At 71.2% G+C, this 43960-nt stretch carries 42 protein-coding genes (1 of these 42 only partly in view); 19 read left to right on the plus strand and 23 right to left on the minus strand.

Features of this window, described 5'->3' with window-relative positions; translation table 11 throughout:
* Positions 1–371 carry the final stretch of a trehalase family glycosidase gene (locus tag ABZ477_RS15210; protein WP_360134782.1) on the plus strand. 895 nt of this gene lie to the left of the window's left edge, so 371 of the gene's 1266 nt are visible here — the last part of the coding sequence; the start codon falls outside the window, past its left edge; it ends in the stop codon at positions 369–371.
* 287 nt (positions 372–658) lie between these two features.
* Here ABZ477_RS15210 and ABZ477_RS15215 read toward each other — a convergent pair whose 3' ends face one another.
* Positions 659–1675, minus strand: coding sequence for a substrate-binding domain-containing protein (locus ABZ477_RS15215; protein WP_360134785.1), 1017 nt, complete (start codon positions 1673–1675; stop codon positions 659–661).
* Positions 1676–1923: 248 nt separating this feature from the next.
* Between ABZ477_RS15215 and ABZ477_RS15220 the strand changes: the two genes are divergently transcribed.
* The 3 genes from ABZ477_RS15220 to ABZ477_RS15230 all read left to right on the plus strand — a co-directional run bounded on the left by ABZ477_RS15220 (position 1924) and on the right by ABZ477_RS15230 (position 5147).
* A complete protein-coding gene (locus ABZ477_RS15220; RefSeq protein ID WP_360134788.1) occupies positions 1924–3240 on the plus strand; it encodes an extracellular solute-binding protein in 1317 nt (438 codons plus the stop codon).
* Between the two features lie 97 nt (positions 3241–3337).
* Positions 3338–4219, plus strand: a complete 882-nt coding sequence (locus tag ABZ477_RS15225) for a sugar ABC transporter permease (protein WP_360134791.1) — start codon at positions 3338–3340, stop codon at positions 4217–4219.
* 13 nt (positions 4220–4232) lie between these two features.
* A complete protein-coding gene (locus ABZ477_RS15230) occupies positions 4233–5147 on the plus strand; it encodes a carbohydrate ABC transporter permease (protein WP_360134794.1) in 915 nt (304 codons plus the stop codon).
* 529 nt (positions 5148–5676) lie between these two features.
* Here ABZ477_RS15230 and ABZ477_RS15235 read toward each other — a convergent pair.
* Complete coding sequence (locus tag ABZ477_RS15235) at positions 5677–6507, minus strand: NAD(P)-dependent oxidoreductase (protein WP_360134797.1); 831 nt, start codon at positions 6505–6507, stop codon at positions 5677–5679.
* A gap of 139 nt (positions 6508–6646) precedes the next feature.
* Between ABZ477_RS15235 and ABZ477_RS15240 the strand changes: the two genes are divergently transcribed.
* The 5 genes from ABZ477_RS15240 to ABZ477_RS15260 are packed head-to-tail and all read left to right on the plus strand — an operon-like array spanning position 6647 to position 14432.
* Positions 6647–9256 carry a family 78 glycoside hydrolase catalytic domain gene (locus tag ABZ477_RS15240; protein WP_360134800.1) on the plus strand — a complete coding sequence of 870 codons (2610 nt, stop codon included), beginning with the start codon at positions 6647–6649 and terminating at the stop codon, positions 9254–9256.
* Positions 9253–9915 (plus strand): aspartate/glutamate racemase family protein, encoded by a 663-nt coding sequence (locus ABZ477_RS15245; RefSeq protein WP_360134803.1) that lies wholly within the window; start codon positions 9253–9255, stop codon positions 9913–9915. Before ABZ477_RS15240 ends, ABZ477_RS15245 begins: the two co-directional genes overlap by 4 nt.
* Entirely contained in the window at positions 9912–11942 is a 2031-nt protein-coding gene (locus ABZ477_RS15250; protein WP_360134806.1) for a beta-L-arabinofuranosidase domain-containing protein, read from the plus strand. The genes ABZ477_RS15245 and ABZ477_RS15250 overlap by 4 nt, the downstream gene beginning before the upstream one ends.
* A complete protein-coding gene (locus tag ABZ477_RS15255) occupies positions 11921–13192 on the plus strand; it encodes a RuBisCO large subunit C-terminal-like domain-containing protein (protein ID WP_360134809.1) in 1272 nt (423 codons plus the stop codon). Before ABZ477_RS15250 ends, ABZ477_RS15255 begins: the two co-directional genes overlap by 22 nt.
* Positions 13185–14432: a four-carbon acid sugar kinase family protein gene (locus ABZ477_RS15260; protein ID WP_360134812.1), complete on the plus strand. Its 1248-nt coding sequence runs from the start codon at positions 13185–13187 to the stop codon at positions 14430–14432. Before ABZ477_RS15255 ends, ABZ477_RS15260 begins: the two co-directional genes overlap by 8 nt.
* A 162-nt stretch (positions 14433–14594) precedes the next feature.
* Here the strand turns inward: ABZ477_RS15260 and ABZ477_RS15265 are convergent, their stop codons facing one another.
* Entirely contained in the window at positions 14595–15590 is a 996-nt protein-coding gene (locus ABZ477_RS15265) for an SDR family oxidoreductase (protein ID WP_360134815.1), read from the minus strand.
* On the opposite strand from ABZ477_RS15265, the gene ABZ477_RS15270 reads away from it, so the two are divergent.
* Entirely contained in the window at positions 15589–16419 is an 831-nt protein-coding gene (locus tag ABZ477_RS15270; RefSeq protein WP_360134818.1) for an alpha/beta fold hydrolase, read from the plus strand. The two genes, ABZ477_RS15265 and ABZ477_RS15270, sit on opposite strands and share 2 nt — an antisense overlap.
* Here ABZ477_RS15270 and ABZ477_RS15275 read toward each other — a convergent pair.
* The 10 genes from ABZ477_RS15275 to ABZ477_RS15320 form a co-directional block, all read right to left on the minus strand.
* A complete protein-coding gene (locus ABZ477_RS15275; protein WP_360134821.1) occupies positions 16406–17176 on the minus strand; it encodes an enoyl-CoA hydratase/isomerase family protein in 771 nt (256 codons plus the stop codon). The two genes, ABZ477_RS15270 and ABZ477_RS15275, sit on opposite strands and share 14 nt — an antisense overlap.
* 130 nt (positions 17177–17306) lie before the next feature.
* Positions 17307–18497, minus strand: coding sequence for a 1,2-phenylacetyl-CoA epoxidase subunit PaaE (gene paaE, locus ABZ477_RS15280; RefSeq protein ID WP_360134824.1), 1191 nt, complete (start codon positions 18495–18497; stop codon positions 17307–17309).
* Positions 18497–18979 (minus strand): 1,2-phenylacetyl-CoA epoxidase subunit PaaD, encoded by a 483-nt coding sequence (gene paaD, locus ABZ477_RS15285; protein ID WP_360134827.1) that lies wholly within the window; start codon positions 18977–18979, stop codon positions 18497–18499. The genes paaE and paaD overlap by 1 nt, the downstream gene beginning before the upstream one ends.
* A 173-nt stretch (positions 18980–19152) precedes the next feature.
* Entirely contained in the window at positions 19153–20124 is a 972-nt protein-coding gene (paaC, locus tag ABZ477_RS15290) for a 1,2-phenylacetyl-CoA epoxidase subunit PaaC (protein WP_360134830.1), read from the minus strand.
* Positions 20121–20426, minus strand: a complete 306-nt coding sequence (gene paaB, locus ABZ477_RS15295; protein ID WP_360134833.1) for a 1,2-phenylacetyl-CoA epoxidase subunit PaaB — start codon at positions 20424–20426, stop codon at positions 20121–20123. Before paaB ends, paaC begins: the two co-directional genes overlap by 4 nt.
* The gene (gene paaA, locus ABZ477_RS15300) at positions 20423–21508 is read right to left on the minus strand and encodes a 1,2-phenylacetyl-CoA epoxidase subunit PaaA (protein ID WP_360134836.1); all 1086 of its coding nucleotides are present in this window, start codon (positions 21506–21508) and stop codon (positions 20423–20425) included. The genes paaB and paaA overlap by 4 nt, the downstream gene beginning before the upstream one ends.
* A 33-nt stretch (positions 21509–21541) precedes the next feature.
* Positions 21542–21961, minus strand: a complete 420-nt coding sequence (paaI, locus tag ABZ477_RS15305) for a hydroxyphenylacetyl-CoA thioesterase PaaI (RefSeq protein WP_360134839.1) — start codon at positions 21959–21961, stop codon at positions 21542–21544.
* Entirely contained in the window at positions 21958–24075 is a 2118-nt protein-coding gene (paaZ, locus tag ABZ477_RS15310) for a phenylacetic acid degradation bifunctional protein PaaZ (protein ID WP_360134842.1), read from the minus strand. Before paaZ ends, paaI begins: the two co-directional genes overlap by 4 nt.
* Positions 24072–24965 carry a 3-hydroxyacyl-CoA dehydrogenase family protein gene (locus tag ABZ477_RS15315; RefSeq protein ID WP_360134845.1) on the minus strand — a complete coding sequence of 298 codons (894 nt, stop codon included), beginning with the start codon at positions 24963–24965 and terminating at the stop codon, positions 24072–24074. The genes paaZ and ABZ477_RS15315 overlap by 4 nt, the downstream gene beginning before the upstream one ends.
* Complete coding sequence (locus ABZ477_RS15320; protein ID WP_360134848.1) at positions 24962–25711, minus strand: enoyl-CoA hydratase/isomerase family protein; 750 nt, start codon at positions 25709–25711, stop codon at positions 24962–24964. Before ABZ477_RS15320 ends, ABZ477_RS15315 begins: the two co-directional genes overlap by 4 nt.
* 144 nt (positions 25712–25855) lie before the next feature.
* On the opposite strand from ABZ477_RS15320, the gene ABZ477_RS15325 reads away from it, so the two are divergent.
* Positions 25856–26470 carry a TetR/AcrR family transcriptional regulator gene (locus tag ABZ477_RS15325; protein WP_360134851.1) on the plus strand — a complete coding sequence of 205 codons (615 nt, stop codon included), beginning with the start codon at positions 25856–25858 and terminating at the stop codon, positions 26468–26470.
* A gap of 199 nt (positions 26471–26669) precedes the next feature.
* Here the strand turns inward: ABZ477_RS15325 and ABZ477_RS15330 are convergent, their stop codons facing one another.
* From ABZ477_RS15330 to ABZ477_RS15360, 7 genes are read right to left on the minus strand one after another with little or no spacing between them, the layout of a single operon-like run.
* Positions 26670–28289, minus strand: a complete 1620-nt coding sequence (locus ABZ477_RS15330; RefSeq protein WP_360134854.1) for a CDP-alcohol phosphatidyltransferase — start codon at positions 28287–28289, stop codon at positions 26670–26672.
* A 13-nt stretch (positions 28290–28302) separates the two neighbouring features.
* A complete protein-coding gene (locus ABZ477_RS15335; protein ID WP_360134857.1) occupies positions 28303–29049 on the minus strand; it encodes a dihydrofolate reductase family protein in 747 nt (248 codons plus the stop codon).
* Positions 29046–30047, minus strand: a complete 1002-nt coding sequence (locus ABZ477_RS15340) for a lysylphosphatidylglycerol synthase transmembrane domain-containing protein (RefSeq protein WP_360134860.1) — start codon at positions 30045–30047, stop codon at positions 29046–29048. The genes ABZ477_RS15335 and ABZ477_RS15340 overlap by 4 nt, the downstream gene beginning before the upstream one ends.
* A complete protein-coding gene (locus ABZ477_RS15345) occupies positions 30044–30856 on the minus strand; it encodes an SAM-dependent methyltransferase (RefSeq protein WP_360134863.1) in 813 nt (270 codons plus the stop codon). Before ABZ477_RS15345 ends, ABZ477_RS15340 begins: the two co-directional genes overlap by 4 nt.
* Complete coding sequence (locus ABZ477_RS15350; protein ID WP_360134866.1) at positions 30853–31878, minus strand: glycosyltransferase family 4 protein; 1026 nt, start codon at positions 31876–31878, stop codon at positions 30853–30855. The genes ABZ477_RS15345 and ABZ477_RS15350 overlap by 4 nt, the downstream gene beginning before the upstream one ends.
* Positions 31875–32270, minus strand: a complete 396-nt coding sequence (locus tag ABZ477_RS15355) for a 6-carboxytetrahydropterin synthase (RefSeq protein WP_360134869.1) — start codon at positions 32268–32270, stop codon at positions 31875–31877. The genes ABZ477_RS15350 and ABZ477_RS15355 overlap by 4 nt, the downstream gene beginning before the upstream one ends.
* On the minus strand, positions 32267–33247 hold the full coding sequence (locus ABZ477_RS15360; protein WP_360134872.1) for a zinc-binding alcohol dehydrogenase: 981 nt from the start codon (positions 33245–33247) through the stop codon (positions 32267–32269). Before ABZ477_RS15360 ends, ABZ477_RS15355 begins: the two co-directional genes overlap by 4 nt.
* 83 nt (positions 33248–33330) lie before the next feature.
* On the opposite strand from ABZ477_RS15360, the gene ABZ477_RS15365 reads away from it, so the two are divergent.
* Positions 33331–34164 carry a CDP-alcohol phosphatidyltransferase family protein gene (locus ABZ477_RS15365; protein ID WP_360134875.1) on the plus strand — a complete coding sequence of 278 codons (834 nt, stop codon included), beginning with the start codon at positions 33331–33333 and terminating at the stop codon, positions 34162–34164.
* A 76-nt stretch (positions 34165–34240) separates the two neighbouring features.
* Here ABZ477_RS15365 and ABZ477_RS15370 read toward each other — a convergent pair whose 3' ends face one another.
* Both ABZ477_RS15370 and ABZ477_RS15375 read right to left on the minus strand, forming a co-directional pair.
* Positions 34241–35320: a Gfo/Idh/MocA family oxidoreductase gene (locus ABZ477_RS15370; RefSeq protein ID WP_360134878.1), complete on the minus strand. Its 1080-nt coding sequence runs from the start codon at positions 35318–35320 to the stop codon at positions 34241–34243.
* Positions 35290–36003: a ThuA domain-containing protein gene (locus tag ABZ477_RS15375; RefSeq protein WP_360134881.1), complete on the minus strand. Its 714-nt coding sequence runs from the start codon at positions 36001–36003 to the stop codon at positions 35290–35292. Before ABZ477_RS15375 ends, ABZ477_RS15370 begins: the two co-directional genes overlap by 31 nt.
* A gap of 111 nt (positions 36004–36114) precedes the next feature.
* Here ABZ477_RS15375 and ABZ477_RS15380 point away from each other — a divergent pair, with 111 nt between their 5' ends.
* The gene (locus ABZ477_RS15380; RefSeq protein ID WP_360134884.1) at positions 36115–37107 is read left to right on the plus strand and encodes a substrate-binding domain-containing protein; all 993 of its coding nucleotides are present in this window, start codon (positions 36115–36117) and stop codon (positions 37105–37107) included.
* Positions 37108–37303: 196 nt separating this feature from the next.
* Complete coding sequence (locus ABZ477_RS15385) at positions 37304–37435, plus strand: hypothetical protein (RefSeq protein WP_360134887.1); 132 nt, start codon at positions 37304–37306, stop codon at positions 37433–37435.
* Here ABZ477_RS15385 and ABZ477_RS15390 read toward each other — a convergent pair.
* Positions 37432–37983 carry a hypothetical protein gene (locus ABZ477_RS15390; protein ID WP_360134890.1) on the minus strand — a complete coding sequence of 184 codons (552 nt, stop codon included), beginning with the start codon at positions 37981–37983 and terminating at the stop codon, positions 37432–37434. The two genes, ABZ477_RS15385 and ABZ477_RS15390, sit on opposite strands and share 4 nt — an antisense overlap.
* Before the next feature lie 168 nt (positions 37984–38151).
* On the opposite strand from ABZ477_RS15390, the gene ABZ477_RS15395 reads away from it, so the two are divergent.
* The 5 genes from ABZ477_RS15395 to mmsB form a co-directional block, all read left to right on the plus strand.
* Positions 38152–39177 (plus strand): LacI family DNA-binding transcriptional regulator, encoded by a 1026-nt coding sequence (locus tag ABZ477_RS15395; protein ID WP_360134893.1) that lies wholly within the window; start codon positions 38152–38154, stop codon positions 39175–39177.
* A 130-nt stretch (positions 39178–39307) separates the two neighbouring features.
* Entirely contained in the window at positions 39308–40045 is a 738-nt protein-coding gene (locus ABZ477_RS15400; RefSeq protein ID WP_360134896.1) for a class II aldolase/adducin family protein, read from the plus strand.
* Positions 40046–40159: 114 nt separating this feature from the next.
* Positions 40160–41230 (plus strand): multiple monosaccharide ABC transporter substrate-binding protein, encoded by a 1071-nt coding sequence (gene chvE, locus ABZ477_RS15405; protein ID WP_360134993.1) that lies wholly within the window; start codon positions 40160–40162, stop codon positions 41228–41230.
* 90 nt (positions 41231–41320) lie between these two features.
* On the plus strand, positions 41321–42847 hold the full coding sequence (gene mmsA / locus ABZ477_RS15410) for a multiple monosaccharide ABC transporter ATP-binding protein (RefSeq protein ID WP_360134899.1): 1527 nt from the start codon (positions 41321–41323) through the stop codon (positions 42845–42847).
* Between the two features lie 23 nt (positions 42848–42870).
* Positions 42871–43960: multiple monosaccharide ABC transporter permease (gene mmsB / locus ABZ477_RS15415; RefSeq protein ID WP_360134902.1), on the plus strand; the 1090-nt coding region annotated here is incomplete at its 3' end.

Here is a 43960-nt window from a genome sequence, read left to right on the forward strand (position 1 = left end):
TCGAGCGGTATCGCGACACGCGGACGTTCTCGGCGAATTACGGCATCCGCACGCTGTCGCGCCTCGAGAAGATGTACGACCTGCGCGCCTCGAACAACCCGTCCAACTGGCTCGGACCGATCTGGGGCATCAGCAACTACCTCGTGTTCCGCGGGCTTCTGAAGTACGGATTCGCGGAGGACGCGGCCGAGCTCGCCGAGAAGACCGTGCGCCTGTTCGGCCGCGATCTCGAGATCAACGGGTCGCTGCACGAGTACTACCACCCCGACAGCGGCGAGCCGATCATCACGCACGGCTTCCAGAACTGGAACTTCCTCGTGCTCAACATGATCGCCCACCTCGAGGGCCGCAAGACAGTCGCCGAGTTCTGACGTCGCGGGGCCTGCGGGTGTCTCGCTCGCGGCATCCGCGCCACAACGTCACGGATCGCCACATCGTCACACCCTGCGCCCCCGGATCCGTGTGACATTGCGGTTATCTGCGACGCTGTGGCGGGCGGGATGCTGTCGCCCGGCCGCGCCCGAAGCCGTCGAACGCACGCCGGGGAGCAGCATCCCGAACCACAACGTCGCAGATATTCACAATGTCGCACCCGACACCGCGGATCCCTGTGACATTGCGGTTATCTGCGACGCTGTGGCGGGCGGGATGCTGTCGCTCAGCCGCGCCCGAAGCCCTCGGTGCTCGCGCGCACGATGAGATCGGGCGAGAAGATGCGGTGCGGCTCGTCGATCTCGCGGCGCTCGATGACGTCGAACAGGAGGTCGACGACGGCGACGCCGTAGCCGTCGTGGCGTCCGCGGACACTCGTGAGCGGGATCACGGAGCCTTCGGCGAAGGCCGTGTCGTCGTAGCCGATGATCGCGAGGTCTTCGGGGACGCGCACTCCGCCGAGCACCATGACCTGCAGGATGCCGAGGGCGAGCAGGTCGTTGACGGCGAAGATTCCGTCCGGTCGCAGCTCGGGCGGCCGCGCCATGAGCGCCGTGCCCACGTCCCTGCCGCCGCGGACGCTGCGGTCGGTCTCGTCGATGAACTCGAGTGTCGCGTCCCCCGCCTCGCGGACGACCTCGCTGAGACCCGCGAAGCGGTCGGCGATCTGCGGGAGGCTCATGGGGCCTCCGACGACGGCGAGGCGGCGGCATCCGATCTCGAGGAGATGGCGACCCGCCTGACGGCCGCCCGACACGTCGTCGATCGACACGGAGGGCTGCTCCGACGACACGGCGCGCTGGCCGACGAGCACCGACGGGGTCCCGCGGCGGCGGACGCTCGCGAGCCGGTCCTCGATCGGGCCGTCCGACGACACGAGCAGGCCGAGCACCTGGTGCTGCTCGAACGTCGCGAGGTAGTCGTCCTCGCGTTCGCGGCTGCGGTGCGAGTTGGCGAGGAAGACCGAGACTCCGCGCTCGGTCGCGCGTCGCTCGACGCTCTCGGCGATCTCGGCGAAGTAGGGGTTGCTGACGTTGGGCGAGATGTAGCCGATGACGCTGCTCACGCCGAGGCGCAGCTGCCGACCGGCGTTGCTCGGCACGAAACCGATCTGGTCGATCGCCGCCTGGATGCGCTGGGCCTTGTCGGCCGAGACGCGGTCGGGGTGGTTGAGGTAGTTCGAGACCGTGCCGACCGCCACGCCGGCGATCTCGGCGACACCACGGATGCCCGTCTTGGTCATCGCACCGCCCTTCCCGAATCGCGCGGCGACGCTGCCCGGCGATTGAACAGCACTGTACCGGCGTGAACACCCATCGACGCTCCGCCCCGGAACGCCGCGTCACGACTCTCGCACGTGCCGTCCGGAACCGGCCATCGCCGTTACGCTATTGTGACGTTTCAAAGACTCTTGACACCACGGTTCCGCGGTGCCTACGATCACTCTTGAAACGTCTCAAAGATGGCGTCCCCACTTTTCAAGGAGGAAATGTGTTCACAGCAGAACGACGGCGTCTGCGGAAGCCGGTGGTCGGCACGGCGATGCTGCTGGGCGCGAGCGCGCTCATCCTCGCCGGATGCGCGGGCGGCGGTTCCGGCGGCGGCGGTGACGAGCCGACGAGCTTCGAGTTCCTCAAGAACGCCGAGAACACGACGACCGAGCCCGTCCTGCAGGCGCTCGCCGACGGTGAGTGCACCGATCAGAACGAGGCGCTGCCGCTCGAGGTGAGCTCGATCCCGCAGGCCGAGCTCGACGCCCAGATCCAGCTCCTCGCGACGCAGGACGGCCTTCCCCCGATGTTCTCGGCCGGCGGCAACCCGGCGGAGGGTGCGAAGCTCGCCGACAACGGCTACCTCGTCGACTTCGACGAGGCCCTCACCGAGCTCGGCGTCCGCGACAAGATCGCGGAGGGCGCTGTCTCGACGATCAAGAAGCTCTACGGCGGCGGCTTCACGTTCCTGCCGTACCAGTACAACATCGAGGGGATCTTCTACAACAAGGAGATCTTCGAGGAGAACGGCTGGGACGTCCCCGAGACGTGGGACGACCTCCTGACGATCGCCGCGGAGGCCAAGGCCGCCGGTCTCACGCCGTTCGCGGCATCCGGTGAGCAGGGCTGGCCGCTCACTCGCCTCATCAGCGGCTACCTGTTCCGCACGCTCGGCGCCGACGCCCTCCAGAAGGTCGCCGACGGCGAGGCCAAGCTCACCGACCCCGAGTACGTCGAGGCCGCCGCGGCGATCGCCGACCTCGGCGCGCAGGGCTACTTCGGCGACAACGTCGCGTCGCTGGACTACGACGCCGCGAGCAACGAGTTCCTGACGGGCAACGCCGCCATGATCTACATGGGCAGCTGGCTCCTCGGCAACATCAACGGCGACGGCAACCAGATCGGCGCCGACAACGTCGGATTCTTCAAGTACCCGGCCGTCGAGGGCGGCGCGGGCTCGATCGACGAGTACCCGTCCAACGTCGGCCTGCCGGCGACGTTCAACGCCGCGACCTACTCGGCCGACAACGGTGTGGGCGACTGGCTGAAGTGCATCGCCGAGAACTACGGCAACGAGGCGCTCAAGCTGGGCCAGATCACGGGCTTCATCGCAGACGAAGAAGTCGAGCTGCCCGCCATCTCGCAGACGATCGCCGACGAGATCGCCGGGGCGACCGACAGCGTGCTGTGGTTCGAGGCTCTGTTCAACGCCAAGGCGAGCAGCGTCTCCTCGACCAACGCCGCCCTCCTTGTGACGGGCCAGCTGACCCCGGAGGAGTTCATGACGCTCGTCCAGGACGCGCTCGACGAAGGCTGATCCCCATGCGCCCCGGTGCACCTGGATTCAGGTGCACCGGGGCGCGATCCTGTAATCGGCGCTCGCCCGCCATCCCGCCATCCGAAAGGCTGCCCGCATGAAGTCCGTCCTGGGCGACCGCAAGGCGATCACGCTCCTGCTGACGCCGGCTCTGCTGGTCTACACGCTCATCATCCTGATCCCCGTCGCGTGGTCGTTCGGCCTGACGTTCTTCACAGGGAGCGTCCTGACGGGCTTCGAGTTCACGGGACTCAAGAACTTCGAGCGACTGTTCAGCGACCCCTACGTGTGGGACGCGTTCTGGTTCACGATCAAGTACGCGTTCCTCATGACGGTGCTGCAGGTCGTGCTCGGCTACGGCCTGGCGCTGCTGTACCAGTTCGTGCTGCGCAAGTCCTCGGTCGTCGTCCGCACATTCGTGTTCTTCCCCGTCGTGCTGCCGACCGTCGCGATCGCGATCCTGTACCAGAAGCTGTTCCAGTCCGCCCCGACCGACGGCCTCGTGAACGAGCTGCTCGTCAACGTCGGGCTCTCGGGCGTCGACTGGCTCGGATCGGGCGAGACGGCGTTCATCGTCATCGTCATCATGGACGTCTGGCGCTCGGTGGGGTTCTACGGCGTCCTGATCTTCTCGGGGCTGCTCGACATCCCGGACGACATCATCGAGTCGGCGCGCATCGACGGCGCCAAGACCTTCAAGCTCTTCCGCCACATCATCCTGCCGATGTCGTTGCCGATCCTCTTCGCATCGTTCATCTTCAGCATCAACGGCACGATCAAGGTGTTCGACTCGGTCTTCGCCCTCACCGGCGGCGGGCCGGGCAACTCGACGACACCCCTCACGCTGTACATGTACCGGACGGCGTTCCAGTTCAGCGACTTCGGCTACGGCTCGACGATCGCCCTGCTGCTGACGATCATGTGCCTGCTCGTGACCCTGCTCATCTTCCGCTCGTCGCGACGCGACAACACCGTCTGAGGGAGCGACAGCCATGACCACGACCATCGATCCGCAGACCACCGCGGTCCACACACCCCGCGCGTTCGAGCCGCACCAGCGCGGTCCCCTCGGGAGACTGCGCCACGCACTGCGCCGCGTCCCCGCGTGGCTCACGATCGCGTTCCTCCTGCTCGTGACGATCTATCCGCTGTTCTGGATGGTCATCAACTCGCTGAAGTCCAACGCGGACTTCCTGAGCAATCCCTCGTACGCCTTCCCCGAGGAGTGGCACTGGGAGAACTACGTCATCGCGTGGGACACGGGCAACCTCTCGACGACGATCACGAACTCGCTCATCGTCACGATCCCGTCGCTCGTGTTCATCGTCCTGCTCGGGACGGCCGCGGGCTTCGCCCTCGAGATCCTGCTGTTCAAGGGCCGCGCGACGATCCTCCTGCTGTTCCTGGCCGGCATCATGATCCCCGGACAGATGATCGTGCTGCCGCTGTTCAACACGTTCTTCCAGCTCGGGATCAACAACTCGTACTGGCCGATGATCCTGATCTACACAGCATCCGGTCTGCCGCTGACGGTCTTCATGATGGCGACGTACTTCCGTGCCATCCCCCGCGAGATCTTCGAGGCCGCGACGATCGACGGCGCCTCGATGACGCGCTCGTTCTTCTCGATCGGCTTCCCGATGATGCGCAACGCCGTCATCACGGTCGCGATCGTGCAGTTCTTCCTCATCTGGAACGACCTGCTCATCGCCCTGATCTTCGGCGGCAAGCGCAGCCTCAACACGATCCAGGTCGGCCTGCTCAACTTCTCCGGCGAGTACGGCGCGATCAACTACGGGCCGCTGTTCGCGGCGATCTGCATCACGACCTTCGGCATCCTGATCCTGTACCTCTTCCTCAACCAGCGGATCATGAAGGGCCTCGCCGCCGGCGCCGTCAAGGGCTGACGCCTCCCCGGCCTCAGCGCCGAGCACCCCGCATCCCGCGCATCACCGGCCGCGCCACAACGTCACAGAAAACCACACCGCAGCACCGACACGCCGCCACCGGGCGTGACGAAGTGGCGATCGGCGACACTGTGGCGGGCCGGATGCTGTCACCCGCGCCAGCGCCGAGCGCCCAGCATCCCAGCCGCCCTCGAGGACCCGCCCTTGAGCGCCAGCCCTCCCGCCGCCACACCGTCACAGAAAACCGCACCGCAACATCGACACGCCGCCACCGGGCGTGACGAAGCGGCGATCGGCGACACTGTGGCGGGCCGGATGCTGTCACCCGGCGCCCACGCCGAGCGCCCAGCATCCCAGCCGCCCTCGAGGACCCGCCCTTGAGCGCCAGCCCTCCCGCCGCCACACCGTCACAGAAAACCACACCGCAACACCGACACGCCGCCACCGAGTGTGACGAAGCGGCGATCTGCGACATTTCGGCGGGATGCTGTCACCCGGGCCCGCAACGGCCGCGCAAGAGTCCGCGGGGTCAGCGCCAGTCGTGGCGGGCGGTGAAGCCGAGCTGCGCGCGGAGCTTGCGGGTCGAGACGAGGGACTCGAACTCGCCGAGGTCGTCGGCGACGGGGGTTCCGGGGAACCACCGCGCGGCGAGCTCGCGGGACGGGATCGACAGTCCCGACTCGGGGGCTGCGACGTTGTACACCTCGAAGCCGAGGCGGGCCGCCTCGAGCGCGAGGGCGACAGCCTCGGCGCCGTCGCGGGCGTCGATCCAGGTGCCGATGAGGTCGCGGCGGTAGTCCGGGTCTGCGGCCCGCTCAAACGTCTCATACTCGTCGGCTCCGACGACGTTGGTGAAGCGCAGGGCGGTGATCGAGGCATCCGGATGCCACGTCACCAGCTGGCCCGACAGCGCCTCCTCGACGACCTTGCCGAGGCCGTACGTGTTGTTGGCCTGCGTATAGGACTCGTCGACGGGCAGCGACGGCGGGGCGATGTCGAAGGGGAAGCCCATCGCCGTGATGCTCGAGGCCGCCACGATCGTGCGGATGCCGACGCGATGCGCGGCGAACAGGACGTGGAACGTGACGCTCACGTTGTTGTCGAAGGTCGTGACGTCCGGCACGAGCCCGTTGACCGGCAGGGCTGCGAGATGCACGAGGGCATCGAGCCCGTCGTGCCGCGCCGTGACGCCGAGGAAGGCGTCGAGCGTCTGCCCGTAGTCGGTGAAGTCGACACGGACGAACCCCGGGCCGGGGGTGCCGACGAGGTCGAACCCGACCACCTCGTGCCCGCGCTCGCGCAGGGCGGACACGGTCGCGCGGCCCAGCTTTCCGCCGCTTCCCGTCACGCCGATGATCATGGGTGCCTCCGAGTCCGCCACCGTAGCGCGCTGACCGCGCCCGCCGCACTTTTTGAAACGTCACAACATCGTTGTCGCCGTCATTACGCATCGACTATAGTTCGTAATGAAACGTTTCGAAACGAGTCTGGAGTGTCCAATGACGGCCACCGTGTCCGCCCCCCGCATCGAGCATCACCGCGACGCGCGCGGCATCGGCGAGTCCCGCCCTCGGCTCTCGTGGAGCGTGACCTCGGCGCCCGCCGGCTGGCGTCAGCACGCGTATCGCGTCGAGGTGCGGCGGGGAGCGGCATCCGGCTCGTTCGACGTCGAGAGCCCCGAGCAGGTGCTCGTCGCGTGGCCCGCTGAGGCGCTCGCATCGCGCGAGATCGCCGAGGTGCGCGTCAGCGTGCGCGGCGACGCGGGCTGGTCGGAGCCCGGGCCGTGGACGACGGTCGAGGCCGGGCTGCTCGAGCCCTCGGACTGGACCGCGGGGCCGATCGGCGCGATCTGGAACGAGAACCCCCACTCCGACCACCGGCGGCCCTCGCTCGTCCGCCGCGAGTTCGCTGTGCGCACGGACCTCGTGCGGGCACGGCTGTACGCGACAGCGCACGGCGTGTACCAGGCCGAGATCAACGGCGCCCGCGTCGGCGACGACATCCTCTCCCCCGGCTGGACCGTCTACCGCGAGCGGCTCCGGTACTACACGTACGACGTGACCGACCTCGTCGAGCCGGGCAGCAACGCGATCGGCGCGTGGCTCGCCGACGGGTGGTACCGCGGCCGGCTCGGCTGGCGCGGCGGATTCCGCAACCTGTCCGGCGACGACCTGTCCTTCCTCGGACAGCTCGAGCTCACCTACGCCGACGGAACGCGCGAGGTCATCGCGACCGACACGACCTGGAAGGCCGCGCGCAGCCCCATCATCTCGTCGGGGATCTACGACGGCGAGGACTACGACGCCCGCGAAGAGCTTCACGGCTGGTCGCTCGCCGGGTTCGACGACGCCGGCTGGGACCGCGTGCAGCTGCGCCGCCGCGATCCCGCGACCCTCGTCGCGCCCACGGGTCCTCCCGTGCGCGTCACGGAGGAGGTCGCTCCCGTCGAGGTCCTGACGACCCCGTCCGGCCGCCGGATCCTCGACTTCGGCCAGAACCTCGTCGGGTTCGTCCGGCTGCGCGGGTCGGCGCCCGCCGGAACGACCGTGACGCTGCGCACGGCCGAAGTGCTCCAGGACGGCGAGCTCTACACGCGCCCGCTCCGCGAGGCGAAGTCGACCGACCGCTACACGTTCGCGGGCCGCCCCGAGGGCGAGGAGTGGGAGCCCCGCTTCACGTTCCACGGCTTCCGCTACGTCGAGGTCGACGGCTGGCCCGGTGACCTCGACGCCGCCGTGGCGGACGGCGCGCTCGTGGCGCGCGTCATCCACTCGGACCTCGCCCGCACCGGCTGGTTCGAGTCGTCGGACCCGCTCCTGAACCGGCTCCACGACAACGTCGTGTGGGGCATGCGCGGCAACTTCGTCGACGTTCCCACCGACTGCCCGCAGCGCGACGAGCGGCTGGGCTGGACCGGCGACATCCAGGTCTTCGCGCCGACGGCATCCTTCCTCTACGACTGCTCGGGGATGCTGTCGGGCTGGCTGCGCGACCTCGAGGCCGAGCAGCTCCCCGACGGCACGGTGCCGTGGTTCGTCCCGGTCATCCCCGCCGACACGATGTGGACCCCCCAGCGCCCCGGAGCCGCGTGGGGCGACGCCGCGACCGTAGTGCCGTGGACCCTCTACGAGCGGTTCGGCGATCTCGGCGTGCTGCGGGCGCAGTTCGAGAGCGCCCGCCGGTGGGTCGATCTGCAGGCCGAGATCGCGGGCCCGTCACGGCTGTGGGACACGGGCTTCCAGCTCGGCGACTGGCTCGACCCCGCGGCACCCCCGCACGATCCCGCGGACGCGAGCACGGATCGGCACCTCGTCGCGACGGCGTACTTCGCCCTCTCCGCGAGCCTCGTCGCCCGCATGGCCGAAGTACTCGGCGACGCGGCGAGCGCGCAGCGCTATGCGACCCTCGCGGCCGAGGTGCGCGACGCCTTCGTCGCGCGCTACGTCCGCGAGGACGGGCGCATGACGTCGGACGCGCAGACGGCGTACGCCGTCGCCCTGCGCTTCGAACTGCTTCCCGAGGACAGGCGGGATGCTGCCGCCGAACGTCTCGCGGAACTCGTCCGCGCCGCCGGCAACCGCATCGCGACGGGCTTCGTCGGCACGCCCGTCCTCGCCGACGCGCTGAGCGCCCACGGACGGCTCGACACGGCGTACGACCTGCTCCTCGAGGACGAGTGCCCCTCGTGGCTCTACCAGGTGCGGATGGGCGCCACGACGATCTGGGAGCGCTGGGACTCGATGCTCCCGGACGGGACGGTCAACCCCGGCTCGATGACGTCTTTCAACCACTACGCGCTCGGCGCGGTCGCCGACTGGCTGCACCGCGTCGTCGCGGGCCTCGCACCCGTCGAGCCCGGCTACCGGCGCATCCGGTTCGCGCCGCGCCCCGGCGGCGGTCTCACGTCCGCGAGCGCGCGGCACCTCACGCCGTACGGCGAGGCCTCGATCTCGTGGGAGCTCACCGACGAGGGCCTGCGCGTGCGCGTGGTGGTGCCCGTCGGAGCGGAGGCCGTGCTCGACCTGGAGGGCGCGGAGTCCGAGATCCTCGGTCACGGTGCGCACGAGCGCACCGTGACCGTCGCCGTCCCCGTCGGAGAGATCGCATGAGCGCCCGCATCGCATTCCTGCACACGGGCGCCGTCGTGATCGGCCCTGTCGCCGAGCAGGCACGGGCCGTCCTGCCGGACGCGACGTTCGTCAACTACCTCGACGACCGGATCGTCGCCGACCTCGGCGACCCCGGGCTCGCGGACTCGGTGCCGCGCCGCGTCGCCGACCTCGTCCACGCGGCGAAGTCGGCAGGGGCGGATGCCGTTATGCTGACGTGCTCGTCGATCTCGCAGCTCGCGGCTCCCGTCGCGGCCGAGGTGGGCATCCCGGTGCTGCGCATCGACGAGGCGATGGCGGATGCCGCGGTCGGCGCGGGCCAGCGGATCGCCGTCGTCGCGACCCTGCCGACGACGCTCAACCCGACCGTCGCGCTGCTGCGCGAGCGGGCCGGGCTCGCCGGACGTGACCCGCGGATCGTGTCGGAAGTCGTGGAGGGTGCGTTCGCCGCCGTGTCGTCGGGCGACCGCGCCTTGCACGACCTGCTCGTCGCCGCGGCCGTCGAGCGGCTCGCGGCGGACGCGGATGTCGTGGTGCTCGCGCAGGCGTCGATGGCGTCGGCGGCCGGTGCCGCGCGGGTCGACGTGCCGGTGCTGTCGAGCATCGGGCCCGGTGTGGAGCGGCTGGCGGCGTTCGTGGCCGAGGGGGTGCGGCGATGAGCGCGATCCTGCCCGGTGGCTCGACTTCGACCCCTCGACCAGCGCGGGGACCGTACGGGGCCGGGGCGCGGCTCACGCCGCTCGGGGCGGCGAACGTGCGGTGGGCGCGGGGGTTCTGGGGCGAAGTGCACGAGCGCACGCGCGCGACGACCGTGCCCGAGATGTGGCGCTCGCTGAGCGACCCTGCCGTGAGTCCGGGCCTGCGCAACTTCCGCGTCGCCGCGGGCCTCGAGGATGGTGGCCACGAGGGCCCGCCGTTCATGGACGGCGACTTCTACAAGTGGCTCGAGGCCGCGATCGCGCAGCTCGAGACCGACCCCGAACCGTGGCTCGCCGAGACCGTCGAGGAGGTCGCGCAGCTCATCGCATCGGTGCAGCGCGAGGACGGCTACCTGCACACGCCCACGATCATCTCGGCGCTCAACCATGCCGAGGCCGTCGAGCTCGCCGACCGCTTCAACTTCGAGACGTACAACCTGGGACACCTCATCACGGCGGGCGTGCGGCACCACGAGGTGACGGGGTCGACGACGCTGCTCGAGGTCGCCGAGGGAGCGGCATCCTTCCTGGAAGACCTCGCGACGAACAAGCCGCTCGAGCTCGCCCGCAGCGCCATCTGCCCGTCGCACTACATGGCGGTCGTCGAGCTGTACCGCGCCACCGGCGACGAGAGCTGGCTGCGCCTGGCCGAGGCGTTCGTGCGCGTGCGCGACGACTTCGAGGGCGGCGACGACAACCAGGACCGCGTCCCCGTGCGCGAGCAGACGGTCGCCGCGGGTCACGCGGTGCGCGCCAACTACCTGTACGCGGGCCTCGCCGACCTCGTCGCCGAGACGGGCGACGCGCAGCTGCAGTCGGTGCTCGAGAACCTCTGGACCGACGTCGTCGACACCAAGCTCTACGTCACGGGCGGCTGCGGCGCCCTCTACGACGGCGCATCGCCCGACGGCTCGCCGTGGCAGAGCGAGATCAGCCGCGTGCACCAGGCCTACGGCCGCGCGTATCAGCTGCCCCACACGACGGCGCACAGCGAGACGTGCGCCAACATCGGCATGATCCTGTGGAGCGAGCGGATGCTGTCGCTCACGGCCGACCCGCGCTACGCGGACGTCATCGAGCGGATCGCCGTCAACACGCTCCTCGCGGGCATCTCGCTCTCCGGCACCGACTACTTCTACACGAACGCCCTCCGCCAGGTGCGCGACCTGCCGTTCGAGCTGCGCCGCCCAGGCGACACGGGACTGCACCCCGTGCCGCCGCCGCCGGCCTCGGACGAGCGGCTGCGCGAGCCGTATCTCAGCTGCTTCTGCTGCCCGCCGAACCTCGCCCGCACGCTCGCGCGGTTCCACGAGCGCACAGCATCCGTCTCGCCCGACGGGCTGTTCATGCACCAGTACGGCGGCGGCGACGTGCGGTACGAGACGGCCGACGGCCGTGTGCTCGCCCTGCGCGAGGAGAGCGACTACCCGTGGGACGGGCGCATCGTGTTCACCGTCACGGAGGCGTCGGCTGGCGGGATGCCGCTGCACCTGCGCGTCCCCGGATGGGCGGCCGAGGCCGTGCTCGAGGTGAACGGGGATACCGTCGAGGCCCCCTCGCCGGGGACGTACGCGGCGCTCGACCGCGCGTGGGACGTCGGGGACGTCGTCGTGCTGACCCTCCCGATGCCCGTGAGAGTCCTGCGCGGGCACCGCCTCGCGGAGGAGCTCACGGGCCAGGTCGCCGTCCAGCGCGGACCGGTCGTGTACTGCCTCGAGAGCGCCGACCTGCCGGATGGCATCGTGCTCGAGCAGGTCGCGCTGCGCCGAGGAGCGGAGCTGCGGCCGCGCGACGGCGAGGTCGCGGGCCAGCGGATCGTGGAGCTCGCGGGCGAGTTCGCCGTGCTGCCGGCCGGCGACGCGGACGCGCTCTACGCCGACATTCCGGACGCCGCCCTGGGCACCGTCCCGGCGCGGCTCATCCCGTACTTCGCGTGGGGCAATCGCGGGCCGTCCGAGATGTCGGTGTGGCTCCCGCTGGTGTGGTGATGGGCGAGCACGTCCTGGCCACGTACGTCGTCGAGACGGCGATGCCGCTGGAGCGCGCAGCCGAGGTCCTCGCGGGCGAGCAGTCGACGGGCACGTTCGTCCGCGTCGAGCGCGAGACGGACGATCTCCGCGCGCGGTTCGCGGCGCAGGTCGAGTCCGTCGTCGAGCTCGAGAGGGGGGATGCCTCGGCCCTGCCGGGCACGGTGGGCGACGGCGAGCGCCGCCGCGCGCGGCTCACGCTGCGGTTCCCGCTCGACAACTTCGGGCCGTCGCTGCCGAACCTCCTGGCGGCCGTCGCGGGCAACCTGTTCGAGCTCAAGGAGTTCGCGGCGATAAAGCTCGTCGACCTCGACCTGCCCGCCGCCTTCGGGTCCCGCTACGCCGGTCCCCGATTCGGCGTCGCCGGAACGCGCGAGCTCATGGGCCGTCCGGACGGCGCGATGATCGGCACGATCGTGAAGCCCTCGATCGGGCTCTCGCCGGACGACCTCGCGTCCCTGGTCGCCGAGCTCGCAGATGCCGGCGTCGACTTCATCAAGGACGACGAGCTGCAGGGCAACGGGCCGAGCGCGCCGCTCGCCGAACGGGTCCGGGCCGTCATGCCGGTGCTCGAGCGCCACGCCGACCGCACGGGCCGCAAGCCCATGTACGCCTTCAACATCACGGACGACATCGACCGTCTCGAGGCCAACCACGACCTCGTCGTCGCCGCGGGCGGCACGTGCGTCATGGTCGTCATCCCGAATGTCGGCCTCGCGGGGCTCGAATTCCTCTCGCGGCGCACGCAGGTTCCGATCCACGGGCACCGCGCCGGGTTCGGCGCCATCAGCCGGTCGGAGCAGGTCGGCATCGGCTTCCGCGCGTGGCAGCAGCTCGCCCGCCTGAGCGGCGCGGACCACCTCCACACCAATGGCATCTCGAACAAGTTCTACGAGACGGATGCCGAGGTGCGGGGCTCCATCGCCGCCGTGCGGGCTCCCCTGCTCGGGCTGGCGCCGACCGTGCCCGTCCTGTCGTCGGGTCAGTGGGCGGGCCTCGCGCACGCGACCTACGCGGCCGTCGGGACGGCGGACCTCCTCGTGCTGGCGGGCGGCGGCATCCACGGGCACCCGGACGGCTCGGCCGCGGGGGTCGCGAGCATGCGTGCGGCGTGGGACTCGGCCCTCCGCGGCGAGACCGTGGCCGACGCGCTGGCGGCATCGGGCGAGCTCCGCCGGGCCGTCGAACGGTTCGGGCCCGTCCGTGCCTAGAGCCACCGTCGCGTACTACGGCGACGACTTCACGGGGAGCGTCGACGTCCTCCTCCAGTTCGCCCGCCACGGCTGGACGGGGCGCCTGTTCACGGCGCTGCCGACCCTGCCGGCCCTGCGGGCGGCCGCGGAGGACGCGGCCGTCGTCGGCGTCGCGGGCATCGCCCGGTCGCTCCCCGCGGACGAGCTCGCCGACGAGCTCGCGCCGGTCCTGGGAGCGTTCCGCCGACTCGGGGTGCCGTTCGTGCAGTACAAGGCCTGCTCCACGGCGGACTCCTCGCCCGCCATCGGCTCGATCGGCCGCGTCGTCGAGGTGGCGCGCGCGACCTTCGGCCCGCGCGCCGTGCCGATGCTCTTCGCTCAACCCGACTTCGGCCGGTACACGGTCTTCGGCCACCACTTCGCGCGCGAGGGCGACACCGTCCACCGCCTCGACCGGCAGCCGACGATGTCGCAGCATCCCTCGACGCCCATGCGCGAGTCCGACCTCGCCCGGCACTTCGCCGAGCAGACGTCGCTGCCGATCGGATCGCTGCCGTTCGTCGGGTACTCCGACGCCGGCGAGCTCGCGGAGCGCATCGCCGCGTCGGAGGATGCCGCCGTCGTGCTCGACGCCGCGACGGAGGAGCACATCGACCTTGTCGGCCGGGCTGTCGCGGCTCTCCCGGCGCCCGTGTTCGCGATCGGGTCCGGCGGGCTCAGCGCGGGACTCGCGCGGGCGTGGGGCGCGCCGCGCAGCGAGCTGCCTGCGTCGACGGGGTCGACGGGCCCCGTGCTCGCGGTGTCCGGCAGCCGCTCGCCGCAGACGCGCCGCCAGGCGGATGCCGCGGCCGCCGCGGGCTGGATGCTCGAGCCCCTCTCCTTCGATCCGGGTCAGCCCGAAGGCGTCGTCGCGGTGCTGGCCTCGGGCCGGAGCGTCGTGCTCACGTCGGACGACGCCGTCGTCGAGCCGGGCGACGATGCGCTGGAGCGGATCGCGGAGGCCGCGGCATCCGTCGTCGACCGGGCCGTGCGCGAGGGTGCGACCCGGCGGATCGTCGTGTGCGGCGGCGACACGTCGAGCCGCGTGACGCGCCTCCTCGGCATCGAGTCCCTGTCGATCGCCGCGAATCCGATGGGCAATGTCGTGCTGCTCCGCGCCCATTCGGGCGATCCGGCGATGGAGGGCCTGGAGCTGCTGCTCAAGGGCGGCCAGGTCGGGCCCGTCGAGCTGTTCGACCGCGTGCGCTGGGGCGGCTGACGCCGGCCTCCCTCGACCCGCGGGCGACCTCGAGGTGTGCGCCGCGTGCAGGCGTCTCGTCTCGCTTCGCTCGCTCAACGACCACCGGTCGTTCAGCGAGGGAGCGAAGCGACCGAGACGAAACGCCCGAGACTACGGGCGACCCCAAGGCGTGCGCCGGCGTCAGCCGGCGGAGCGGGCGTGGGCGATCATGCGGTCGAAGGCGGCGTCCTGGTCGGCGTCGAACTGCCGCAGCTCGAGCGTCGCGTCGTGATGGGCGACGGCCTCACGGGCGCCCTCGTCGTAGCGGATCGTCGTGCCGAACGCCGGGACGAGCGCCTTGATCTTGCTGTTGTCGAAGAGCGCCGTGTGCGCCTTGTCGCCCAGCAGCCCCGGCCCCGCCTCGGGCCGGAACGCCGCGATCGTCTCGGATGCGATGTGCACGAAATCCGGGTTCGAGACGCCCGCGGCGTCCGCGAGCCACTGGTAGATCTGGTTCCAGCTCGGCGCGTGGTCGCCCGTGATCGTGTACGCCTCGCCGATCGCGGCGGGATGCCCGAGCAGGCCCGTGAAGCCAACGGCGAAGTCGCGGGCGTGCGTCAGGGTCCACAGGGTCGTGCCGTCGCCATGGATCACGACGGGCTTGCCCGCGCGCATGCGCGCGATGTCGGTCCAGTGGCCCATGGTGGGCAGGAGTCCCCGGTCGTACGTGTGCGAGGGGCGCACGATCGTGACGGGGAAGCCCGAGTCGCGGTACGCGCCCATCAGGAGGTCCTCGCAAGCGATCTTGTCGCGCGAGTACTGCCAGAACGGGTTGCGCAGCGGCGTCGACTCCGTGACGGGCACCGAGCGCGGCGGCTTGTCGTAGGCCGATGCCGAGCTGATGAAGACGTACTGCCCCGTGCGCCCCTGGAAGAGGTCGAGGTCGGTCTGCACGTGCTGGGGCGTGAAGGCCAGGAACTCGGCGACGACGTCGTACTCGGCATCCCCGATCGCGGCGCGCAGCGCCTCCGGGTCGCGCGCGTCGGCGACGAGCTCGCGCACTCCATCGGGCAGGTCCCGGCGCCCGGATCCCCGGTTCAGGACCGTGACGTTGAACCCCTTGCGGGCGGCGTCGGCGACACAGGACGAGCTGATCGTGCCCGTGCCGCCGATGAACAGGACGCTCTTTGCAGTCATGGCAGTATTCTTCCGTCTCGTGGCGACCCTGGGCAGGATCCTCTCGTGGTGGGGGAATGACTACGTCTACGCCGCGCGCTGGCAGCTGCGCGGCACGCTGCGCCCCGGTCGACGCGAGGACTTCGCGTCCGGCGAGGATCGGCCGATCGTCATCATCCCGGGAGTGTGGGAGCCCTGGGGCTTCATGCGCCCCGTCATCGACGCCCTCAAGGATGCCGGGCATCCCGTCCACGTCGTCCCGGCGCTCGGTCGCAACAGCCGTCCGGTCGCCGATGCCGCGCGCGTCGTCGCGGGCTTCGTCGCCGACAACGACCTGACCGACGTCGTCCTCGTCGCGCACAGCAAGGGCGGCCTCGTCGGCAAGTACCTCATGAGCGAGCTCGACGATGAGCACCGCATCACGGGCATGGTCGCGATCTGCACGCCGTTCGCGGGGTCGGACTACGCCCGCTTCATGACGTCGCGCACGCTCCGGGCCTTCTCGCCGAACGACCCGACGACCCTCATGCTGCAGAAGAACCTCGAGGTCAACGCCCGCATAACGACGATCGCCGGGATCTTCGACCCGCACATCCCGCGCATCGTCGAGCTCGAGGGCGCCGCGAACGTCCGCGTCGAGGACGGCGGGCACTTCCGGCTGCTCGCGCATCCCGACGTCCTGCGGGCGGTCGTCGAGGTCGCCGGCCGGCCGGCCGCCGTACAGGAGCAGATCGTCGACGCGGTGGTCGCGGCCGCGACGGAGGGGCAGGAGACCCCGGATGCTGCGCTCCCGGGTGCCGAGGCATCCGATCCGCAGGCTCCCCCGGCGGACGCGCCTAGCGTCCCGTGAACTGCGGCGGCCGCTTCTCCTGGAACGCCGCGAAGCCCTCGCGATAGTCGTCGCTGTCGCACAGCGCGGCCTGCGCCGCGTTCTCGACGTCGATCGAGGCCCACAGCCCGAGGCGCTCGTCGCGGAGGCGCCGGACGAGGTCCTTGCTCGCGAGGAACGCACCCGTCGCACCCTGCGCCGCGCGCTCCGCCGCCGCGATCGTCGCCGCCGTGACGTCGTCGGCCGGGAGGACCTGCGAGAACAGGCCGGACTGCACGGCCTCGGTGCCCGACATGAGCCGGCCCGTGTAGATGAGGTCGAGGGTCTTGTGCGCGCCGAGGCGCTCGAAGAACAGTGCGTGGCCGCCTGAGTCGAGCGTCGCGCCGAGGGCCGCGAACGGCGAGCCGACCTTGGCAGTGTCGGCGACGTACACGACGTCGGTCGCGATGAGGAGGCCGAGGCCCACGCCGAGGCACGCACCGTGCGCCGCGGCGAACGTCGGCGCGGGGAAGGCCGCCATGCGCTGCAGGAGGGGCGTCACGAGGCCGCCGAGATATCCCAGGACGTCGTCGTCCCGCGGGTCGACGCCCGAGATGTCCCGCCCCGCGCAGAACGCGCGCCCCTCGCCCCGCAGGACGAGCGCGCGGACGCCGGCGCCTTGCGCCTCGGCGTACGCGGCATCCACATCCCGGATCGCCTGCTCGTCCAGCGCATTGAGCTTCGCGGGGTTGTCCAGAACGACGTGGGCGACGTCGCCGGTGATGCTGAGCTCGATCATGGGGCCTCCTTGCCTCTCGTCATCCTGTCGCGCGCCTCCCGACTGGCGGAGGACATTCGAGGGAGGGACGACGATTCCCGCGGATTCGTCCCCCTCGAATGCCCTCCCCTCGTGCCGATGTGCGGAGGCATCACACGTCGTAGTCGACGACGACGCGGTCGGTCTTGGGGTGGGACTGGCACGTCAGGACGTACCCGCGCTCGAGCTCGTCGGGCTCGAGGGCGTAGTTCTCGGTCATGGCGACCGAGCCCTCCACGAGCCGGGCGCGGCACGTGCCGCACACGCCGCCCGCGCACGCGAAGGGCACGTCGGGCCGGACTCGCAGGGCGGCGTTGAGGATCGACTCGTGCGCGTCGACGGGGCTCTCGACCGTCGCGGACGACCCGTCGAGCGTGAACTCGAGCCGCCAGACGTCCGCTCCCTCTCGCACGACGACCGGGCGGCCGGACGACCCGGACGCGGCGGCGGGCTCGCCCGTCGTGAACAGCTCGTACCGGATGTGCGCGGAGTCCACGCCGACGTCCTCGAGCGTGTCGCGGCACAGCTGCACGAGGTCGAACGGCCCGCACAGGAACCACTCGTCGACCGTCTCGGGGAACACGAGCGCGTCGAAGATGCGGCGCAGCCGCTCCTCGTCGATGCGCCCCGACAGGAGCGGCGCCGTGCGCTGCTCGCGCGACAGGACGTGGTGCAGCGCGAGGCGCGTCGGGTAGCGGTCCTTGAGCTCGGACAGCTCCTCGACGAACATGACGTCGGTCGATGACCGGTTCGTGTACACGAGCGTGAAGCGCGACGTCTCGGAGCGCGCCAGGACCGTCGCCGCGAGCGCCATGAGCGGCGTGATCCCCGAGCCCGCCGCGATGCCTGCGACGTGCCGTCCGTCGAGGTCGGCGAGCGCCGACGTGAAGCTCCCCTGCGGACTCATGACATCGAGCTCGTCGCCTGGCTTCAGCTCGGTCTGCGCCCACGTCGAGAACCGCCCGCCGAGGTCGCGCTTGATCGCGACGCTGATCGTCTGCGGTCCGTCCCCGCCGCCTCCGGCATCGATCGCCCGGCACAGCGAGTACGACCGACGCACCTCCTGGCCGTCGAGGATCGTCCGCAGCGCGACGTGCTGACCCGCGAGGTAGTCGTAGTCGCCCCGCAGCTCCTCCGGGATCGCGAAGGTCACCTCGACGGCGGCATCCGTCAGCGGTCGCACGTCCGCAACGCGCAGCGTGTGGAAGCGACCGCGCCGCCTGCTCCCGCGCGGCCCTCCGACGGCGCTCGAGAGGAAGCTCTCGGCGATCCGTTCCGCCTCGATCGACGACTCCGGCCGCATCAGTGCGCCTTGAAGTGGTCGAACGGCTCGAGGCACGCGCGGCACTCGTAGAGCGCCTTGCACGAGGTCGAGCCGAACCGGGCGATCTCGCGCGTGTCGAGCGACCCGCAGCGGGGGCACCGGATGCTGAGCCGCACCGGGATCGGACCCCGCACCGCCGCGCGACCCGTCGGCGGGGCGATCCCGAAGTCCTCGAGCTTGCGCCTGCCGGCCTCGGTCATCCAGTCGGTCGTCCATGCGGGGCTCAGCGTCGTGCGCACGTCGACCTCGGCGAAGCCCGCGGCGGACAGCGCCAGGATGAGGTCGTCGCGGATCGCGTCGACGGCGGGGCATCCGGAGTACGTCGGCGTGATCACGACCGTCACGCGGTCGCCACAGACCGCGACGTCGCGGAGGATTCCGAGGTCGGCGATCGTCAGGACGGGGACCTCCGGGTCGCACACGGATGCCGCGACCTCGCGTGCGAGGTCGATCCCGGTCACGGCCTCTCCCGACTTCGGGTCCCCGGTCGCCGGGACCCCAGTCGTTGAGCGCGGAGCGAAGCGACGAGACGAAACGTCCGAGCTCGGCGCAGCCGTGTCGTCCGCGCTCAGGCGTTTCGTCTCGCTTCGCTCGCTCAACGACCGGAGGGTGAGGTCGTGCCGGGTGGTCGTGGTCACCATGTCGCCCCCGGATGCTGCCGGGCCAGCACCTGCATCTCCGCGAGGAGGTACCCGAGCGGGGCCGCGTGGCTGCCGTGGCGGCCGCCGCCCGCCGAGACGAAGGTCTGGGGCACTTCGAGCTCGGCCTCCGCGAACACGGCGGCGATGACGGCCTCGAAGCCGGCGCGCAGCTCGGACGGCCGTACGCCGACTCCCGACGCGGCGAGAACGTCGGTGAGCGGCTCGTCGCGGAAGAGCTCGTCGACATAGGGCCACACGTCCGCGACGGCGCGCAGCATCCGCCGCCTCGACTCGTCGGTGCCGCCGGCGAGGCGCAGCGTCCACTGCACGGCGTGGTCGCGGTGGTACTCGACCTCCTTGACGGCCTTCGCGGCGACGGCGGACAGGGTCGGATCGGCGGAGTCCTGCAGTCCCGTGTACAGCTCGAACCAGTAGACGGATGCTGCCAGCTGGCGCGCGATCGTCTGCGCGAAGTCCCCGTTGGGCTGCTCGAAGAGCCATGCGCTGCGGAACGCGGGCTCGTCGCGCCAGTACGCGAGGTCGTCCTCGGTGCGGCCGTCCCACGAGCCGGCGTAGCGCAGGAGCGAGCGGGCGTGTCCCAGCAGGTCGAGCGCGATGTTGCCGAGCGCGACGTCCTCCTCGAGCTCGGGCGCCCGCGCGATCCACGCCCCGAGCTGCTGCGCGAGGATGAGGGCGTCGTCGCCGAGCCACAGCGCGTACTCCGCGACGTCCGCCGACACGGGCCGCGCGCCGAGGTCGGCGAGCTCGGCGGAGAGCTCGACCTCGTCGACCGTGACGTCGCCGTGGAGCTGCCCGTCGGTCCGGGGCGTTTCGTCTCGTCGCGGAGACCCGCGCTGAGCGAGCGCCAGCGAGTCGAAGTGTCCTCGCTCAACGACCGGGATTTCGGTCGTTGAGCGAGCGAAGCGAGACGAAACGGGCTGAGCCGACGAAGAACTCCGGGTCACAGGTGCGGCACCCCCTCGGACGCCGTGTAGTAGGTCGCGTGGCGGTAGTTCTTGCCCGCCGGCGACTCGAAGAACGCACCCTTCGCGTCGGGATCGCTCGTCGTGATCGCGTCGGCGGGGACGACCCAGATCGACGTGCCCTCGCCTCGACGCGTGTAGAGGTCGCGCGCGTTGCGGATCGCGAGCTCGGCGTCGGGCGCGTGCAGGGATCCCGCGTGCACGTGGCTCAATCCGCGGTTGGCTCGAACGAAGACCTCCCACAGGGGCCAGGTCTCGCGTTCGGAGGCGCCGGGGGTCGTCATGATGCGGCCCCGCTCTCGGTCGTTGAGCGAGCGAAGCGAGACGAAACGCCCTTTGCAGCTGCGGAGGGCTCGGGGCGTTTCGTCTCGCCGCGGAGACCCGCGTTGAGCGAGCGCGCAGCGCGAGTCGAAACATCCTCGCTCAACGACCGGCGGGAAGCGTACGCGGCGGCGGCCTCGCGCACCCAGGCGCCGTCGTCGTGGGCCGTGCGGCGGTTGCGGAGGCGCTCCGCGTTGCAGGGTCCGCGCCCGGAGAGGACCTCCTTGAACTCGTCCCAGTCGATCTCGCTCATGTCCCAGCGCCGGGTGTCGTCGTTCCAGCGCAGCTCGGGGTCGGGAAGCGTCACGCCGAGCACCTCGGCCTGGGGCACCAGCATCCCGATGAAGCGCTGCCGCAGGTCGTCGTTCGAGAAGCGCTTGATCTTCCACGCCATCGACTGCGCCGAGTTGGGTGACTCATCGTCGGGTGGCCCGAACATCATGAGCGAGGGCCAGTACCAGCGGTTCACGGCGTCCTGGGCCATCTCACGCTGCGCCGGGGTGCCCTGCATGAGCGTCAGCAGGATCTCGAAGCCCTGTCGCTGGTGGAACGACTCCTCTTTGCAGATGCGCACCATCGCGCGGCCGTACGGCCCGTACGACGCGCGGCACAGCGGCACCTGGTTGCAGATGGCCGCGCCGTCGACGAGCCAGCCGATGGCGCCCATGTCGGCCCACGTCGGCGTCGGATAGTTGAAGATCGACGAGTACTTCGCCCGGCCCGTGATGAGCTGCTCGGTCATCTCGTCCCGCGTGATGCCGAGGGTCTGCGCCGCCGAGTACAGGTAGAGCCCGTGACCGGCCTCGTCCTGCACCTTCGCCATGAGGATCGCCTTGCGCTTGAGGCTCGGCGCGCGGGTGATCCAGTTGCCCTCGGGCTGCATCCCGATGATCTCGGAATGCGCATGCTGCGAGATCTGCCGGATGAGCGTCTTGCGATACGCCTCGGGCATCCAGTCGCGCGGCTCGATGCGCTGCTCGGCCTCGATGAGCGCATCGAAGGCCTGCTGCTCGGCATCCGCCTGGAGCATCGTCGTCGTGGTCATCGTCGACCTCCGTCCGCAATAACAGAACGATCGTTAAGTAAGTGTATCGCGGGTCGTCAGGGAACGACCCCGGAACTCCGCGACGACGTCGCCCGTCTCGTCGGTGATCGTCACGTCGTAGACTCCCGTCCGGCCCGAGCGCGACCGGCGCCGGGCGTCGGCCGTGAGCACCTGCCCTGCGCGGGTCGCCTTGAGGAAGGTGATGTCGGCGCCCGCCGCGACCGTCACCGACTCGTCCTCGTTGCAGCAGATCGCGAAGGTCGTGTCGGCCAGGGCGAAGACGAGCCCGCCGTGCGTGATCTCGAACCCGTTCGTCATGTCCTCGCGCACGGGCATCGACACGACGGCGTGCCCCGGCTCGTCGACCTCGACGCGCATGCCGAGCGCGGCCGATGCGCGGTCGCGGCGGAGCATCTCACGCTGCCCCGCGAAGTGCACCCCGGGCTCGCTCATGCCGGCGCCGCCTCGACAGGCTCCGCACCCGCCGGCTCGGCGACGGCGGACGCGGCGTGCTTCGCGACGAGCGTCAGGACGTCGTACGTCGCGACGATCGCGTCGTCCTGATTGAGGATGACGGCATCCCACCGCACCTCGCCGTACTCGTCGGTCTCGCGCGGCGTGATCTGCTTCGCCGTCAGGATGACGCGGATCGTGTCGCCGGGAGAGACGGGCGTGATGAACCGGAGGTTCTCGAGCCCGTAGTTGGCGAGCACGGGACCGGGGTCCGGGTCGACGAACAGGCCCGCCGCCCACGACACCAGGAGGTAGCCGTGCGCGACTCGTCCCGGGAAGAACGGGTTCGCCTCAGCGGCGGCCTCGTCCATGTGCGCGTAGAACGTGTCGCCCGTGAAGTGCGCGAACGTCTCGATGTCGTCGAGCGTCACTTCGCGCGAGGCCGACGCGACCTGGTCGCCGAGTTCGAGCTCGTCGAGCGATTTGCGGAACGGATGCCGTCCCTGCTGCACGGCGGCGCCCTGATGCCAGACACCCGTGAGCGCCGTGAGCATCTCGGGCGATCCCTGCACGGCCGTCCGCTGCATGTAGTGCAGCACCGCCCGGATACCCCCGAGTTCCTCTCCTCCGCCCGCGCGGCCCGGGCCGCCGTGGACGAGGTGCGGCACGGGTGCGCCGTGGCCCGTCGAGGTGCGCGCGTTCTCGCGGCTGAGGAACAGCACGCGGCCGTTGAAGGCGGCGATGCGGCTCATGAGCTCCGTCGCGACATCCGGGTCGTTCGTCGCGACGCTCGTGACGAGCGATCCGCCGCCGCGGTCGACCAGGGCCGCGGCCTCGTCGAGGGTGCGGTACGCCAGCACGCTCGCGACGGGTCCGAAGGCCTCGATGTCATGGACGGCGGATGCCGAGGCATCCGCGAATCCGACGAGCATCGGCGCGAGGAACGCACCCTGGGGCGCGGGGCCCGTCGACCCGTCGGCCCGGACGACGTCCGGCGCGTCGGTCGACCCGAGGAGCAGCCTGCCGCCGGCCCGCTCGAGGGACTCGACGGCGCGGCGCACCTCGTCGCGCTGCTCGGTCGAGACGAGCGGGCCCATCGTGACGGACTCGGCGTGCGGGTCGCCGATCACGACGCGCGCCGCGATCTTGTCGCGGATCGCCTCGACGAGAGCGTCGACGGATGCCTCGGGCACGATCGCCCGCCGGATCGCGGTGCACTTCTGCCCCGCCTTCGTCGTGAGCTCCACCATGAGCTGCGAGACGTAGGCGTCGAACTCGGGGGTTCCGGGGACGGCATCCGGACCCAGCACGGACGCGTTGATGGAGTCCGTCTCACTCGTGAACCGGACGCCCTGGGCCACCTCGCCGCGCAGGCGCCGGGCCGTCGAGTCGCTGCCGGTGAAGCCGACGGTGTCGCCGAGGCGCAGGTGCGGGAACAGGTCGGGCACGCTGCCGCTCACGAGCTGCAGCGACCCCTCGGGCAGCCGGCCCGACTCGACGAGGATGCGGACCCACGCCTCGGCGAGGTAGGCGGTCGGGGTCGCGGGCTTGACGAGCGAGGGCATGCCCGCGAGGAACGCGGGCGCGAACTTCTCGAGCGCGCCCCACACGGGGAAGTTGAAGGCGTTGATCTGCACCGCGACGCCCGGCAGCCGCGTGTACACGTGGCGACCGAGGAAGGATCCGTCCTTCGAGAGCGACTCGACCGGTCCGTCGAGGTAGACCTTGGCGTTCGGCAGCTCGCGCCGGCCCTTCGACGAGTAGGTGAAGAGCACGCCGATGCCGCCGTCGACGTCGCTCAGTGCGTCGCGGCGCGTGGCGCCGGATCGCGCCGACAGGTCGTAGAGCTCCTGCTTGCGGTCGGTGAGCGCGAGCGCGAAGTCCTTCAGCAGCAGGGCCCGCTGGTGGAAGGTGAGGGCTCCGAGGGATGCCTGCCCCTTCGTCCGCGCGTACTCCAGGGCGCCTGCGAGGTCGGCCCGCTCGGCGCTCACGCGCACGATGGGCTCCCCCGTCGACGGATCGCGCACCTCGACGCCCCCGCGGAACTCGGTCCCGACCGCCGCCGGCGGGGTCCACCAGGACCCCTGCAGGTAGCTCGGCAGGATCTCCGTCATCCCTCACTCCATTCGTAGAACCCTCGGCCCGTCTTGCGTCCGAGCCGCCCCTCGGCGACCATCCGGCGCAGCAGCTCCGGCGGCGCGAACCTCTCGCCGAGGCGCGCGTGCAGCTCCTCCGCGATCGCGAGACGCACGTCGAGCCCCACGATGTCGGTCGTCCGCAGGGGGCCGACGGGATGCCGGTACCCCAGCTCCATCGCGGCGTCGATGTCGGCTGCGCTCGCGACGCCGTCCTCCAGCATCCGGATCGCCTCCAGGCCCAGCGCGATGCCCAGCCGGCTCGACGCGAATCCCGGGGCGTCGCGCACGACGATCGGCGTCTTGCCGAGCGCCTCGACCCAGCCCCTCGCCTCGGCGACGAGCGGCGGGGCGGTCGCGTCCCCGACGACGATCTCGACGAGCTTGGACGCCGGCACGGGGTTGAAGAAATGCAGTCCGAGGAAGCGCGCCGGGTCGCGCAGCGCCGAAGCGAGGCCGTCGATCGAGAGGGAGCTCGTGTTGGACGCGATCGCCGCGTCCGGGCCGACGGCGTCCTCGACGCGCGCGAGCCCCTCGCGCTTGAGCGCGGCGTCTTCGGGAAGCGCCTCCACGACGAGCCCGCAGCCGGCGAGCGCCGCGACGTCCGTCGCCGTCGAGACCGAGCCGAGGAGCTCGTCGAGCGGACGCTCCGTCGTGCCGCGGTCGACCGACCAGCCCAGGGCGTCCGCGATGCGCGAGCCGGCCGCCTCGGCCGAGGCCGAGTCTGCCTCGACCACGACGACCCGGGCGCCCGCCAGCGCGAAGGCGTGCGCGATCCCCGAGCCCATGCGACCCGCGCCCAGCACGCCGACGACGCCCGGCACGGTCGCCGCAGCAGCCGGGCGCGGCGTGGTGACAGCATCCGTCACGTGCGTCTCCTCTCGAGGAAGCGCGTCATGCGCTCGGCCTTCTCGGGACGCTCGAAGAGCTCGGCCTGCAGCTCGAGCTCGAGCTGCGGGTGCGCACCGGCCGGTGCGCGCAGCGCGGTCTTCGTGTGCCGCGTCGCGACGGGGTCGTTCGCGGCGATGCGGTCGGCCACCGCGTGCGCCGCATCGAGGAGGTCGTCGGGGTCGTGCACCGCCGACACCAGCCCCCACGCGAGCGCCTCGTCGGCGTCGAGGATGCGGCCCGTCAGCAGCAGCTCGGCGGCGCGCGCCTCGCCCACGATGCGAGGCAGCCGCCACGTCGCCCCGGCGGCGGCGATGATGCCGAGCCCCGTCTCGGGGTTGCCGATGCGGGTGCGGGGCGTTCCGAGGCGGAGGTCGGCGGCGTAGGCGAGCTCAGCGCCGCCGCCGAGCGCGTAGCCGTCGATCGCGGCGATGACGGGCATCGGCAGGTCGGCGACGCGCGAGAACGCGTGCGTGTTGATGCCGCGGCGGGCGTCGTCGGCGCCGCGCTCGCGGAGCTGGGCGATGTCGGCGCCCGACGCGAAGACGCCGTCGGCGCCCGTCAGGATGAGGATCGCGGGCTCCTGCTCGAGCTCGGCGCACAGCGCGTGCAGCGCGTCGATCGCCGCGAGGTCGATCGCGTTGCGAGTCGCCGGACGGTCGAGCGTCGCGACGACGCGGTCGCCGCGTCGCTCGACGTGAAGTGGGGGCCGGATGCTGTCCGCCATTGGATGCGCTCCGCGTGGGTCTGGAATATCTAACCGATCGTTCAGTAATAATGACAGACGGGTGCCGACTCTCCAAGGCCGGCCCGCAGGAGGCCTGCGAGACCGGCCGAACGAGGCCCGCCGGGCCGGATGGGAGACTGAGGCATGACCGCGACATCGGCCACCGGCATCCCGGCCCCTCGCCGTGGTCGCCCCGGCTACGACCGCGCGCAGATCCTCGAGGTCGCGGTCGGGCTCTTCAACGAGCAGGGGTACGACGCGACCTCCGTCGCCGACCTCGCGGCGCGCCTGGGTCTGACGAAATCCGCGCTGTACCACCACTTCGACTCGAAGGAGCAGCTGCTCGCAGAAGCGCTCGACGACGCGCTCAGCGCCCTCGAGGGCGTCCTGGCCGAGCCCGAGGCGACGACCGGGTCGCCCGCCGAGCGGCTCGACTTCGTCCTGCGCGAGGCCGTCGCGGTGCTCATCGACCGACTTCCCTCGGTGACGCTGCTGCTGCGCGTGCGCGGCAACAGCGTGACGGAGAGGGATGCTCTCGAGCGGCGTCGCGCGTTCGATCAGCGCGTGACGGACCTCGTGACCCAGGCGCAGGACGCGGGCCTCGTCCGCGCCGACATCGACGGGGCCGTCACGACGCGGCTCGTGTTCGGCATGATCAACTCGGTCGTCGAGTGGTACCGACCGACGGGCTCGATCGACCGCGAGCGGCTCGCGCACGACGTCGTCACGATCGCCCTCGACGGGATGCGCACGCGCTGACGCACCCCGGGGAGAGGCGGCGCCCCGAGCCGTCCCGCGCGGATGACACCGCCAGATGGCGCCGAGACTGCACGGACGACGGGCCGGATGCTGTGCGCCCGGTCATTCGCGCAATCTCGAAGCACCCTGTCGCTGAGCTGGCCCAAGGGTCGAACCCGAGCTCGGCGTCCACACCGGTTCCCTGGGCGATCGGGACGGGTCAGCCGCTGAAGGCCTGCAGGAACCGGTCGCGGAACGCATCCATGCGCCACACGGGGGCGTCCGGGGACGGGAGGAGGCCGGCATCCCATCCCCACGGGCTGATGGCCGCCATCACCTCGGGGTCCTTCGCGATGATCGTGATGGGCACGTCGTGCGAGGCGTGGTCGCCGCTCACGATGCGCGACGGCTGGTGGTCGCCGACCAGGACGAGCACGAGGTCGGGCGAGCCGTACGTCTCGAGGTACGAGATCGTCGCGCCCAGCGAGTACTCGATCGACCGGCCGTAGAGCTCGCGGACACGTTCGGGGTCCTGCCACGCGACGACGGGGTCGAGGCCCTGCGCAGGCTGCGGGTCGTAGATCGAGCCGTCGCCGAGGAGGTCCCACGGCACGAGGTGCGGGAGCGGTGTCCACGGCGTGTGCGACGAGACGAGGTCGATCTCGACCATGACGGGGTCGTGCGGCGGCGCGAGGACGCGGTCGTGGAAGGCCTGCCACGTGAACTGGTCGGGGATGCGCGCGTAGCCGAACTTCGGGCCGCGATAGCCCAGCGTCGTCGCGTCGAGCATCGTGTCGTAGCCGTAGAACGCCTCGCCGGCCGGCCACGGCTCGGTGTTCGACGGCACGACGCCGACCGTCCGCCAGCCCTCGCGTCCGAACACCCCGGCGAGGGTCACGCGGTCGGTCGAGATGAGCTGCTCGTACTTCAGGGGAGAGTCCGCCCACACGCCGCTCTGCAGCGTCGAGTGTGCGAGCCAGCTCACGCCGCCGAACGTCGGTGACGTGAGGAAGGCGCTCTCGGCGTGGTATCCGAGGCCCTCGAGCCGCACTCCGCCCTCGCTCAGGACCCGACGCACGCCGGGCGAGAAGCTCGACCCCTCGACCGCGACGCGCCCGTAGCTCTCGACGAAGGCGATGACGACGTCCTTGCCCGCGAGCGCGCCGAGGAGCCCATCCGTGTCGCGGTACGCGTCCGTGCGGAGCGCCCGATCGAGCTCCGCAAGGTCCCGGATGTCGATCGCGACCTGTTCCGTCGTCGCGGCGATCCCCCGCGCCGCGTCGGCCGCGGCGACGGGCACGCCCGGCGCCGCCTGCGCGCCGAGCACGGCGCACGCGATCCACGTCGCGGCGACGGCGGCGACAGCGCGGCGCCCGGGCTGCCCAGAGCGGCTCAGCGCCCGGCCCGCGAGCAGCGCCGCGGACGAGACGCCCCACAGGAGGCCGCCGAGCAGGGCGACGAGACCTGCGAGCACCGCGGCGACCCCGGCATCGCCGGCCGCGTCGCGCACGACCCCGATCGCGGCGCCCAGCTGCGGCACGGCGTCCGCGATGCGGAACGGCTGGTCGATCGTCGCGAGGAACGCGGCATCCAGCGCCGCGAAGACAGACGCGGCGACGACCGTCACGCCGAAGACGACGGCGACCGCCACGAGCGCGCCGCGCCATGGCAGGACGAGCAGCAGCAGGATCGCCGCGAGCGCCTCGCCCGGGATGCCCAGCAGCGCGACGGGCGAGCCGGCCTTCAGGACGCCGGGGATGAGCGGCGCGAGGATGACGACCGCGAACGCCGCGACGGTCGCGAGGCGTGAAGCGGCCGGCGGGGGCGAGCCCTGGAGCACTGCGGGACTCCTGTCACGATCGCGCGGGCAGCCGCCCCAGGCGCTCATCCTCGGTGGCGGACGGGCACAGCGACGGGTCGAACCGGTCCGACAGCGCGTACCGCAGGAGCACGACGTCGCCGATCTGGCGGGTCTCGGCGAGCGTCGCGCGGTGCTTCGCCGTCCACGGGAAGTGCCCCGACTCGACGAAGCGCGGTGCGCGCGACTCGCCGACGAAGAACGGCGCGACGACGAGCTGCAGCTCATCGGCGAGCCCCTCGCACAGGAACTGCGTGTGCACGTGCCCGCCGCCCTCGACCATCAGGCGACGGATGCCGCGCCCGGCCAGGTCGCCCACGACGTCCGCCATCGCGACCTCGCCTCCGTCGAGCCCCACGACGGTCGCCGTCGCGCCCAGCTTCGCCGCGAGGGCGGGAGCTGCCGCGCGGGGACAGTACACGAGCTTCTCGGCATCCCCCTCCCGGAAGAAGGCCGCGTCGGCGGGGATCGAGCCCGACGCCGTGACCGTCACCTTGGCGGGGGAATCCGGGAGCCCCGCCGCGCGCCGGAGCAGTCTCCGCTCCTCGCTGCGCACGAGCAGGCGGGGGTCGTCGCGCCGCACGGTCGACGCACCCACCATGATCGCGTCGTGGTCGGCGCGCAGCTGGTCGACGCGGTCGAAGTCGGCGCTGTTCGACATCGCGAGCTTGTGCGGTGCGGCGCTGTCGAGATAGCCGTCGATCGACATCGCACAGCTCAGGGTGACGTAGGGCCTGTTCACGGCGTCTTCTCCTCTCGGGCGGCGAGGGGGACGGCGTCGCGCTCGCGACGGGGGGTGGTGACGGCGGCCGGCCGGCGCCGGGCGGATGCCGCGAGCACGACGGCGCCGGGCAGGAGGGCGATCGTGACGAGCACGCCGTAGGCCGTCGAGGCCGCGATGCCCGACGCCGATCCGAGGCCCACTGCGGTGAACGCCCAGGCCGCTGCTCCTTCACGCGGACCCCAGCCGCCCAGGTTGAACGGGATGGACGCCCCGAGCACCGCGATCATGGCGACGGCGATGAGGCGTCCCGGCGACGCCTCGATGCCCACGGCGAGCGCCGCGACGGCGAAGGTCGCGACGTGGCACGCGACGACGACGGTCGACGAGACGACGATGAGCAGGATGCTGCCCCGCGGCGTGAACGCCGTGCGGAGGCGACCGAGCTCGGCGAGGATGACCCGCCGGGCGCGGGGGTTCACGGCCGCTGCGACCGCGAGCACGGCGCAGGCGGCGACGATCGCGAGGAGCACGACGCCCACAGCGCGAGCGTAGGCCGAGACGCCCAGCGACACCAGGACCGCGGCGGCCAGCACGAGCTGCACGGCCTGGCCCGCCGTCCGCTCCGCGGCGACGGCGCGCGAGGCGTCGCCGAGGCGCTCCGCGCGCGCGCCGTGCGCGATCGCGCGATGCACGTCGCCGACCACGCCGCCCGGCAGGACGGTGTTGAGGAACTGCGAGCGGTAGTAGGCCGCGACGGCTCCCGGCTGGCTGATCGGGATGCCGATCCCCGCTGCGATGATCCGCCACCGCCACGCGGCGGCCCACGTGGCGATCGCGGCGAGCGCGAACGCCGCGGCGACGGCACCGGGGGTGACCGAGCGGAGCCCGCGGAGGAACGGCTCACCCCCCGCGTACGCGAAGAGCGCGACGAGGACGGCGGCGCCCACGAGCGCGTGCGTCCACGCCCGCCCACGGCGCGAGCCGAGCACGGCGCGGATCTGCCTCACGGGATTCACGGCGGGCACGCGAGGAGGTCCGCGTGGTGGACGTTGACGCGCAGCACGCCGGCGGCGAGCTGCCGGCGCCGTGTCACGAGGTACTCCTCGCCCCATTCCAGGAGTGCCGGCCGCTGCTCGACGGCGGCGCTCACCCACCCCTCGAGCCACTCGGCCACGAGGCCCACGTCGGCCGCGCCGAGGCGCCATGCCGACCCGGCCACGCGCGTGACCCAGCCCGCGCGGCGGAAGGCCTCGACCGCCGCCGCGACGCCGCCCGGGCCGAGCAGGGCCCGTCCGTCCTCCGTCCGACGCTGATGGTCGTTGAACGCCGCCTCGAACACGCGGTCTCCGGGGTCGGCCGGCTCGATGCCGATGCGGCCGATCACCGAGAGGCTCAGCAGCGTGGGGGCGCCCGTCTCGACGCACGCGGCGACGAGGCTCTCGACCTCGTCGCGCGTCAGGACGTCGAGGAGTGCCGACGCCGTCACGAGCGACGCGCCGGCGAGGTGCTCGGGTCGCAGGTGCTCGACGTGCTCGACGCTCGTGACGATGCTGACCGGCCGGGACGCGGCATCCCTCCCCGGATCGTTGACCGCGACTGTCAGCAGGTCGCGGTTCCAGTCGTGGAGCACCCACGTCTGCGGGCCCGGGAGGAACGGCGCGAGCCAGCGCATCATGGAGCCCGTGCCGCTGCCGAGGTCGTGGACGACGATCGGTCCGCGCACGTGCCGTGCCGCGGCCCGCGCGAGGCGCCGGGACCGGGAGCGCGCGTCGGCGTCCTCCCGCAGCGTCAGCCAGTCCGCGGAGACCAGGATCACGTCGGTCATCGCGCCACCTCCTCGAGGACGGCGGCGACCCTCGCCGCGGTATCGGTCCAGCGCGGCAGTCGGTCCCTGCCCCGCCGCGCCTCGCCCGTCAGCCGCGCGCGCAGTGCCGGGTCGGCGACCCATCGCTCGAGCGCGACACGGAGCGCCCATGCGTCGCCCGGCGGCACGAGCACGGCCGCCTCGCTCGACGCGACGGCTTCGGGGATGCCGCCGACGTCGCTCGCGACGACCGGGATGCCGCGGCGCAGCGCGTCGGCGACGACCATGCCGTACGCCTCGACGCGGGAGGGTGCGACGAGCAGGTCCGCGCCCCCGAGGGCCTCGTCGAGCGCCGCACCGGCGAGGACGCCGGGCATGCGGATGCGGTCGCGCAGTCCCGCCTCCTCGCGGCGTCCGACGACGCGACGCGCGAACGCAGGCTCCGCGTCGACCGAGCCGGCGATCGTGCACGTCCATCCGCCGCCGCCCAGGCCGGACAGGGCCTCCACCAGCACGTCCTGCCCCTTGTGCGGCGCGACGACGCCGAGACACAGCATCGCCGAGCCGCCACGGGTGCCGTGGGCCGGCGGCACGTCGTCGGTGCCCGGGATCGCGACCGAGAGGCGCGCGGGAGCGACGAGGCCGCGCTGGGCGAGCTGCGTCCGCGTCCAGCGGCTCGTCGCGATCACATGCTCCGCGGCCGCCAGCGCGCGGCGCTCGCCCGCCACCGCGCCTTCGTCGGCGTCGGGGAACGCCTCCGACACCATGTGGGCGAGCACGACGAGCCGCAGCCGCTCCGCCTCGGCCTCGAGGGCGGCGGCCGACCGGCCGGCGACGAGACCGTCGACCAGCACGAGGTCGTCGTCGCGGGCCGACGCGAGCGCGGAGGCCGCGGCATCCGGAGGCACCTCGGTCGTGAGGACGGCCCAGCCGAGCCGGGTCAGGGCGTCCCGCACCCGGGCGTCGTAGACGTTCCCCCCGCTCACGCGCGCAGGGTCGTCCACCCCCTGCGGCACGACGAACCGCACGGCCCCGGCGCTCACAGGTCCACCTCGTACGAGGCCCACGCGATGTGCGACTCGTGCAGCGTCACGACGATCCCGGAGAGCTCGGCGGAGCCCAGCTCGCCCGCGCGCAGGGCCGAGACGAGCCGGTCGGCGATGACACCGCACAGGTGCTCGGTCGTCGTGTTGACGCCCTGGAAGTCCTCCTCGTCGTCCAGGTTGCGGTAGGACAGGGCGGAAAGGATGCCGCGCAGCACGCCGCTCGCGCGTCCGATGTCGACCACGACGCCGTCGGCGTCGAGCTTCGCGGCGCGGAAGCTCGCGTCGACCACGAACGTCGCCCCGTGCAGTCGCTGCGCCGGGCCGAACGTCTCGCCCGTGAAGCTGTGGGCGATCATGATGTGGTCGCGGACCGTGACGGAGTACGTCATGCGGCATCCCTCCAGTCGATCGTGTGGCAGAGCCCCTTGTCGTCGCCGGAGGCGATCGCCGCCATGACCTCGGGCAGCTCGCGCCACGACGACTCGCCCGTCAGCAGCGCGTCGAACGCGTCGTCGCGGAGCAGCTCGAGCGCGAGGGCGAGGCGATCGCCCGTCGAGCGGGTCCCGCGGCGGCGGGGCGCGACCGTGCCGACCTGGCTGGACCGGATGGCGAGCCGCCGCGAATGGAACGCGCCGCCCAGTTCGAGGGTCACGGGACGGTCGCCGAACCAGCTCGCCTCGACGATCTCGCCCTCGAAACCGGCCGTGCGCACCGCGAGGCGCAGTCCGTCCTCCGACGCGCTCGTGTCGATCACGAGGTCCCGGTCGCCCGGGGCGTCGTCGGGGTGGGCGAACGGCACGTCGAGCCGATCGCACACCGCCGCCTTCGCGGGGTCGACGTCCACGACGACGACATCGGCGCCCGGGATGCCGTGCGCGAGCCGCGCCACGGCGCACCCGATCATGCCTGCGCCGACGATCGTGACGCGGTCGCCGACGAGGGGCGCGGCATCCCACAGCACGTTGACGGCCGTCTCGACGGCGCCCGCGAGCACCGCCCTGCGCGGCGGCACGTCGTCCGGCACGACCGCGACCGACGACGACGGCACGACGAAGGCGGACTGGTGCGGATACAGCGTGAAGACGGTTCGGCCGACGAGCTCGGGAGGCCCCGACTCGACGGCGCCGACGTTGAGGTACCCGTACTTGACGGGCGCCGGGAAGTCGCCCTCCTGGAACGGCGCGCGCATGCGGTCGCGCTCCCCGAGGGGCACCTCACCCCGGAACACGAGCGACTCCGTGCCGCGGCTGATGCCCGTCCAGAGGGTCCGGACGGCGACGTCGCCGTCGCCGGGCGCGGCGATCGGCTCCGTGCGCAGCGCGCCCGAACCGGGGTCCTCGACCCAGAAGGCCGTCGCCTGCCTCATATCGCGCCGATCCGCAAGTGAACTTCACGGCGCACGAGATCCGTGTCATGAGTGGTACCCACGTGGAGAGAACGGATGCCGAGATGCCCAGGGTTCAGGTCGCGCCGCTCTCGTCGGCCATCGGCGGAGTCGCAGGGCTCGTCGTGCTGTCCGTGTTCGCGCATGTCTCGCCTCCTGGGTGGATCGCGGCGTGCGCCTACCTTGTCGTGTCGAACGCCTTGCTCGCGAGGGGCTTGCGCCGGAGCGGGATGCCGCACTTCGGCTGGGCGAACGCCACGACGGCGGTCCGCTCGACGCTCGTCGCACTCGTGACGGCGCTCGTCGTGACGTCGTTCACCGACCCCGTCCCCGCGGCGCTGCTCGTCGGGATCGCCGTGCCCGCGCTGGCCCTCGACGCCGTCGACGGCTGGGTCGCACGGAGCACGCACACGCAGAGCGAGCTCGGCGCGCGATTCGACATGGAGGTCGACGCCTTCGTGCTGCTCGTCCTCAGCGCCTACGTCGCGCAGGACCTCGGCTGGTGGGTCCTGACGATCGGCGCCCTGCGGTACCTCTTCGTCGCCGCGGGCTGGGCGCTGCCATGGATGAACGCGACGCTGCCGCCGCGGTACTGGCGCAAGGTCGTCACGGCGTCCGCCGGGATCGCACTCGTGGTCGCGGCATCCGGACTCTTCCCGGCATGGGTCGCGTGGGGTGTGACGCTCGCCGCGCTGGCGCTGCTGCTCGAGTCGTTCGGGAGGGACGTGCTGTGGCTCGTCCGGCACCGGGCGGTCGCGGCGCCTGCGGCGATGCCCGCTGAATCCCGGTCGTTGAGCGAGCGAAGCGAGACGAAACGCCACCCGGAGGGCCCCGGCGACCCCGGCCTCGTCGCCGGGCTCGACTTCGACCCCTCGACGAGCTCGGGGACCGTTCCCTGAGCCAGACCGCGAGAGGGCGGAGATGTGCGCTCGCGACGGCGTGTCGCGCACATCTTCGCCCTCTCGCGACGTGGTGTCAGGCGAGGGGCACCAGGGGCGGGCGCTCGACCGTCGTCGTCATCGCGGCGCGCGAGCCCGACCGCGCCGACTCGAGCAGCCCGGTCATGACCTCCAGGACGTGCAGCCCCATCGCACCCGAGGCGCGCGGAGCCGTGCCGTTCGTGGCGCGGAGCATGTCGAGGAGCCCCGCGCCCCGGGCGGTGCCGATCGTCCCGGCACGCGGGGGGACAGCATCCCACTCCCCCGACCCGAGCCGGCGGATGCGGACCTCGCCGTCGAACATGTTGGGGTCCGGGACGATGAGGGATGCCGTCTCGCCGTGCACCTCGATGGGCGGCGCCGTCGATCCGACCGAGTCGAAGCTCGTCGTGATCGTCGACAGCGCGCCGGATCCATGCTCGAGGATGCCTGTCACATGCGAGTCCACCTCGACCTCCACGACCTCGCCGGCGCGGGCGCCGGTCGCGATGATGCGCTCGGACCGCAGGCGGCTGCCTGCGCCGATGACCGAGACGACCGGGCCGAGGAGCTGCACGAGCGCCGTGACGTAGTACGGCCCCATGTCCAGGAGCGGCCCGCCGCCGACCTTGTAGTAGAAGTCGGGGTTCGGGTGCCACAGCTCGTGGCCGGGCGTCGCCATGACGGCGGTCGCTGCGACGGGCCGGCCGATCTCGCCCGCGTCGATGACGGCGCGCGCGGTCTGGGTTCCGGTCCCGAGGACCGTGTCGGGCGCAGAGCCGACGCGAACGCCGGCGTCGGCGGCGGCGCGCATGATCTCCTCGGCATCCCCGAAGGTGGCCGCGAGCGGCTTCTCGCCGTAGACGTCCTTCCCCGCGGCGATCGCGGCGAGCGCGATCTCGGCGTGGGCTGCGGGGATCGTGAGGTTCAGCACGACATCGACGTCGTCCGCCCCGAGGAGCTCGGCGACCGAGACGGCGCGTGCCGACGGCAGGGTCGCCGCGACGGCCTCGGCGCGCGCATGGTCGAGGTCGGCGACGGCGGTGATGACAGCATCCGGCGCCGTCGCGAGAGTGTCGAGATAGGCGCGCGAGATGACGCCGAGTCCTACGATGCCGATGCGGTGCGAGCTGCCCACAGCATTCCCCTTTCGATGATGGTGCGGACGTTCGGGTCGTCCAGGACGTCCAGGCTGTGTCCCGCCGTCGAGACGACGATGCGTCCCGCTCCCCATCGGCGCGTCCACACGGCGGGCGAGGTCGTCGGCCGGTGCCACTGCTGCCACGACTCGGCGGGGTGCGTCGTCGTGGCCAGGACGTCGTTGAGGTCGTCGGAGAGCACCCAGTACTGCTCCGTGCGGAGGTCGAAATCGCCGATTCCGGCGGTGATGGGATGCTGTCGCCCCAGCTCCGTGATGTTCACGGTGTGCTCGCGGTAGTTCTCCTCGCCCTCGAGGCGCGTCTCGCCGGGGCCGACGGCGGGGTGGGTCGCGAAGATCCCGCCGACGAGCTGCAGGTAGTCGGAGGACGAGCGGAACGAGTCGGCGATGCCGCCGTGCCATCCCGTGAGGCCCGTGCCGGCCTCGATCGCCGAGCGGAGGCCAGTGAGCTCCTCCTGGGCGATCTCGGACATCGTGACGCACTGCACGATGAGGTCGGTCTCTGCCATCGCGGCGCCGTCTGCGTACACGGCGGTCGACTCCTCGATGCGCACATCGAACCCCTGTTCGCGAAGGAACGGGATGAACCGCTCCGTCGCCTCGACAGGGTGATGGCCGTCCCAGCCGCCGCGCACGACGAGTGCCTTCTTCTGCGCAACCATGCGCTCTTCCTCTCTGCGGAGGCGCCGGCGCGCCGCTGCGTCGCCGACCTCCTCAAGGGAGGATGCCAAACCCGCGGAAGGTTGCGCAGGTTTGTGCGCAAATATGGCCTCATGGATCGACGCGTCACGCTCGCCGACGTCGCCGCAGCGGCGGGAGTGTCGGCCGGGACGGCGTCGCGCGTCCTCGCGCGGCGCGGCGACTTCTCGGCCGAGACCCGGCGCGCCGTGCTCGAGGCCGCGGGACGGCTCGGCTACGACCGCTCGACGACGCTCCGCGGGCGCAGGCCGCACGCCGACCCTCGGCTCATCGAGCTCGTGATCGGCGGAGTCGGCCATCCGTGGGCCGACCAGGTGATCGTGGGCGCGCACGAGCGAGCGTTCGAGCTCGGCTACGACATCGTCCTCACACCCGAGCGCGACGATCCCGCCGACGACTGGCCCGCGCGGATCGCGGAGCGCCGCTCCTCCGGCGTCGTGCTCGCGATCGTCACGCCCACCCAGCGCCAGCTCGAGCTCCTCTCCGGATTCTCGGTCCCGACGGTCCTGCTCGACCCGCGGTCGGAGACGGATGCCGCGCTCCCGAGTGTGGGCGCGACCAACCGCGAAGGCGGCTTCGCCGCGGGGCGCCACCTCGCCGGGCGGGGGTACGAGCACTTCGTCTACGCGACGTGGCGCCTCCCGTACCGGTTCGGGCGCGCGCGGGAGCGGGGCTTCCGCGACGCCCTCGCGGAGGATCGACCTGACGCGCCGGTCGACACCGTCAGCGCGGAGTGGGTCGACGGCCCCGCGCGCGCCGGCATCGACCGGCTCCTCGAGATCTCCGCGGTTCGTCGGCTCGGCGTCTTCGCCGTCAACGACGACGTCGCCGCCGCGATCGCGGGGGCGCTGCGCGCAGCAGGCCGCCGGGTGCCCGAGGACGTCGGCGTCATCGGCTTCGACGACAACCCGCGCTACCGCTCCGCCGGCCTGTCGACGGTCCGCCAGCCCCTCCGCGAGATGGCGGCCCGCGCCGTCGACCTCATCGACGGCCTCCGTCGCGGCGAGCCGGTCCTCGACCGCCACGTCGAGCTGCCGACCGCTCTCATCGCCCGCCGCACGACCTGACCCGGAGCCACGTCGCGCGCCCGACCGTCGAGATGCCGGAAGTTCCGGTCACCGGACGTCGGGTTGCCGGAAGTTCGGGTATCTCGGTGCGCAGGGACAGGCGTCTGCGATCGGAAAGGAACGATTCCTGAGCTGTCCAAGGATCGAACCCACCCGCCCGTCGGGGCCGGGGCAGACCCCGGGTACCCTCGAAGCCATGGACGAACCCCGCGACGGCAGGAAGAACGGCATCACGCCGACGCGCATCGGCATCTGGGTCGTCGTGTCCGCCGTGGGCCTCTACATGATCGTTTCGGGCCTCATCAGCGCGCTGGGCGGCGGCGGCTAGGACGACGGGTCACCCGCGGGCCGCGGGGCGGCGGGCCGCGGCGGAACGTCCGACACCGCCAGAACGAAGCGCGCGATGTCCAGCGCCGTCCCCTCCAGGGCGGGGCCGCGCCCGAACTCCCACTCCGCGTCCGTCGCACGCAGCGCATGCCCCTGGATGACCGCGCGCCGCTCGAGCGGCGCCGCCGTCGCGCCGTACAGCGACACGATCCCGAGGGTCGTGCCGTCGATGCGCGGCGTCTCTCCGACCTCGTCGGCCAGGAGCAGCAGGGCCCGCACCGCGCGCGCGAGCGCCTTCGTCGAGCGCTTGCGCCCCTCGGCGATCGCGGCCGTCGCAGCGCGCAGGCCCGCGGCATCCCCCACTGTTCCGAGGTCGGTCAGCCGGGCCTCGCGGACGAACGCGTCCACGCGCGGGACCGAAGCGCCGTCCAGCAGGCGAGCGGCCTCTGCGACGACGGCGGCGAGAGGACGGCGTCGATCGGACGTGACCCCCGCCTCGTCCGCCTTGGGCCTGTTGCTGAGCGGCAGGAACCGCGCGAGATCTGGCACGGTGTCAGCATAGGTCGGCGCCGGATGTGACACGATCCCCCGCAGGAGCGCCTTCGGCGTCATACTGTGTGACAAGTCACATCGCGGAATCCCCCATCTCGGACTTGATCCCCGCGAATCCGCCTGATCTGATGTGACCGTAAACATGCCGTTCGGGAGATGAAGACAATGAGCGACGACGCATCGGCGCGGCGCCCGCCCAGCATCCGGGATGTCGCGCGACTCGCGGACGTCTCGCACCAGACCGTCTCGCGCGTCCTCAACAATCACCCGAGCATCCGGCCCGAGACGCGCGACCGCGTCCTCGAGGCGATGGAGACGCTGCACTACGTGCCCAACCGCGCCGCCCGCGCGCTTGTCACCAGCAGGTCGCAGACGATCGGCATCCTCGCCGCCTCGAGCACGATGTACGGCCCGGCCTCGAGCATCGCCTCGATCGAGGCGGCCGCCCGCGCGCGCGGCTACTGGGTGAGCACGGCCAACATCGACTCGTCGAACCCGCAGTCGATCACGGACGGCCTCGCGCACCTCATGGCGCAGTCGGTGGAAGGCCTCGTCGTCATCGCCCCGCAGGTGCGGGTCGTCAGGGCCCTCGCCGCGCAGCAGCTCGACATCCCCTACGTGACTCTGCAGTCGACCGATCTCGACCCCGACCACACGCTCTCGGTCGACCAGATCGCCGGTGCGCGCCTGGCGACAAAACACCTGATCAGCCTGGGACATCGGCACATCTATCACATCGCCGGACCCCAGGACTGGATCGAGGCGGAGGCCCGCATGCGCGGCTTCCTCGAGGAGATGGGCGCCAACGACGCCCCCATCACGCCGCCCATCCTCGGGGACTGGAGCGCGAACTTCGGCTACTACGCCGGCAGCGAGCTGCTGCGAGTGCGCGACTTCACGGCGATCTTCGCCGCCAACGACCAGATGGCCCTCGGACTCATGCACGCCATCCGCGACGAGGGACTCGACGTTCCCCGCGACATCAGCATCGTCGGCTTCGACGACATCCCCGAGGCGGCGCATTTCTGGCCGCCGCTCACGACCGTGCGGCAGGACTTCCCCGAGCTCGGGCGCCGCGCCGTCGAACTGCTCCTGGGGCCGGCCGAGGACTCCGGCGGCGCGCAGACCCCGACGACGATCACGCCCGAACTGGTCGTCCGCGGGTCGGCGGGACCGGCTCAGCGCCTCTGACGCGGTCGTTACCAACCCGAGACATCTCTGGATTGACAGACCCCGCGTCGGCCTGGCTATAGTCGCTCTTGCCATGTGAACGGTCACATGGATTCGTCACATTGAACAGACCGACAAGGAAGTGTCTTTCGTGGCTCGGACCGAAGATGCCCTGCAGCGCGAGCAGTACGTGCGCAGCGTCAAGACCGAAGTCGCGATCGCGCGCACCCGCGCCGAAGTCGCAGCGCTGAGCACCGAGCTCGCGAGCGACGGCATCGTCGGCTGGGGCGGCGGAGACCTGTCGGTCCGCGTCCCCCGCGCCGAGCTGTTCGTCATCAAGCCTCCGGCGGGAGAGCACGACGACCTCGCTCCCGAGAACGCCATCGTGTGCGGCCTCGACGGCGAGCCCCTCCCGGGCACCCCCGGCAGCGAGCGCCTCCCCGCGGCGGATGTCGCGATCCACGCCCGCCTGTACGGCGAGCTGCCCGAGATCCGGGCGATCATCCGCAGCCAGTCGCCGCACGTCCTGGCCCACGCGGCGACGGGTGACAGCATCCCCGCCCTGCTCGCCGCACAGGCGGAGCGGTTCGGCGGCGGCGTCCCGATCATCGCTCCTCCGCTCGACGACGTCGCCTCCGTCGCGGCCTCCGTCGCGAATGCGCTGTCGGGCGGTGTGCGGGTTATCCTCGTCGCCGGCGACGGCGCCTACGTCACGGGCGCCTCGGCGCGCGAAGCGGTCGAAACGGCCCGGCTGCTCGAGCAGCTCGCGCGCGTCGCCGTCCTCGCACGCGCAGACGGCGCACCGGCATCCCTCCCCCCGTCCATCGTGGAGCGGCTTCATGCCGCCTTCCGCGAACGGACGGCGCAGACCACCGACGACCGCCGGTAGCCCGACCGGGGCGCGGTCACCCCCAATCGACACCAGACGACGATGTCGAACGAAAGGAAAAACACAGTGAAGGCGAACAAGTTCCTCCTCGCGGCTGTCGCCGCGGGAGCACTCATGCTCACCGCCTGCTCCGGCGGCTCCGCTGACTCGGGCGACGGCTCGGGCGACGGCGGCCTCATCGGCGTCGCGATGCCGACGAAGAGCTCGGAGCGCTGGATCGCCGACGGCGACGCCGTCAAGGCTGCTCTCGAGGCCGAGGGCTACACGGTCGACCTGCAGTACGCGGAGGACGACATCCCCACGCAGGTCTCGCAGATCGAGAACATGATCACGAAGGGCGCCGAGGCGCTCATCGTCGCCTCGATCGACGGCACGACGCTCTCGGAGGTCCTGCAGACCGCCGCGGACAGCGACATCCCCGTCATCGCGTACGACCGCCTCATCAAGGGCACTGAGAACGTCGACTACTACGCCACGTTCGACAACTTCCTCGTCGGCCAGCAGCAGGCGTGGACCGTCCTGAACGGCCTGGGCCTCACCGACCTCGAGGGCAACCCCACCGACGGCGCGCCCGAGGGTCCGTTCAACATCGAGCTGTTCGCCGGCTCGCTGGACGACAACAACGCGTTCTTCTTCTTCAACGGCGCGATGGACGTCCTGCAGCCCTACATCGACGAGGGCACCCTCGTCGTGAAGTCGGGCCAGACCGACATCGAGCAGGCCGCGACGCTGCGCTGGGACGGCGAGACCGCCCAGAGCCGCATGGAGGACCTCCTCACCGCGAACTACTCGGACGGCACGGAGGTCGACGCCGTGCTGTCGCCCTACGACGGGATCTCGCGCGGCATCATCTCGGCCCTCACCGACGCCGGCTACTCCGTCGGCGACGAGTGGCCGATCATCTCGGGCCAGGACGCCGAGGTCGACTCGGTCAAGGCGATCCTCTCGGGCGAGCAGTACGCCACGATCTTCAAGGACACGCGTGAGCTCGCCAAGGTCGCGGCCGGCATGGCCACGGCCCTCCTGAACGGCGAAGAGCCCGAGGTCAACGACGTCGAGACGTACGACAACGACGTGAAGATCGTCCCCTCGTACCTCCTCGCGCCCGTCCCGGTCGTCAAGGACAACGTCGAGTCGGCTCTCGTCGACACCGGCTACTGGACCGCGGAGGAGCTCGGCCTCTGAGCCGAGACCACCCCGGTCTGACGAGACGGTGGCGGGATCACGCCCGCCACCGTCTCACCCCCCTTTCAGTCCCCACGAGGAAGTCGGCAAATGACCGAGACAATTCTCGAGATGCGCGGCATCACCAAGACCTTCCCCGGCGTGAAGGCGCTCTCGAACGTCAACTTCGAGGTGCAGCGCGGCGAGATCCACGCGATCTGCGGCGAGAACGGCGCAGGGAAGTCCACACTCATGAAGGTGCTGTCGGGGGTCTACCCGCACGGCACGTACGACGGGCAGATCGTCTACGCCGGCGAAGAGGTCGAGTTCCGCAGCCTCAACGACAGCGAGGCGAAGGGCATCGTCATCATCCACCAGGAGCTGGCCCTCAGCCCCTACCTGTCGATCGCCGAGAACATCTTCCTCAACAACGAGCGCAAGACCCGCGGCCTCATCGACTGGAACAAGACGAACTTCGAGGCGGGCGAGCTGCTCAAGCGCGTCGGCCTCAAGGACAACCCGACGACGAAGATCAACCAGATCGGCGTCGGCAAGCAGCAGCTCGTCGAGATCGCCAAGGCGCTCTCGAAGGAGGTCAAGCTTCTCATCCTCGACGAGCCGACCGCGGCCCTCAACGACGAGGACTCCGATCACCTGCTCGATCTGATCCTGAGCCTGCGCGAGCAGGGGATCACGTCGATCATCATCAGCCACAAGCTCAACGAGATCAAAAAGGTCGCCGACACCGTCACGGTCATCCGCGACGGCAAGACGATCGAGACGATCGCCAAGGCCGACGTCACGGAAGACCGCATCATCAAGGACATGGTGGGTCGCGATCTCGAGCACCGCTACCCCGACCACGAGCCGCAGATCGGCGAGGAGCTGCTGCGCGTCGAGGAGTGGACGGCGCACCACCCGCAGGACCCGAGCCGCGTCGTCGTCGACAATGTGTCGATCAACGTCCGCGCGGGCGAGATCGTCGGCATCGCGGGACTCATGGGCGCGGGACGCACCGAGTTCGCGATGAGCCTGTTCGGCCACTCGTACGGCACCCGCATCTCGGGCAGGGTCTTCATGCGCGGCAAGGAGATCCGGACCCGCAGCGTCGCCGAGGCCATCGAGAACGGCCTCGCCTACGCGACGGAGGACCGCAAGACCTTCGGACTGAACCTCATCGAGGACATCAAGCGCAACATCTCGATGTCGTCGCTCGACAAGCTCACCAAGGGCGGCCTCGTCGACGACAACGAGGAGTACAAGATCGCCGACGAGTTCCGCAAGAGCATGAACATCAAGGCGCCCAACGTCCTGGTGAAGACGGGAAAGCTCTCCGGCGGCAACCAGCAGAAGGTCGTCCTGTCGAAGTGGATCTACTCCGACCCCGACGTCCTGATCCTCGACGAGCCGACCCGCGGCATCGACGTCGGCGCGAAGTACGAGATCTACACGATCATCAACAAGCTCGCGGCATCCGGAAAGGGGATCATCGTGATCTCGTCCGAGCTGCCCGAGCTCCTCGGCATCTCCGACCGCGTGTACGCGCTCTCCGAGGGCCGCATCACGGGCGAGCTGCCCATCGAAGAGGCCACGCCCGAGTCGGTCCTCAAGCTCATGACCATGGAGAAGCCGCGCTGAGCGGCCCAGCAGGAGACACAGACATGTCAGACACCATGACCTCCGGCCCCGCCGTCGGCTCGAACATCAATCCCCCCGAGAACAAGTTCACGCGCTGGCTCAGCCACGTCCTGAGCGACCTCGGCAAGAACGGCATCTTCATCGCCCTCATCGCCGTCGTCGCGCTGTTCGCGTTCCTCACGAACGGGATCATCCTGCGGCCGCAGAACATCTCCAACCTCGTCGTGCAGAACGGGTACATCCTCGTCCTCGCGATCGGCATGGTGATGGTCATCATCGCCGGCCACATCGACCTGTCCGTCGGCTCGGTCGCCGCCTTCGTCGGCGCCTGCTCGGGGGTCTTCGCCGTCCAGTGGGGCCTGCCCTGGTGGCTCGCCGTCGTCCTGTCGCTCCTGATCGGCGCACTCGTCGGCGCGTGGCAGGGCTTCTGGGTGGCGTTCGCCGGCATCCCCGCGTTCATCGTGACGCTCGCGGGCATGCTCATCTTCCGCGGCCTCGCGCTCGTGGTCCTCGGCAACCAGAACATCGGCTCGTTCCCGACCGAGTACCGCGCGCTCGGCAACGGCTTCCTCTCCGGCATCTTCGGCGAGAGCGACCCCGACGTCTTCACGCTGCTCATCGGCGCCGTCGGCATCGTCGCGCTCGTCGTGCAGCAGGTGCGCACGCGTGCCGGTCGCCAGAAGTACGGCCAGGAGGTCGAGCCCCTCACGTGGTTCGTCGTGAAGCTCGCACTCGTGTCGTTCGTCATCGGCTGGTTCACGTGGGCGCTCGCGTCGTACAAGGGCATCCCGGTGACGCTCATCATCCTGGCGATCCTGATCCTCGCGTACAGCGTCGTGATGAACCGCACGGTGTTCGGACGCCACATCTACGCGATCGGCGGCAACCGCCACGCTGCCGAGCTGTCCGGCATCAAGACCCGCCGCGTCGACTTCTGGCTGTTCGTCAACATGGGCTTCCTCGCCGCTCTCGCGGGCCTCATCTTCACGGCCCGCCTCAACCTCGCCGGACCCAAGGCCGGTGACGGCTTCGAGCTCGAGGCGATCTCGGCGGCCTTCATCGGCGGTGCGGCGGTGCAGGGCGGCGTCGGCACGATCGGCGGCGCGATCATCG

Origin of the sequence: Microbacterium sp. NPDC019599 (assembly GCF_040632175.1) — a bacterium.
GTDB lineage: Bacteria > Actinomycetota > Actinomycetes > Actinomycetales > Microbacteriaceae > Microbacterium.

Bases quoted from the DNA above. Each gene is read 5' to 3' on its own strand.
- ABZ477_RS15385 (WP_360134887.1), top strand. From the start codon at position 37,304: ATGGACGAACCCCGCGACGGCAGGAAGAACGGCATCACGCCGACGCGC.
- ABZ477_RS15270 (WP_360134818.1), top strand. From the start codon at position 15,589: ATGGCAGTATTCTTCCGTCTCGTGGCGACCCTGGGCAGGATCCTCTCG.
- paaZ (WP_360134842.1), bottom strand. From the start codon at position 24,075: ATGACGGAGATCCTGCCGAGCTACCTGCAGGGGTCCTGGTGGACCCCG.
- ABZ477_RS15225 (WP_360134791.1), top strand. From the start codon at position 3,338: ATGAAGTCCGTCCTGGGCGACCGCAAGGCGATCACGCTCCTGCTGACG.
- ABZ477_RS15345 (WP_360134863.1), bottom strand. From the start codon at position 30,856: ATGACCGACGTGATCCTGGTCTCCGCGGACTGGCTGACGCTGCGGGAG.
- paaA (WP_360134836.1), bottom strand. From the start codon at position 21,508: ATGACCACGACGACGATGCTCCAGGCGGATGCCGAGCAGCAGGCCTTC.
- mmsA (WP_360134899.1), top strand. From the start codon at position 41,321: ATGACCGAGACAATTCTCGAGATGCGCGGCATCACCAAGACCTTCCCC.
- ABZ477_RS15265 (WP_360134815.1), bottom strand. From the start codon at position 15,590: ATGACTGCAAAGAGCGTCCTGTTCATCGGCGGCACGGGCACGATCAGC.
- ABZ477_RS15240 (WP_360134800.1), top strand. From the start codon at position 6,647: ATGACGGCCACCGTGTCCGCCCCCCGCATCGAGCATCACCGCGACGCG.
- ABZ477_RS15325 (WP_360134851.1), top strand. From the start codon at position 25,856: ATGACCGCGACATCGGCCACCGGCATCCCGGCCCCTCGCCGTGGTCGC.
- ABZ477_RS15215 (WP_360134785.1), bottom strand. From the start codon at position 1,675: ATGACCAAGACGGGCATCCGTGGTGTCGCCGAGATCGCCGGCGTGGCG.
- paaB (WP_360134833.1), bottom strand. From the start codon at position 20,426: ATGACGACCCCCGGCGCCTCCGAACGCGAGACCTGGCCCCTGTGGGAG.
- ABZ477_RS15250 (WP_360134806.1), top strand. From the start codon at position 9,912: ATGAGCGCGATCCTGCCCGGTGGCTCGACTTCGACCCCTCGACCAGCG.
- ABZ477_RS15275 (WP_360134821.1), bottom strand. From the start codon at position 17,176: ATGATCGAGCTCAGCATCACCGGCGACGTCGCCCACGTCGTTCTGGAC.
- paaE (WP_360134824.1), bottom strand. From the start codon at position 18,497: ATGCGGCCGGAGTCGTCGATCGAGGCGGAACGGATCGCCGAGAGCTTC.
- ABZ477_RS15380 (WP_360134884.1), top strand. From the start codon at position 36,115: ATGGATCGACGCGTCACGCTCGCCGACGTCGCCGCAGCGGCGGGAGTG.
- ABZ477_RS15320 (WP_360134848.1), bottom strand. From the start codon at position 25,711: ATGGCGGACAGCATCCGGCCCCCACTTCACGTCGAGCGACGCGGCGAC.
- ABZ477_RS15365 (WP_360134875.1), top strand. From the start codon at position 33,331: ATGCCCAGGGTTCAGGTCGCGCCGCTCTCGTCGGCCATCGGCGGAGTC.
- ABZ477_RS15375 (WP_360134881.1), bottom strand. From the start codon at position 36,003: ATGGTTGCGCAGAAGAAGGCACTCGTCGTGCGCGGCGGCTGGGACGGC.
- ABZ477_RS15395 (WP_360134893.1), top strand. From the start codon at position 38,152: ATGAGCGACGACGCATCGGCGCGGCGCCCGCCCAGCATCCGGGATGTC.
- ABZ477_RS15235 (WP_360134797.1), bottom strand. From the start codon at position 6,507: ATGATCATCGGCGTGACGGGAAGCGGCGGAAAGCTGGGCCGCGCGACC.
- chvE (WP_360134993.1), top strand. From the start codon at position 40,160: ATGCTCACCGCCTGCTCCGGCGGCTCCGCTGACTCGGGCGACGGCTCG.
- ABZ477_RS15230 (WP_360134794.1), top strand. From the start codon at position 4,233: ATGACCACGACCATCGATCCGCAGACCACCGCGGTCCACACACCCCGC.
- ABZ477_RS15360 (WP_360134872.1), bottom strand. From the start codon at position 33,247: ATGAGGCAGGCGACGGCCTTCTGGGTCGAGGACCCCGGTTCGGGCGCG.
- paaI (WP_360134839.1), bottom strand. From the start codon at position 21,961: ATGAGCGAGCCCGGGGTGCACTTCGCGGGGCAGCGTGAGATGCTCCGC.
- ABZ477_RS15355 (WP_360134869.1), bottom strand. From the start codon at position 32,270: ATGACGTACTCCGTCACGGTCCGCGACCACATCATGATCGCCCACAGC.
- ABZ477_RS15245 (WP_360134803.1), top strand. From the start codon at position 9,253: ATGAGCGCCCGCATCGCATTCCTGCACACGGGCGCCGTCGTGATCGGC.